Source organism: Flavobacterium zhairuonense, from assembly GCF_004352915.1.
In the GTDB taxonomy this organism is placed as follows: domain Bacteria; phylum Bacteroidota; class Bacteroidia; order Flavobacteriales; family Flavobacteriaceae; genus Flavobacterium; species Flavobacterium zhairuonense.
The window spans coordinates 1-41,554 of record NZ_SJSY01000055.1 but is presented as its reverse complement, the minus strand read 5'-3'; the positions used below and the strand labels follow the sequence as shown (position 1 = coordinate 41,554).

Sequence of the window (41,554 nt, the reverse complement as noted above, 5' to 3'; positions counted from 1 at the left end):
ACTTCAGTCCAGTTTAGATTAAAAAATGCAATCAATGGATTTAAGAAAAAGAGAATCTGCTTTTTTTATCAAATAACAAACCCGACAAGTTTTAAAAACCTGTCGGGTTTATTTTTTGTGCTTTATACTTTCAACCACAAACCGGACTGAAATCCGGCCATACAACATGGGCCGAGCCAAAGCTCTCTTTCAGTTCCGAAGGAACAAATTATATTGTAGAGCTGGACTTCAGTCCAGTTTAGATTAAAAAATGCAATTATATGGATTTAAGAAAGCGAATCTGCTTTTTTTATCAAATAACAAACCCGACAAGTTTTAAAAATCTGTCGGGTTTTTTCATGAAATTGAATTGCACATTAATCCTTAATTAATTTCAAATTCAATTTTCCGTATTGGTTTTGAGAATCATTTGCGGTAATCTCGTATGTATAATTCCCTTTTTGCAATGGCGTTTCCCCAACATAATCAATAGGCTGTAATGTATAGGTTTTTCCATCTATTTGCAATTCAACAAATGCATATCTATATGCTAACGAAAAAGTTTTATACCCTGACTTCTGTCCAGAATTTACATTCTGAAAATTCACATTACCCGTTGAAGTGTTTACTATAATATTTTGAAAATTGAATTTACTGGCATTCGACAATCGAATTCTTAATTCAGACGAATCATCATTAGAACAGCCAACTAAAGTAAAAACCAGGACAACCAAAACAAATATATTTTTCATATGTCTATTTTTATTTAATAGATGCTGAAAATGCAAAAAGGTTGCGTTTACAAAGATAGTATCGTTATTAAACTTCTGCCATAAATTCCTCCGCTTTTTCAACCATGTTTTTGCTTCCACAGAAAAACGGAACCCTTTGATGCAATTCAGTCGGCTGGATTTCCATAATTCTTCCAAAACCATCTGTTGCTTTTCCTCCAGCTTGTTCAGCAATAAACGCCATCGGATTACATTCATATAACAAACGTAATTTTCCTTTCGGTGCTTTTGAACTTGTCGGATAAATATAAACGCCACCCTTAATCATATTTCGATGAAAATCGGCCACAAGACTTCCTATATATCTTGAAGTGTATGGTCTATCTTCTTCTTCGCGCTGACAATATTTAATGTAATTTTTTACTCCTTGCGGAAAATGAACATAATTTCCTTCGTTTACCGAATAGATATTTCCATTTTCAGGAAACCTCATGTTTGGGTGCGAAAGATAAAATGTACCAATTGCTGGATTTAGTGTAAATCCATTTACGCCATGTCCTGTAGTATAAACCAACATAGTTGAAGTTCCATAAATTACGTAGCCTGCTGCAACTTGATTGATTCCCGGTTGTAAAAAATCCTCGCTTGTTACCGGAGTTCCTATTGGAGTTATTCTTCTGAAAACAGAAAAAATAGTTCCCACAGAAACATTCACATCAATGTTTGAAGATCCGTCAAGCGGATCCATTAAGATCACGTACTTATTATTATGACTGTTGTCGCTCCCCTGAACAGTTATAAAATCGTCGTTTTCTTCAGAAGCAATACCACAGACAATCTCACGGTTTATTAACGTCTGGATAAATACTTCGTTTGCATAGACATCTAATTTTTGCTGGTCTTCTCCTTGAACATTTTGTTCGCCTGCGGCGCCGATGATGTCCACAAGTCCGGCTTGGTTTACTTTATAGTTGACAACTTTTGCTGCCAAACGTATAGAGTTGATAATACGGGAAAGCTCTCCCGACGAATACTGAAATGCTTTTTGGTTCTCAATAATAAACTCTCCCAGTGTTTTATTGCGTTCTTCCATTACTATATCGTTGTAGTTTTATTTTTAAGTCACAAATATCGTTTATTTTGTGAGAATGATTTAAAAATTATGTTGTTAGTTTACTACTATTGTATATTTGCTAATTATCAGCAAAAAGTACCTAGTAAAAAAACGCTTTTTTAGCTAATAAACACTTAATAATACGAATATATGAATATTAGAAAAGGAAATCCTGAAGACATGAAATCGGTGTTAGGGCTAATTCAGGAACTGGCGATATTCGAAAAAGAACCCGAAGCGGTCGTTGTTACAGAAGAAGATTTAGTTCGTGACGGTTTTGGAGAAAAACCATTATTTCATGTTTTTGTAGCAGAAATTGAAAACGAAGAAAAACAAAAAGAAATTGTTGGAATTGCGTTATATTACTACCGCTATTCTACTTGGAAAGGAAAAACAATTCATCTTGAAGATTTGATTGTAAAAGAAAAAATGCGCGGTACCGGTTTAGGTTCTGCACTTTATGCTGAAATCATGAAACAAGGAAAAAAAGACAAGGTAAGACGAGTAGAATGGAATGTCTTAGATTGGAATACTCCTGCAGTTAAATTTTACGAGAATTCTGGCGCAAGAATTCTTGACGAATGGAGAGTTGTTCAAATGGATGAAGCAGGACTAAATTCATTTCTAGAAAAATTGTAAAATAAAACAGTAAGATTTCGCCCCAAACTGAAATCTAAAAACTAAAATCTATAAATTAAAAAATGAGAGTATTTAAATTTGGAGGAGCATCGGTAAAAGATGCAGATGGAATTAAAAACGTATATGACGTTTTACAAAAAGTAGGTTACGAAGATGTAATTCTTGTAGTTTCGGCTATGGGAAAAACAACAAATGCTCTTGAAGTTGTAATCAAGAATTATTTTGACAAATCAGCAGAATTAAATTCATCTGTACAAGAAATAAAAAAATATCACAATCAAATATTATTGGATTTATTTGATGACGAAAATCATGAGGTTTTCTCAGCTGTAAATGCACAATTTGAAGAATTAGAATACTTTTTGGCACATAACAAATCGCCAAACTACAATTTCGTTTACGACCAAGTTGTAAGTTTTGGTGAATTGATTTCGACAAATATTTTAAGCCACTATATGAATTTCAGAGGAATTCAGACGCAATGGCTTGACGTTCGTAATTTCATTAAAACGAATGCAAACTACAGAGATGCAGAAGTTGATTGGGAAACTACACAACAAAACATCAGCAAAAATGTTCCAAGAAAACAATTAAATATCACACAAGGATTTTTAGGTGCTGATGAAAACAATTTCACTACAACTCTTGGCCGTGAAGGTTCTGATTATACTGCCGGAATTTTTGCTTATTGCTTGAATGCAGAAAGCGTTACCATCTGGAAAGATGTTCCTGGAGTTATGAATGCCGATCCTCGCTATTTTGAAAATGCAAGTTTGTTGAATCAAATTTCATATCGCGAAGCAATCGAGTTAGCTTTTTACGGAGCTACAGTTATTCATCCAAAAACATTACAACCGTTACAGAAAAAAGAGATTCCGTTATACGTAAAATCATTCGTGAATCCTTTATTAAAAGGAACTTGTGTTTCAAAAGGTGTTGACTTGGAGCCACAATATCCATGTTTTATCGTAAAAAGAGAACAGCTTTTAATTTCGCTTTCTTCTATTGATTTCTCTTTCATTATGGAAGAAAACATCAGCGAGATTTTTGGTTTATTCCACGAATTTAAAATCAAAGTAAATTTGATCCAGAACTCAGCAATTAGTTTCTCTGTTTGTGTGGAAGATAAATTTGGAAACTTCAATGACTTGAATGCAATTCTTTCGAAAAAATTCAAAGTAGAATACAGTGAAAATGTAACTTTATATACAATTCGTCACTTTACCGAAGATGCAGCGCAAACAGTTGAGGCTAACAAAGAAGTTTTATTAAAACAAGTTAGCCGTGAAACTATGCAGATTGTTACTAAAGAATTAAACTAGCCCTTACAATAAGGTAATTATTTCAATTCAAATATATTTTAGAAAAGGCTCCACTTAATTGTGTAGCCTTTTTTTATTTAATGTAAAAAGTATTATTTTTCTTATTTTTTATAGATATTGTCCGTAACTTACTTTGCTTTATATTCATAAATTTAAATTCTGAATTATGCAAGATCGAAAACCTTCCGAGGAAGAAAAAAACAATTGGCATAATGATCCAAATAATTGGATTTGGGGAATATTTTATTACAACCCAAAAGATAAAAGGATGTTCCCGCCAAAGAAAATTAAAGAACTAGGCTGGACAATCAACTTTGCAAATCCTAATTCGGTTTTCATTTGCGTTGTGGTTATTCTTGTTTTAATGATTTTATCCGAAAGTGTAAAATAACTTATCTTGCCCTATTATCCTCCGATTGCTCAACTTCCGATTTTTTATAGGTAGTCTTATTTGAATTTCCAAAACTGTACGTTGCAATTAATTTAAAATAATTAGTGCTGTAAGTTCTGTGATAATAAATTTGTGTTTGTCCCACATTATAATCACCAGAAACCATAAATTTATGAAAGATGTCGTTTGCAGTAAAATTGAGTCTTAGCGCATCTTTAAAAAAGTTTCTTTCTATTCCTAAAGTTACGGTCGATCGGCTGTTTTCGCTTCCTAATCCATAACTTCTATCGCTTAAATACCAGGCCAAAAGCTGCAGTTTAAAAAGTTTAGGAATCGTAAATGTATTATTGGTATATAAATAAATCTGAGGTTCTACAGGACTAAATTCAAACTCATAATAATTGTCTAGAGATTTCTGCCATGTAATGCTTGCTGTATTAACAGAATTCCACCATTTGACATTGAAAGATCTTGAAAACGAAGCAAAAAAAGCATGCCCTTTTTCTAGATTCAGCGCTCTTAAAATATAACTATTTGGCGTATCTCCGCGCAGAGCAGCCGCAGAAATCGGATCTATTTTATAAGTGTATCCCACTTTAAAATCGAACTTTTTATACATTGCCCCTAACTCAAAAGCATGTGTTTTCTCAGGAAGCAGATTCGGATTTCCTTCAATGGTCGTAAACGGATCTTGATAAATTACGTATGGGTTTAAAGCCTGATATCTCGGCCTTGTAATTCTGGAAACATACGAAAAATGCCCTTTCCAGTCTTCTGAAAGATTAAAATTTAAAAGTGCATTCGGAAAAAAATTTCCATACGATTTATCAAATTTTTGAATTCCATTGGCATCTGTAAACAAATTATAAGTGGTTCGCTCCGCTCTAGCACCAAGCGAAAAATTGACTTTTTCGTTTAATGTCATAATATAATTAAAGTAAGCGGCAGCAATTTTTTCATTGTATTCAAAATCACTCGAAAGCACATCGTCCAGCTCAAAATTTATTTCATCATCAGAAATCAAAAAATCTGTTCCTGAGTTTATCGTGGCGTGGCTGAACTTCGCTCCTATTTCGAGTTTTGTTTTTTCATCTATTTTCTTCGAATAATCGGCTTGAACTGCAATTATATTGATTTGGCTTCCGACATTATTCTTTAAATATCTTTCAGAATCTGTCTGTTCAACCAAGCTGGTTTCTTCAATAAAATCTCCTATGGTCTGATTATAATTAGAAAATTGCGATCCTATAAACAGTGTAGAACCTTTAGAGTTTGTAAAATTATAATTCAAATTAATAAACTGATTTAGTAAGACATCATTTCGGTCAACATCTGTGGCATAAAAACTCTTTCCGGAATTGTTGGTAATGGAATTTCTGCTTTCTGTAATTCCGCCCAAATCATTCACATTGCCGCTATAAGCCAATGAAATATAATTATTTGGAGAAAAACTATATTGAACTCCAAATCCGAAATTCGAATAATTATTAAATCTTCTTTTCCAATCGGTAGTCAATTCAGATTTCATAAAATCATCAGGATTTGGGCGTGTTCTAGTAGTGTACAGCAATTCGCGGTTTCTTCCCACTTGCAATCCGTAATTAGTAACAAAAGAGAATTTCCCTTTTGAATAATTAAAATCCAAAAGCGTGTTATAAAGCGTTCCGCCAAATTTGGAAATTGTTACATGCTGATTGACCGTTCCCATTACACCGCTTTCCTTATTTTGTTTGGTTACAATATTGATTACCGCTTTTCCTTCGGCATCGTATCTGGAAGAAGGATTGGAAATGACTTCAATTTTTTGAATCTGTGAAACCGGAATTGCAGCAAAACGTTCGTAATTAATCAAAACTCCGTTGAGATAAATTATCGCCTCACCTTTTCCGACAACGCTAATTTCTCCATCGGCGACCACAACATTTGGCACCCTTCCTAATAATTCGCTTACCGAACTGCTTGTTGCCAGAACGGTTCCGTTTACATTTACCTCAATATTTCCGTTTGCTCCATATTTTAACAGTGAAGCTTGGCTTTTTATAACCACTTCATTTAACTCATTTTGCTTATTCTCTTTACTAAGCACCGTATCTTGAGCAGACTTTAATGGCTTTTTTCCGAGGATTACATCATCGTTATAATAACTTTTGTCTTTAACATTTTTGAAGCGTTGCGCTTTTATTTCTATTGATGAAAAAGCAAGAAAAAAAACAGAAAGGATAACCCATTTTATAAATCTCATAAATTTTAACGATTAGCAGTTTGACTTTTATTTGAAACAAAAGTCATCTGAAAATCAATAAATGAGATTGCAAAAAGCGAAATCAGGAGTACGGATTTATAAATTAATACCCAAATTTACGGCTGTAAAGCCTGAATCTGGTAGTTAAGTGGAGTGGTTCCCGTATGTTTTTTGAATGCTGTGAAAAAGGTAGATTTAGAATTAAAACCAACATCGTAACCGACAGATTCTAAAGTTAATTTATCTGAAGAAGTGATAATTCTACACGCTTCGTTAATTCTGAATTCGTTTACATAACTGGTAAAATTCTTTCCTAAATTATTATTCAGAAACTGCGATAATTGATGGCTTGTAATATTAATTTCTTGTGATAAATCTTGAAGCGTTAAGTTTGGATTTTTATATAAACTCTTTTCAAACATGGCATTTTCAAGTTTTTCAGACCATATTGACGCTTCCTTCAAATCTATTTTTTTGCTAGAAATCTTTCCATTCAATAAAAACAAATCGTCTGTTTTTTTTCTGTACAAAAGAATCGAAATTCCCAAGTATAATATAAATGAGAAAACAACCGCACCACTTATGTATGTAGCGCCAGGTGCTCCAATAATGGATAAAAAATAAAATAGAAATAGGAGAAAATTACCCAAAAACAACATTCCGAACCATATTTCGGCTGGAGAAGTTTTCTCTTTTCGGCTGAAGATTTTTTTCAAAACACCACGGAGTTCAAAACTCGTAAAAACAATGTATACAAACCATTGAATGTAAATGATTCTTATAAAATAACCACCCCATAATTTCGGATAAATTTCGTACGGATATAAAACACCAACCGCAATAATTAAAGTCGCCCAAAACACTAATACAAATTTCCACGCTCTTGACATTACCTGAACTTCATCGACCGCTGACTTAATAAAATAATACAAAAAAGGGCCAATAAAAAAACAAGCCGTAAGTCCAAATTGCAAATACATTTTTGGAAGTTCGGGATGAAAATAAACAAATACAGATTTCCCTATTCGGATGCTTAAAGCGAATAAAAGCGCGCCAAGAAAATAATTCGTCAAATATTTTTTCTTCGTAAAAAAGAAGAAATAAACACCTAGAATAATTCCGTTGAAAGCTCCTAAAGCACTAAAAAAGAATAAAAGTTCTTTGCTAGTATCCATAATTTAAGTTTCTTATATCTTGAACAAAGCTAAAAAAAAGATTGATTTATGATGAGAATAATACTTCAAATTATAATTAAAAATGCGGTTTAAAATCAGAAAACAAACTTAAAATCAATCAATTGTCCAATAAATAAAAGCCTCATAATTTCCCAATTATAAATACTACTTTTGACTTTTTAGAGTTAAAGTATTTATGCTGAAAAAATTACTGGTTTTAACGGTTTTCATCTGGTTTTCTGGGCTTCATGCGCAGGAAAATGAATCATCGTACAAAACAAAAAAAGTAATTGCAACGCGCGACACGATTCGTTTAGAAAATGTCAGCATAAATTCCAGTTTTTTTGAGCTTTTAAACACAAAAAACCAACCCATTGATTCCAGTTTTTACAAAATCAACTTTGAAAAAGGAACGCTTCTTTTAAACGAAAAATTCACTTCAATTTCTGATACTTTAATTGTCAATTATTTAAAGTATCCAGATTTCATCACAAAAGAATACAGTCTTTACAAATCAGATCAAGTGGTCAGCAATGAAGCCGGATCTGAAAAGTTGTATAAAATTGACAACTCCAATACTAAAAAAGTTGTACCATTTGATGGTTTAAACACTTCTGGAAGCATCACACGTGGCGTTACTGTCGGGAATAATCAAAATACCGTTCTAAATTCAAATTTAGATTTACAGATTACTGGAAAAATCTCGGACAAAGTAAGTCTTCGGGCTTCGCTTCAAGACAATAATATTCCGCTACAGGATGGCGGTTACTCGCAAAAACTAGATCAGTTTGACAATATTTTCATGGAGCTTTTCAGTGATGATTGGAACATTCGCGCAGGCGATGTCTTTCTGGAAAATCATAAAACTCAATTTCTCAATTTCAACAAAAAAGTTCAAGGACTTTCTACGAGTTTTGATTTTGATACCGAAAAAAGCAAAACCAATATTTTTGCATCAGTTGCTTTTGTAAAAGGGCAATATGCAAAAAGCACTTTTACGGGGCAGGAAGGGAATCAAGGTCCATATAAATTGAAAGGTCAAAATGGCGAATTATATGTTTTAGTCATTTCAGGCTCAGAACGCGTTTATGTCAATGGTGTTTTGCTGAAACGTGGTGAAAACAATGACTATGTAATTGATTATAATGCTGGCGAAATTGTGTTTACATCGCTTTTTACGATTACTTCTGAAATGCGTATCAATATCGAATACCAATATTCTGAACGAAATTACAACCGACTTGTAACGTACGCCGGCGGAACACACGAAAACAAAAATTGGAGTTTTGGTGGTTATGTTTATTCTGAAAGCGATTTGAAAAATCAGCCTTTGCAACAAAATCTTTCTTCGGATCAAGTCCAGATTTTGAAAAATGCTGGAGATAATCCTGATTTGATGAAAGCGCCTTCTGCTTATGAAGATAAATATGCCGACAATAAAATTTTGTATAAAAAAACGCTGATCAACGCGGTTGAAGTTTATGAATATTCAAACAATCCTGCCGATGTTTTGTACAATGTAAAATTCAGTTTAGTTGGAAATAATGCCGGAAATTATATTATTCAGAACAACAATTCGGTTGAAAGAATTTATGAATATGCGCCGCCAATAAATGGAATTCTGCAAGGAAATTATGAACCAATTGTGCAATTAGTTCCGCCGATTAAGCTTCAGGTTGCGACATTTTTAGGAAAATATAATCCGAATGAAAAAACACTGGCTGATTTTGAACTTGCCGTAAGCAACAATGACAAAAATCTGTTTTCAGGCATTGATGATGGAAACAACGAAGGAATTGCTTTTAAGACCAATCTTAAAAAACGTCTTTTTACCAAAAGCTGGACGCTGGATGCATTTGCAAATTATCAATATGTAGAAGAAAATTTCAAGTCGGTTGAGCGATTGTATAATATTGAATTTAGTCGCGACTGGAACTTAAATACTACTCTTTTTGGCAATCAAAGTCTGCTGACAACGGGAATCAATTTTGATTTATTTGCCAAAAAGAAAACTTCGAATGTTGGATTATTAACTTATCAGTTTGAGAAATTAGATTTCAGTGAAAGTTATTCTGGAACTCGTCATACGACATCCGCTTTTTTCAAAATAAAAAAATGGACTTTTGAAAATCAGGGAAGTTTTTTGAATTCAGATGCTACAGCTTCAACATCAAAATTCATTAGAAACCAAACTCGAACAAAATATCATTTTGGCAAAAACTGGATTGGAGCCAGCATGCAACTCGAAGACAATCAAGAAAAAGACAAAACAACAAATCAGTTTTCGGCCTTGAGCCAAAGATTTTCAGAATATGGCGCTTTCATTGGTCGCGGCGACAGCACAAAAGTCTTTGCTGAAATAGGTTTTTTACAGCGTCGAAATGACAGTTTGCAAAGCGGATTCTTGCAGCATGTAAACAATTCGCAAACTTATTATTTGAAGTCAAAATTGATTCAGAACAAAAAGACAAATTTAGCAGTTTACATGAGTTATCGAAATTTGGATTTTACTGATCCAAATCGAAGTAATGAGCCTTCATTAAATTCGAGAATCTTATACAATGATCGATTTTTTAATCAGTTGATGCAAATAGGAGCTGCCTATGAAACCAGCTCGGGAACTATTGCACAGCAGGAATACACTTATATTGAAGTTCCTACCGGACAAGGAGTTTATACTTGGAACGATTATAATGGCAATGGAATTCAGGAATTGGAAGAATTTGAAATTGCTCAATTTTCAGATCAAGCCCGATTTATCAGAATCTTTTTGCCGAATCAGATTTATATTAAAACCAATCAGAATAAATTTTCGCAATCGCTGACATTAAATCCTACACAATGGCAAAATGAAAAAGGAATAAAAAAATTCGCCTCATATTTCTATAATCAAACGTCGTTTATTATGGATCGAAAAGTAAAAAGTCAAGGCGAACGCTTGGAATTGAATCCGTTTGATTCCTCAGAAGAAAACATTTTAGGATTGAATTCGAGTTTACGAAACAGTTTATACTTTAATAGAGGGAAACAAAAACATTCTGTCACTTATTCTTATTTGATCAATAAAGGAAAAAACCTTCTTTCAGTTGGTTCACAAAATGTCACAAATAATTCGCATCAATTGCAATACACACATTTGGTTCAAAAAACATGGCTTTTTAATTTTTTTACCAAAACCATAAAAACCAATTTAGTTTCGGAAGATTTTGCAGAAAAAAATTATGCTTTGAAAGGCTATCAGCTTGCGCCTAAAATCAGTTATTTATTTTCAAAAAACACAAGTTTAGATTTCTTTTATGAATTTCAGAATAAAGAAAATCAGATTGGAAATTTAGAAACTTTGGTGCAAAACAGACTCGGAACTTCATTTTCATTTGCTGGAGAAAAGAAAATAACTTTAAACGGGGAGTTTTCATTTTATGAAAACAAATTTACCGGAAATGAATTTTCATCAGTCGGTTATCAAATACTTGAAGGACTTCAAGCAGGACAAAATTTAGTCTGGAAACTCCTCTTGCAGAAAAACATAACATCATTTTTAGATGTCAATTTAAACTATCAAGGTCGTAAAAGCGAGACTGGAGCAACTGTACACACAGGAAACGTAAACCTTCGCGCATATTTTTAAAATTAAGAAAAAACTTACTTAATAATACAAATAAATTGATTAATTTTAATTGAAATTTAAACTCTTGACCTTATGAAAAAATTATTATTACTATGCTTTTTAGTGGTTTTCTCTTCAAATTTTTATGCTCAAGATGCTGTAACAGCAACTAAAGCAACTAAGAGTAAAACCGAAGCTTCTGCCAAAAAAGCAAAATCGGATGCAGACAAAGCAAGCGCTGATGCTAAAAAGCAAACAGCAAAATCTAAAAAAGCAGCTGATGACGCTACAGCATCTGCTACAAAAGCTAAAAAAGAATCAGCAAGCGATGCTAAAAAAGCTGCTGACAAATCTAAAAAAGCAGCTGATGACGCAACAGCTGCTGCAACAAAAGCTAAAAAAGAATCTTCAAGCACTGCTAAAAAAACAGCAGATAAAGAAGCCGCAAAAGCAAAAACTGAGGCCGACAAAGCAAAAAAAACAGCAACAAAAGCTGATGCTGCAAGCAAAAGTGCAAAAACGGAAGCCGACAAAGCTAAAAAATCAGCTTCTAAGACTTTAAAAGAAACTAATGAAAAAGCGCCAAAAACACCAGACAAAGTAACAGGCGAATACAACGGTAAAAAAGTATATACTGGTCCAAAAGGCGGTAAATACTACATCAACAAAAATGGAAATAAAACTTATATTCAGGATTAAAAAAAGCTACTAAGTTGCTAAGCTTCTGAGACACTAAGCTTTTAATCTTTAAAACTTTACATTTAAAAACCGAACATAAGTTCGGTTTTTTTGTTTGCAAAACAAACAATTCTTAGAAACTTAGTGTCTTAGAAGCTTAGCAACTCAAATAAAATATTCAGTTAATAATTTAGTAATATGTCCGAAATATCATAAAAAACATATTTCTTTATCTTCGTTTTTTAAAAAGCGTATAAACTTATGAGCATTGACTATTCTGCGAACAAAACAATTTTAGTTGCTCCATTAAACTGGGGATTAGGCCATGCCACTAGATGTATCCCAATTATCAAAGCGCTTCAGGAAAACAAATTTATCCCGATTATCGCCTCTGACGGAGTTGCGCTCGCTTTATTACGAAAAGAATTTCCATACATACAGACACTAGAATTGCCTTCATATCATATTGAATATGCCAAAAACGGCAAAAATTTCAAATGGAAACTCATCAAGAATCTTCCAAAAATGATTACAGCGATTCTAGACGAAAAAAAGATTGTTAATTCTTGGATAAAAAAACATGGAATTGACGGTATTATTTCAGACAATCGCTTGGGCGTATATAGCAAAAAAGTTCCTTCTGTATTTATGACGCATCAATTGAATGTCATGACTGGAAATACTACTTGGTTTACGAGCAAATGTCATCAACATATTATCAAAAAATACACAGAATGCTGGGTTCCGGATTCGAATGAAGAAACCAATCTTACTGGAGATTTAGGACATTTGAAAACAAATGATCTGAATTTAAAATACATTGGGCCATTGAGCAGAATGAAGAAAAAGGAAACGCCAATCGTTTATGATTTAATGATTATTTTATCTGGCCCTGAACCTCAACGAACATATTTAGATCAAAAACTCCAAAAAGAAGTAGCAAATTTTAAAGGAAAAGTAGTTTTTGTTCAAGGTATTGTGGAGAAAGTGCAAAACAAATGGCAGGCAGGAAATGTTACTTATTACAATTTCATGAATTCAAAACAGCTGGAACAAACCTTCAACGAAAGTGAATTTGTACTTTGCCGTTCTGGTTATACGACTGTTATGGATTTGGCAAAATTGGGCAAAAAAGCCTTTTTTATTCCAACTCCTGGACAATATGAACAAGAATATTTGGCCATAAAACTTCAAAATGAAAATTTAGTACCGTATGCAATGCAAGATGACTTTACTATTGAAGATCTTTCAAAAGTAAAATCGTTTAAAGGGCTGACACAATTTAAAAGTGATATTGACTGGGACGCTTTGTTTTCAGTTTTTGAAGAATAATTCTCTAAAATAAAAAATCCGTTTAATCAACGTTCGATTTAAACGCGGATTAAACGGATAATTACAGATTTTTTATTCTTTTTAGAAATTAAACTGTGCTTGCAAACGCAGCAAATTTCCTTCTTGTCTATTAATTGGACGGGCGCTGTCTTCAAAAGTTCGATCAGCAATAACATATTCGGCAGTTAATTCGAATGCTTTGATTGGTTGCCATTCGATTCCAAATTGGTAATCTCTTACAACATAACTTCTGGCATCTTTTTCATATTTCTTGCCTCCGTCATAATATTGAAATTGAGCGTAAGGATAAATATGTTGTTTCTTGTAATCCCATTTGTAGTTTAGCAAAACATAACCTCCATTCAAACTCGTTTCGTCTACAGTATTTGTTGCTGGATTATAACGAGGTCCTTTTCCGATATTATATTCCGTTTGAATTCCGAAAGGCTTTGGATATAAAACAAAAGTTGCTCCTACTCTTTCATCTTTCACATATTTAGGATCGTTAACAATCACACCCGTAGAAATTTCGTCTGTAAAAGCCCATTTCCCGTCATAAGCCTGGATTCCAGGTTCGATAATCTGGCTTCCAATCACAAAAGGATACGATACTCTTGCTACTACATTCAAATCTCTGTTTGCATCAATTTTATTGGCAATTTGTCCATTATAAACTCCAAAAGCAAATACCCCAAAATCGCCTGAACCTTTATAGCCATCCTTTACCAACATGGCAAAACGCTCTCTGATTTCGGCTGGCGCCCAATAAAAAATCATTCCCAAATCACGCTCATTTGCTATTGAACTATTTATTGCATCTGGACGATCCAAAGTCAAACGTTGTGAACTAGACTGCATATTTATGAATCCATAAGGGATTTTACTTTGTCCGACACGAACACGATATTCTCTTTTCTTATCAAAAGAAAGGTCAAAATATAAATCTCGAATTTGAACAAAATTCTGGATTCCCGTTACTGGAGAACTAGCAAAATCAGGTTGAAAGTAGAAGAAAACATTTGGGTGAACCTGGCCAGAAAACACTAAACGCGCTCGACGAATAAAAAGTCCGTTGTTTGCTTTTGCATCTGGAGCGGTTGAAGTTGTTCCCCAAGATCTGTCACATTGGTCGCAAGCAACTTTGTCATTTGTAGAAAACAAACCATTGTATCTAATTTGGGCATAACCTCTTAAAGAGATTTTATCGTACCAATGCTCTTCAATACCTCCTCCAGACTTTGTTTCTGGAAGTTTTGCTTTATTGATAGAATCTAAAATACGAAGTACTTCATTTTTTACTTCTTGTTTGTTTACATTTTGCTGATTTACATCTTGTGCATTTACTGCTGCTGTCAGCAATATTGTCATCACAAGAACTAGTTTTTTTATCATTTTTCTTTTACCCTTAGTTTCAGGATGCAAAGATGTATCACCTATGTTAACAAATCATTAACCAGATGTTACTATAATAAAAATTTAATGTTAGGCATCGAAGCCTAATGTTTATTTAATGTTAAAACCTTCGTTTTAAGACTTCTGAAAAAAGCCAAATTACAATTATTTAACCTCAGATTTTATCGTTTTATTAGCTTTTTCGAGCGTGAAAGAAAATTCTGAACCAATTCCGAATTCACTTTCAACATACACTTTCTCTTTATGCGCCTCAATAATATGTTTTACAATTGCTAATCCTAAACCAGAACCACCTTCAGAACGAGTTCCGCTTTTGTCAACTCGGTAAAAACGTTCAAAAAGTCTAGAAATATTCTGTTTTTCTACTCCTTCTCCGTTATCACTGATTCGGATTAACACTTTTTTCTTAGTAAGATTCACGACACCAACTTCAGTCAAACCGCCTTCTTTTCCGTATTTAATAGAATTCACAATAAGATTTTCCAGAACCTGCTGAATTCTATCTTGATCACCGCGAATAATAACCGATTGAACATTTTTACTTTCAAAAGCTAATTTGATTTTCTTTTTGTCGGCTTTCATTTCTAGCAAATCAAAGACATTCTGAATCAATTCCACGATATCAAAATCGGTCATATTCAAATTCAAATCTCCCGATTCTAATTTGGTAATCATATCCAAATCTTCTACTATATATATAAGGCGTTCTACACCTTTTTCGGCACGTTTTAAATATTTTTTACGAATGTGTTTGTCATCCATCGCTCCGTCAAGCAAAGTTGAAACATAACCTTGAACTGTAAATAGAGGCGTTTTAAGTTCGTGCGAAACATTCCCAAGAAACTCTCTTCGGTATTGTTCACGAATTTCAAGCATTTCGATTTCAAGCTTTTTATCCGTGGCGAATTTTTTCACTTCACGCGAAAGCGTTTCCATATCTGTTGTTATCGGCTGATTAATCAATGGTGTTGATTCTAGCAACGAAACCTCATCATAAATCTTCTTTACTCGTCGATAAATGAACCGCTCTACACGATATTGCAAAACCAAAAAAGAAAAAATATAGATCGAAATAATGAATATTATTCCGAAAGCAATTTGATGTTTTAATTGGTTTTTATAAAATAAAGACATCAGCATCAGCACAAATCCTGTCGAAAAAAGACTGATATACAAGGCCGATTTTATTGCGAATTTGTATGTTTTTTTAAAATTGATTTTCATTGATATTAAAACAATTAACCATTAAAGGATTATTTTTTTCACCATATAAGTGATATAAGTTCATTTAAAAATAAAACTTAATTGTGTGAATACAAACAAACTTAAAAAAGGAAATCTTTGTCAAAGTTTAGAACTTTGACAAAGATAAACTTTGATACAAAAGTATGTACACTATAATTTAAATGAACTTATATCACTTATATGGTTCATTTTTTTGCAGTTTTTTAGACTTCAAATTTGTAGCCAACTCCTTTTATGGTTTTAAAAAGGTCTTCGCCAATTTTCTCGCGAAGTTTTCTGATGTGAACGTCAATTGTTCTTCCGCCTACAACCACTTCATTACCCCAAACTTTATCAAGGATTTCATCTCTTTTAAAAACTTTTCCAGGTTTAGAAGCCAACAAATAGAATAATTCGAATTCTTTTCTTGGCAAGGCAATTTCTACATTCCCTTTTATGATTTTGTACTCTTCACGATTAATTTCGATTCCGCCTACATTTATAGTATCCGTAACGATTTCTTGTTCTTTTAACCTTCTTAACAAAGCCTTTACTTTGCTTACCAATAATTTTGGTTTTATTGGTTTTGTAATATAGTCATCAGCACCTGCATCGAAACCAGCTACTTGCGAATAATCTTCGCTTCTTGCGGTTAAGAATGTTATGATAACATTATTTAGTTCTGGAATTTTTCTGATGTGTTCACAAGCTTCCATCCCGTCCATTTCGGCCATCATTACGTCCATAATGATCAATTCTGGCAATTCTTTCTGAGCCTTTGCTATAGCTTCTTTTCCGTTTGAAGCTGTTACAATTTGATAGCCTTCTTGAGCAAGGTTATAGCCAACGATTTCTAAGATATCTGGTTCATCGTCAACTAATAAAATCTTAGTTTGTGTTTTTTTCATAAATAGCAAAAATTGAGATTTGAACATCAAATTTTCATTAATATATATTCGATGTTTTTTATTTCACAGCGTAAAGATAGTAACAAAATAACTGTTAAAAATTACGGTTAACGGTAATTTAATCTGGTAACAATTTGATAATCTTAGCGACACAAAAACATAACAAGTGGCTAACATGAACTTTACAATGCGTTTCTTTCTTTGCACCAAAATAAATTAAACACAACACTGAAATGAAATTCAATTTAAAATTTCTATTAATCACATTATTTATCTGTTCGATTTCGATCGCGCAAAACAAAGGTACGATTTCTGGTGTATTAACCGACAAAGAATCTAACAATCAAGCACTTCCTTTTGCAAATGTTTTATTAAAAGGAACAAACATCAGTGCTAACACTGACATTGACGGAAAATATTCGTTGACTGTAAATCCTGGAACTTATACTATAGTATTCAGTTTCGTAGGATATGAAAATGTAGAAAAACCTGTTACTGTAAAAGCTGGAGAAACAGTTACTGTTAACCAAGTACTTTCATCAGGAGGCTATACTCTTAAAGATGTTGTTGTAAAATCGACAGCTAACAAAGAAAAAGAAACAGCTTTACTTTTAGACCAAAAAAATGCTGTAGTAATCAAACAAAGTATTGGTGCACAGGAAATGTCTAGAAAAGGTGTAAGCGATGTTGAAGAAGGTTTGACAAAAATTACTGGAATCTCAAAAGTTGGATCAAGAGGTTTATTTGTTCGTGGTCTTGAAGATCGTTACAACAATTTATTGATCAACGAACTTGCGGCTCCATCAAACAATCCATTCTCTAAAATTGTTCCGTTAGATTTATTCCCAACAAACATCGTTGGAGTAATTGATGTTTATAAAACTTTCAACCCGAACATCTACGGAGATTTTGCTGGAGGAACTTTTAATATCCAAACTTCAAAAGCATCAAAAAGCGTAACTAAAATCAACATCGGTTTTGGTTATACAACTGGAAACAGCTTCAAAGACTTTTTACTTTCTGAAGATGCTGCAACTGCCGCTGGATTTTTTGGATTCAATGGAAAAGACAGAGAATTACCAAGTTTCTTGCCTTCAACGGCTTCAAAAACACCTTTTACAAAAGACCAAGCATTAAGCTCTGTTAGTGGCAATAAAGGTTTTAGCGTAAACGAAGGCAAAAGCCCATTAAACTCAAGTTTGAATTTATTGCATTCTGAAAAATTTGATTTAAGCAATGATCGTTCTTTTTCTTATTTATTATCAATCAACTACGATAATAGTTACGCGATTAGAGAAGGTGTTGATAGAACTTTAGATTTGCAAACAACAGGTTCAAAATACGTTAATAATTTTGTAGTAACTGATTACCGTTTTAAAACTACTACATCTGCTTTAGTAGGATTAAATTATACTGCAAGCAAATTTAAGTTAGCTTTTAATACGTTATATATTAAAACAACCTTAAACTCTATTAAAGATCAATTTGGTCAAGCTGGAGGTACAGCTATTCAAAATACACTTATCCGTACTAACCAATTAGACAAAAGTGATTATTTGAATTTCCAATTATTAGGTGAATACAACTTAACTGAAGATAAAAGCCAGACTATTAAAGCAGGTGCATCTTATGCCGATACTAAATTTGAACAACCTGACAGAAAGTTTTTTACTGGACAAAAAACAGGAGAAGATGTTATCAATACTTCATATGGAGCAAATAACTTCTTGCGTCAATATTTAACTGTAGATGGCAATTCATTTGCTTCAGCAATGGTTGAATATAACCTTAAGTTTGGAAAAGATGGAAAACAAAACAAATTAACCGTTGGTTACAACGGTAACACATCTGGAATGGAATCTTCTTACCGATTTGTTTCAAGCCGTGGTGGTTTATTTACATCAAGCATCAACAACATCAATGATCAAATCGTAAGTGATCTTCAAGCTGATAATGGTACTTCTTTTGAAGAAAACTCTAATTCAACTTGGCAAGTAAAACTTCAAGAAACTGCAAATGCTGGTTACACTAATTTACTTTTGAAATTTGGAGAGAAATATGAGCTTAACGCAGGTGTGAGAGTTGAAAGCACAACTAAGGAAACGAAATACAGAGGACTAGGAAGTTTTGATGCTCCATTCAACGTAAGTAAATATGATAATTTCTATGTTTTACCTTCATTAAACTTGAAATATTTGATGAACGAAAAATCAAACCTTCGTTTTGCTGCAAGTAAAACTTACACAAAACCAGTTATTATGGAGTCGTTCCCTATTTCATACCAAAATGCTGACGGAACTTCGGTACAAGGAAACTCATTATTAAAAAACAGTGACAATTATAACGCTGATTTAAAATATGAATTATTCCCATCTGCAAAAGAGATGTTTGCTGTAGGAACATTTTTCAAATATCTTAATAATCCAATTGAAAGAACTTTTGTTTCGAATGCTACAACAGGAACTGTAACAACATTCTTGAACTCTGACAACGCAACTTTATATGGAGTTGAAGCTGAATTCCTTTTCGGATTAGACAGAATTAGTGAAAATCTTAAAGCTTTCTCATTTGGCTTAAACGGTACATTAATGTCTACGAAAGTTAACGTTAGTCCAACATATGCATCGCAAGATGAAAATGGAGTGATCACAATCAACAACTCAATTGAAACACATAAAGGATCAAGAGATTTGCAAGGTGCATCTAACTGGTTGGTAAATTCAGATCTGAAATATGAATTCAATTTAGGAAAAGACTGGACAAACACAATGTCTCTTGTTTATGGTGTATTCGGAAAAAGAATTTATGCTGTAGGAACAAATGGTCAGGATCATACTTACGAACTACCAGTTTCACAATTAGATCTTGTTTGGTCAAGTAAAATTTCAGAACACTTTGATGTGAAATTCACTGCTGACAACTTATTGAACCCAGCAAGAAAATTAGAATTTGGAAACGACGGAACTATAAAAGTCGCTGAAGAATCTTTATTAGCACAAAGCTATAAAAAAGGTGTTGGTTTCTCTCTAAAACTAGGATACACTTTTTAATATTAAGAACATAACAAACTCAAAAGCTCCAGATATCTGGAGCTTTTTTTTGCATTTTTTTTTGAGACTTCCTAAAACTCCTTATTGTTTACATCGTTTTTTAATAATTGTAAGATAATATTTAAATAATACAGAATAATAATTATCCTACTAATTTTATCTAAACAAAATTAACTTTTATGAAAAATATAAAACTACTTTTATTATTCTTTTTCTTTTTTATAAAGATAGGATTTGCTCAAAATTACGTAACCTATAGCTCCAGGGACAGAACAATAGACCTTGATTCAGGAGTAGAAGGAACAGTTGATATTACCGTGAATTGCTACGGAGATAATGATGACTCTTCAATATATCTTGATGCATTTACATCATGCGGAAACAATGACGGAATTTTCTCAACAAGCTATACTAATGGAAATACACTATCACCAGGCCAGAGCACTATAATAAGATATAAATTCAAAAAAAATGTTACCACAGATACTCAAATCATTTATAAATTTTCTACAAATGGAAGTTGTCAGGATGAATCTAGCATGATCACGATTACAGTTAATTACAAAGCAGGATCAACTTCTACACCTACTGATCCAACAACAAATCCTAATTCTGATTGGAATAATATCAATTTTGTTTATTTGCCTAAAGTAATTACTATTTATGAAGGTGATATACCACCGCTTATAGCAGGTTCAGATGCAACTTATACTCTCGGAAAAACATATTCACGATATACATATAGTTATCAATGGAGTATGAGAATAAATGATGGTCCATTTCTACCAATTCAGGGTGCAACGGGCAGGAATTATTTACCAGAAAAGGTTAATACCAAAACAGCATTCAAAAGAACTGTAACTTATACTTACTATAATGTGACTACCACAAATGATAGCAATTTAATAACTGTCAATACAACCCCTCCTCCTACTTTGCAAAATAATACAATTTACTTAGAAGGTTTATCAGTTTTGGGGACTTCACCGACTGGAGGATTAGGCAGTCCAAATCCTTATTTATATTCTTGGTACATAATTGATGAAGATGGAGACAATTATCAACTTCAAGATACATCGTCATCTTTAGAACTAACTACGCCTCAATTCAGTGGATATTTAAATTCAACTCATAATTTTATACTAAAAAGAATTGTAACTTCTGGAAATCAAATTTTAGCTAGCAATGGTATTACATTACCACATAATACAGCAATACAAAACAACACTATTTCAATTAATGGCCATAGTGTTACTGGAAGCGTACCTACTGGAGGACTAGGAGATTACAAATATTCTTGGGCAATCTATTACACCGGCGATGCTATAGATTTTGATGAAACCACTAAAGATCTGGATTTGACTCCTTATCTCAATCAAATTAATACAATATTACAAATCGATAGCGGAGCAAAATTAGTTAGAATAGTTAAATCTGGAGGATCTTCGACCAGTAATAAATTAAGCCTTGGCGGGTTGACAGCAAAAACATTAATCCAAGAGAATATTTTAGAAGCTACTGTTTACCCAAACCCTACATCCGAATCAGTAAATTTCACTACAAATTATACAAATAATAAAGAAATAGAAATTGTTGTTTATTCCGAAACAGCAAAAAAAACACGGTCAATTTTTAAAGGAGTAATTGCACCAAATCAAACAGTAACATGGAATATTCCAGCTAATTATCCTAAGGGAATTTATTATTATAAATTAATATCTGAAAACAAAGAAATTAAATCCGGTAAGATTATTTATCAGTAAAAAGCATTGATTAAAAAAACAAAGCCCTTATTAATAAAGGGCTTTGTTGCTTTAAAACCCCCTTAACATTCTCTTCACATTTTAATCAATTTTTGATAACTGTAATGTAATATTGAGATAACACCTTAAAGAGATTTACATTCTAATTTTGACAAAAATAAAAACGAATAATACAACACAAAAACTATGAAAACTAAAATTCTTGCTTTAGCACTTGCTACAGGTTTATTTTTAAATTCTTGCTCAAGCAGCGATGATCCAACTCCTACTCCACAACCTGCTACAGGTGAAATTTCAGGTACAATCACTGCAAACAAAACTTACGCTTACGGAAACTACACATTAAAAGGAATTGTAAAAATCAATTCAGGTGTTACTGTAACTTTTGAAGCTGGTTCTACAATTACAATCGATAAAGCTACTGGAGACAATGCATTAGTTGTTTTAAAAGGTGGAAAATTAATCACTCAAGGTACTGCTGACAAACCAGTTGTATTTACAGAAAAATCTAAACTTCCAGGTTCTTGGGGAGGTATCATCATGTACGGTGATGCTCCTGCAAAAGTTGCTGGTGGAGGAACTACTGGTACATCTGAAGATGGTAACAAAATCTCTTACGGTGGATCTAATGCTACTGACAACAGTGGTTCATTAGTTTACACAAGAGTAGAATATGCTGGTTCTAAATTGGCTGATGGAGAAAAAGAAAACAATGGTTTTACTTTCTATTCAGTAGGTTCAGGAACAGTTTTAGATCACTTAGTATCTTATAAAGGTGCTGATGACGGATTTGAATTCTTCGGAGGAACTGTAAGTATGACAAATGCTATTTCTTACGGAAACTATGATGATTCATTTGACTGGCAAGATGGATGGCAAGGTACTGCTAACACAAACTGGTATGCTTACCAAACTGGAAAAGGTAACTACGGAATGGAAATTGAAGCGTCTTTAAACGACAACTCTTTCGGACCAAAAGTTTCTAACATTACTTTAAAAAGAGAAGCTGGTAACGTTCCAGAAGCTAATGACAACCAAGTTGATGCTTTCCAATTCAAAAGAGAAGGTAACGGAGAATACAGCAACATCATCATCGATGGATACGGTAACTTCACATTTGGAGCAAATACTTTCAAAGGAAGTGCAGTTAGTATCTTAGATGCTGCAACAAACGATCACCAAGTAAAAACATCTAAAATCAAACTTTTAAATGTTAAGATCACTAATACAACTAACGTATTGCCAATCGGAGCTACTGATGCAATCGTTGTTAATTTCCCAGCTGGAACTTTCGTTCAAAGTACTACAGCTACAGGAGCTTCATTAACTGCTGGTGCATGGGCTACAGTTGACGGTGTGAACTTGATCAAATAATTTACTTCGAACATAAATTGTTAAAAACATCCTAAATATTTAGGATGTTTTTTTTTGGCGTAATTTTTGTAATTTTTTTTGTATATTTACGTATCAAATAAATGCGATGGCAAAAAACTACTTTTATATTACATTCTTATTGGCATTTTTCTTTACTGTAAGTGTTTCAGCACAAGACAGTAAGCAATTACCAAAACCTCAGGAATCTACTGCTTCTATTGAGGGTCTAAGCTTGTACCCTAACCCAGTTACTAACGGAAAAGTATATATTTCGACCAAAAATGATTTGGAAAAAGAAATCATCATCTTCGACCTTCTGGGCAAAAAAGTACTTCAAACTCATTTGACTTCACGAGAATTAAGCGTCGCAGATTTAGTTCCTGGCGTTTATATCATTAAAATAAGCGAAGAAAATGCCTCAGCAACCCGAAAATTGATCATCAGATAAAAATATAAAAGCTCCTTCTTGGGAGCTTTTTTAGTTTTCAGTCGCAGTCGCAGTTTTCAGTTTCCATACTTTGCGGAAAATTGCGACTGAAAACTGTGACTGAAAACTGTGACTGAAAACTGTGACTGAAAACTGTGACTGAAAACTGTGACTGAAAACTGCGACTGAAAACTAAAAACAATATCTTTGCAAAAAAAAGTTTTGATTACAGCCAGCGATATCTTTACCATTTCAAATCAGAAACAATTTGAAAAAATAGCACTAAAAGTGTTTCGTTTTCAGCACGAGAACAACAAAGTATATCGTGATTTCTGTGACTTTTTGAACGTAAATCCGCAACAGGTCAAAACATTGAAACAAATTCCGTTTTTGCCAATTCAGTTTTTCAAGAGCCACGAAGTTGTTTCTAATTCTGATTTTCCTCAAGTAACATTTACCAGCAGCGGTACAACCGGAATGGTCACAAGCCGTCATTTAGTTACTGATGTTTCCCTATACGAGGAAAGTTACCGCAAAGGATTTTCGCAATTTTACGGCAATATCGAAGATTACGTTGTTTTAGCCCTTTTGCCATCTTATTTAGAACGCGATGGCTCTTCGTTAATTTACATGGTAGAAGATTTAATAAAACGCTCAAATCAGCCTGAAAGTGGGTTTTATTTACACAACTACGGAGAACTTACCCACAAGCTAATCGAATTAGATCAAGCTGGTCAAAATATTATTTTGATTGGAGTTACTTATGCTTTATTAGATTTAATCGAAAAACATCAGTTTCAGCTTCAAAATACCATTATAATGGAAACTGGAGGAATGAAAGGAAAACGAAAAGAAATGATTCGTGAAGAATTACACGAAATTTTATGTAAAGGCTTTGGAGTTTCTTCAATTCATTCAGAATATGGAATGACCGAACTTCTTGCACAAGCCTATTCTCTAGGTGACGGTATTTTTGAATGTCCATCATGGATGAACATTTTAGTTCGTGATCCGGAAGATGCACTTACGTATATGAATGACGGAAAAACAGGCGGAATCAATGTTATCGATTTGGCGAACATCAATTCATGTTCTTTTATTGCAACGCAGGATTTAGGCAAAAAATATCCCAACAACTCTTTCGAGGTATTGGGACGTTTTGATAATTCTGATATTCGTGGCTGTAATTTAATGGTTCTTTAATGTTTAATCGTTGATTTGTTTATTCGTTTAATCGGTTTCAAATTCGATTAAACAATTAACCGATTAAACAGTTAAACCACTCTTATTACAAAATAGTTTTTCTTTCCGCTTTGCAATAAAACAAATTGATTGTTGATTAAATCATTTGTCGTCAGAACAAAATCTTCTTTGATTTTTTCTCTGTTTACAGAAATTGAATTCGCAGTTAAAGCTCTTCTTGCTTCTCCGTTTGATTTAAAGAAACCTGTTTTTTCGTTTAGAACATTAATAATATCCAATCCGTTTTCTAAATCTGCTTTTGCAATTTCAGCTTGTGGAACTCCATCAAAAACTTCCAAGAAAGTTTTTTCATCCAATTTCTTCAAATCTTCAGCAGTTGAATTTCCAAATAAGATATTCGAAGCCTGAATTGCTTTTTCTAATTCTTCTTTGCTGTGAACAAAAATTGTAATTTCTTCAGCTAATTTCTTCTGTAAAACTCTTAAATGAGGAGCCGCTTGATGCTCTGCAATTAAAGCATCAATTGTTTCTTTATCTAAGAAAGTAAAGATTTTGATGTATTTTTCAGCATCTGCATCTGTTGCATTTACCCAAAATTGGTAAAATTTGTAAACAGAAGTTTTATCAGCATCCAACCAAACATTTCCACCTTCAGATTTCCCGAATTTAGATCCGTCAGCTTTTGTGATTAAAGGAGTGGTCAATGCAAACGCTTTCGCATTTTCGCCTCCCATTCTGCGCACTAATTCTGTACCTGTGGTAATATTTCCCCATTGGTCAGAACCTCCCATTTGCAAAAGGCAGTTGTTATTTTTATATAAATGATAAAAATCGTATCCCTGAATTAATTGATAGGTAAATTCTGTGAAAGACATTCCTTCCCCTTCTCCGTTAATTCTTTTTTTAACAGAATCCTTCGCCATCATGTAATTTACTGTGATTCGTTTTCCAACTTCACGTGCAAAATCAATAAACGAGAATTCCTTCATCCAGTCATAGTTGTTCACCATAATTGGACCATTTGGTTCGTTTGAATTAAAGTCTAAGAAACGAGACAGAACACTTTTGATTCCGGCAACATTTTTGGCCAAAGTTTCTTCATTCAACAGATTTCTTTCGTCAGATTTTCCAGAAGGATCCCCAATCATTCCGGTCGCACCACCCACAAGAGCAACTGGCTGATGACCAAAATTCTTTAAATGAACCAATAAAATAATCTGAACCATACTGCCAATATGCAGCGAATCTGCCGTTGGATCAAAACCAATATAAGCCGATGTTACCTCTTTTAGCAATTGTTCTTCCGTTCCTGGCATGCTATCATGGTACAAACCGCGCCATTTTAATTCTTCAACTAGATTCTTCATTTTTAAAATATTTTGCGCAAATATAGTCAATGACAATGGCAATGTCAAAAAAGTCTGCCACGAAGACACAAAGACACCACGTTTTTTATTTCTATAAAATTTACGCCAAGCCTTCACAGTAAAAAACAAAACTTTGCACCTTAGTGCCTTTGTGGCAAAATCAAAAAAACCTCTGCAACTTTGTTTCTCTGTCACTTTGCACCTTCCAAGCAAAAACTTATCTTTACAAAATGGTATTAGTAACTGGAGGAACAGGTTTAGTAGGCTCACATTTATTGCTTCATTTAATTGAAAATGGAGAAAATGTTCGGGCTATTTACCGACACGAAAGCAATATTCAAAAAACAAAATCCGTTTTTGAGCTTTATAAAAAAGTTGGTTTATTCGAAAAAATAGAATGGCTTGAAGCCGATATTTTAGATGTTCCTTCGCTCGATATTGCTTTTGACAACATTGACTACGTTTATCACTGTGCCGCATTAATTTCATTTGACCCAAAAGATGAAGATGCACTCCGAAAAACCAATATTGAAGGAACTGCCAATATGGTTAATTTTTCAATAGCGCGAGAAATTAAAAAATTCTGCTTTGTAAGCTCTATCGCTGCTTTGGGAGATTTAGCTTCGCATGAAACTTATATTACCGAAGAAACCGATTGGAATCCCGAAAAACCACATAGCGATTATGCCATTTCAAAATATGGCGCCGAAATGGAAGTTTGGCGCGCTGTTCAGGAAGGTCTTGATATTATAATAGTAAATCCAGGCGTAATTCTCGGACCAATTCCGAAAACAAAAGAACCACAACAAGGAAGTGCCGAATTATACATAAAAGTCGCTAACGGATTACCATTTTACACGCTCGGAAGCACGGGTTTTATTTCAATTGATGATGTTGTAAAAATAGCTTTTCTATTAATGAAAAGCGAGATTAAAAACGAACGTTTTACCTTGATAGCAGAAAATGTTGTTTTTAAAGATGTTCTCGACACCATTGCTACAGTTTTGAAAGTCAAAAAACCATACATTCATGCAAAACCCTTTTTAATGAATGTACTTTGGATGGCTGATTCAGTTTTTGCTACTCTGTTTTTCCAAAAAAGACGTTTGACAAGAGCCACAGCAAAATCTTCTTATACCAAAGTTTTATATTCAAATGAAAAAATAAAAACCGCTCTAGGAACGGTTTTTCAAGATGTACATGAGTACATTATAAATATTTCAAAACTTTAATTATTGATCTAAAAGTTTTTCTCTTCCTCTCGGATTAACATTTGCTGGATTCTCCGGAGTTTTTATAGAATCTTTTGGTTTTTCAGTTGCTTTCTTTTTAGCCGCTTTTGCTGCTTTTTTCTCTTCAATTTGAAGAATCGAATCAGTTGCTCTTTCCTTTACTTGCAATCTTTTTCCCAACTCATCATAAAGCTCCTTATACGTTTCATAATCAGAAGCGTAATAAATATTGCTTTGTGCAAATTGCAGGCTATCAACTTTGTATTTTTTGAAAATAAATTTCTTGGGATCTGATTCAACAGAATCTAAAGACAGCGGATTTTGATATTTCATTGCCTCCAAAAGAGACAAATCATACATAATATCAATCATTTTCTCTCTTTCAATAAGTCCTTTTGGCTCTTTTACAATCTCCTTTTTACAGCTTACAGAAAGAAACAAAACCAATATTATAAATACAAAATTCTTCATTTCAGTTTTTTATCTGTCAAACAATAATCTTTTTCCAGCGCGCACGTCTTTTACTTTGAAATTATTGTACACCATTTCTCCGTTTACAAAAGTATGCGTGATTCTCGACTTAAAAGCCATATTTTCAAAAGGAGACCAACCACATTTGTACAAAATATTATCAGAGTTTACACTCCAAGGCAAACTCGGATTTACAATTACCAAATCGGCATAATAACCTTCTTTTATAAATCCTCTCTTTTCGATTTTGAAAATTTTAGCTGGATTGTGGCACATTTTCTCCACAATTTTCTCCACGCTGATTTTCCCTTGATGATGCGCTTCAAACATGGCCACTACTGCATGTTGCACAAGTGGGCCTCCAGATGGCGCTTTCAAATACGATTGCTGTTTTTCTTCTTTTGTATGCGGCGCGTGATCTGTTGCAATTACGTCAATTCGTCCATCATTCAATGCTTTCCAAAGTTCAGCACGATCTTCAGCCGTTTTTACAGCTGGATTCCATTTTATGTAATTTCCTTTTGTTTTGTAATCTTCATCGGTAAACCAAAGATGGTGCACACAAACCTCAGCTGTAATTTTTTTGTCTTCTAACGGAATTTTATTGGTAAACAATTCCATTTCTTTTGCAGTTGAAAGATGGAAAATATGAAGTCTTGCTCCAGTTTTCTTTGCCAAAGCCACTGCTTTTGAAGATGAAATATAACAAGCCTCAGCACTTCTAATCAAGTGATGCGCCGTTACCGGAATATCTTCACCATATTGCTCTTTGAATGCAGCAAGATTATTTTGAATTGTAGTTTCATCTTCACAATGAACAGCAATCAGCATTGGCGTGCTTGAGAAAATTTTCTCCAAAGTCTCCTCTCTATCTACCAACATATTTCCGGTTGAAGAACCAAGGAAAATCTTAATACCTGCAACATTCTTAGGATTTGTTTTTAAAACTTCCTCCAAATTATCGTTCGTTGCGCCCATCATAAACGAATAATTCGCAAATGATTTTTGAGCCGCAATTTGATATTTTTCTTCTAAAATTTCTTGAGTTACAGCATTTGGAACCGTATTTGGCTGTTCAATAAAAGAGGTAATTCCACCCGCAACAGCCGCTCTCGATTCTGATTCGATATCGCCTTTATGCGTCAAACCTGGTTCTCTAAAATGAACTTGGTCGTCAATCGCGCCCGGAATCAGATAATTCCCTTCTGCATCAATCACTTTGCAGTCAGAGGTCTTTAGGCTGATGCTGTCTGAAACCTCAACAATCAAATCATTTTCGATTAACACATCGCCCTCAAAAATAGATCCTTCGTTTACAATTTTAGCATTTTTAATTAAAATCCTGTTCATCGCCTATGGTTTATAATGTATTGAATAATTTTTTTAATCGAAGAGAAATCACCCCAAGAATAGCTTCTTTAATAATGGCATTGCTCATTTTTGAAACTCCTTTTGTTCGGTCTGTAAAAATAATTGGCACTTCGCTTATCTCAAATTTACCACAATAAGTTCGATATTTCATCTCAATTTGAAACGCATATCCAACAAATTTGATTTTGTTTAGATTTATGTTTTCCAAAACCTGTCTTTTATAACAAACAAAACCTGCAGTAGCATCGTGAATTTTCATTCCAGTAATAAATTTAACATAAACTGAAGCAAAATACGACATCAAAACACGGCTTAAAGGCCAGTTAACCACATTTACACCTTTTACATATCTGGATCCAATAGCTAAATCAGCACCACCAAAATGACAGGCATCATACAATTTCTCTAAATCGTTAGGATTGTGTGAAAAATCGGCATCCATTTCAAAAATGAAATCATACTTGCGCTCTAGCGCCCATTTAAAACCATGCACATAGGCTGTCCCCAAACCTGATTTTTTTGCTCTTTTTTCCAAAAACAATCTATCAGGAAATTCTTCTTGTAAAGCAATCACTTTATTCGCAGTATGATCTGGAGAATTATCATCAATAATTAAAAGATGAAAAGGCTTATGTTGCGAAAGAACAGCTCTTACTATACTTTCTATGTTCTCAATTTCGTTGTAAGTAGGAATTATGACAATACTATCACTCATTTTTTTCTCGGTAATTTCACCGCAAAAGTAAACTTTTTATAGCATTTGCTTCATAATAAATACATAATAAAACTATTGAAATAAAAAATTGCTAATTTTGTGACATTATGATTGAACACCTGCATCCTCGAATTATTGAAAACAAAGACTGGGCAACTGCTTTATTTGTCCTTACCTTTGCTGTTGTTGCCATTACAAAATCAGCTTATGAGACTCGATTTTCGGAATTCAGCAAGCTAATTTTTTCTGATAAATATGCCAAAATTTACCGTGACAACAGCCACATGAAAAGCAGTTTTACGGTTGGATTGTTTTTTGTACAAGTTATCTCGTTTGCTTTTTTTATTCAGCTGACAATGCATATATTTTCACAGAATTCGAAAGCAGCAGAAATTGTGCTAAAAACCGATTGGATTTTGTTCATTCAGATCGCCACCTTTTTGCTTTATTTCATTTTGGCAAAATATTTAGTCGAGAAAATCGTTGCAACTTCTTTCAATATTGAAGATTTTGTAGATCTTTTCAACCTACAAAAAGTCACTTATCGAACTTATATTGGCGTATTATTGCTTCCTGTAAACGCAGTTTTATTTTATTATGACAATATTCCAACTATTGTTCCGTTGGCAATCATAGCTATTTCGCTGTGTATTAGCCTGTACTCCTATTTTATTTCAATTAAAACGTATCAAAATGCAATAATCAGTAAGTTATTTTATTTTATTTTATATCTTTGCGCTCTTGAAATAGCCCCTTATTATTTTCTTTATTATTGGTTAACAAAAGGGAGTGCTTAGAAAATGTTTATAATATGAAAGTGAAAACAATTTTGGTGTCACAGCCTGAACCTAAAGTGGAGAATTCTCCTTACTTTGAGCTCCAACAAAAACACAAAATAAAAATTGATTTCAGACCATTTATTCATGTGGAAGGGGTTAGCGCAAAAGAGATTCGATTACAAAAAATCGATCTTAATCATTATACTGCGATCATTTTAACAAGTCGAAATGCTGTAGATCATTTTTTTAGAGTGGCTGATGAAATGCGTTACAAAGTTCCAGAAGGATTGAAGTATTTTTGTCAATCTGAAGCCGTAGCATTTTACCTGCAGAAGTATGTTGTGTACAGAAAACGTAAAATTTACGTTGGAGCAAAAGATTTTGCAGACTTATCTCCTCTTATCAAAAAGTACAAAGACGAGAAGTTTTTACTTCCTGCATCTGATCAATTAAACGCAGATGCTCCTGTAACACTAAACAACTTAAAAGTTGATTGGGCTCAGGCTATTTTTTACAGAACTGTAATGAGCGATCTTTCTGATTTGGCTGATGTTTATTACGATGTTTTAGCATTTTTTAGTCCAACAGGAATTAAATCTTTGTTTAAAAACTTCCCTGATTTTAAACAAAACAATACCAGAATCGCTGTATTTGGAAGCACAACTCAAAAAGAAGCTTTAGATCATGGTTTAAGAATCGATATTCTTGCTCCAACTCCTGAAACTCCTTCTATGACAATGGCTTTAGAAAAATACATCGCTGAAGCAAACAAAGGAAAATAAACCTAAGAATATACAATATTGAAATTCCAAATTCCAACTTAATCACTTGGAATTTGGAATTTTTGTTTTTGTAAACTTTCGATTCCCGTGGCTGAAACCACAGGCTATGTTTTTAAATTTTGTTTCTGATAGCTTTAAGGATAAAACATTTATGTTTTATTTTTCTTTTATTGGAATTTAGGATTTAAAAATCGGAATTTCTATTTCTTGAGCATTTTAACTACATTTGATTTCTATTCTAAACCCAAATCACAAAAAATAGTTTCAAATTTTAAGTTATGAAAATTAATTCCCTATTAATTGAAATAGACGGTATCGACAAAGAGATTCTTCGTTACTTAATGGACGATGCCCGAAAACCAATATTACAAATTGCCAACAAAATTGGTATCTCAGGCGCCGCAATTCATCAGCGATTAAAAAAACTCGAACAGTCTGGCGTTATTTCAGGATCAAAATTTACCGTTAATCCAAAAGTTTTAGGTTATAATACTATGGCGTTTATTGGCGTTTATCTTGACAAAGCCTCCAGAAACTCTGAAGCTGTAAAAGAATTAAGAAAGATTCCAGAAGTTTTAGAATGCCATTATACAACCGGAAACTGGTCGGTTTTGATTAAAATCATTTGTCGCGACAATGAACATTTAATGTCTCTTTTAAATAATAAAATCCAAGCTATTGAAGGTGTTTCAAGAACAGAGACTTTCATTTCGCTGGATCAACAGATTGACAGGCAAATTCAGCTTTAGAATATGTCAATTAGAAAATTTGATAATTAGATAATATAAAATCCCAATTTCACAAGCGATGATTAATAGAGCTCGAAAAGAAATTAAAACATTCGTATTTTTTATTATCTACTTTATATTAGGCTTTTTGGCAGAGAAAGCAATTCCAAGCAGCGCCTGTAATCCAGGAGCAGGCTTTTTACTGTTCTTACTTTCAATCCCAACAAGCATTGTTTTGGCTCTTGTACTTCTTTTCAAATACTATAAATCAGAAAACATTCAATATGTAAATTCATTTTACATTATACTCGGAATTTGGACAATTCTTTTTTTATTAATGTATTTCAACAATTAGAAATATTATATTCCGAAATTCAATTAACTAAAAAAAAACAAAACCCGACAGGTTTAAAAAACCTGTCGGGTTTGCTAATAAATTATCTAATTGACTAATTTTCTAATTATCAAATTGACACATTATCAAATTAATTCCTCCTACTTCCTGAATAAATCGAAATGTAGTATAACAACGTTGCAATCGATCCAATCGCGGCAACCACATAAGTTCTCGCAGCCCATTTTAAGGCATCTTTTGCTCCTGCTTGCTCTTGCTGTGTCAACATATGTTTGTTTTCAAGCCATGCCAAAGCTCTGTTACTCGCATCATATTCGACTGGCAATGTAATAATCGAAAATAAAGTTGTTGCTGCAAAAAGAATAATTCCAACTAACAATAATTGAGGAAAAGCCTTTATCATTAAGATTCCAGCAAGCAAAATCCATTGCATGAAACTTGATGCAACATTTACAATTGGAACTAATTTTGAACGCATTGTCAACCATTCATATCCAACCGAATGCTGCACTGCGTGTCCACATTCGTGCGCTGCAACTGCCGCCGCTGCCGCATTTCGATGATTATAAACTGCTTCACTTAAATTTACTGTCTTGTCTGACGGGTTATAATGATCGGTTAATTGACCTGGAGTCGAAATAACACGAACATCTGTAATTCCGTTATCAGCAAGCATTTTTTCGGCAATCTCTTTACCGCTCATTCCGTTTTGCAATTGCAATCTTGAATATAATTCGAATTTACTTTTAAGTTTTGAACTTACCATCCAGCTAAAAAGCATTATCGCTCCGGCAAGTAATAAATATCCACCTCCCATATTTGTTTTTTTTTTGATTGATTTTAAAGTTACAAAATCAATCACAATTTCTGAACCATTTTAACAAAATGACATTTTGACATTTTTTGACACAAAAAAAGCTTCACAATACTGCAAAGCTTTCATGTTTAAGATTCTAATTGATTGTTTACTTCTTCAAACTTTTCAATTAGGCTGCTTATTTTTGATTGTTGTTTTTTAATTTGTTTCGGACGAATATAAAACCAATTGAACAAAATCCACAGTAAAGTGATTCCGTAAGTCAAACTCGCGCCCAGAACACTCATTCTGCTTGCATATTCATACATATACAAACAAATTCCCGCTGTTAACATCAAAAAGTACAGACTCATCATATTCGTCTGCAAAAATTGCTGTTTCTTTTGAATCGAAACCAATTTTTGAAGATATTCGTGATTGTCCTGTGTTGCATCAATATCTTTATAATTTCCAAATAATTTATTGGATGCAAAAAGATAGATTACCATTCCAAGAACAACCAAAACGATTCCTATTTTAGTTGAAATAAATTGTGGTTGATAATAAATCCATATAAAAATGATGAAAGCGCTAGTCGCCAAAAGCATAATATTTGTTTTCCACAAACTGCGCAATGATGCTTTTTTAAATTGGCTCACGCGCTCAAGCAAATCCTCCATATTGGGCTGACTTACGGATTGTCTTTTCCATAAATCTTTAAAATCAATATTATTATCGTTGTCCATTTTCTTTAAATTTTTGAGTCAATTTTTCTTTAATTCTGTGAATTTTCACTCTAACATTTGCTTCTGAAAGTCCCACAATTTTAGCGATTTCAGCCTGCTTCACTTCTTCTAATTCCAGTGAAATTATAATACGATCGGTTTCCGGTAATTCGGCGATGCATTTATAAAGAAACTGAATCTGGGGTTCAATTGATTGTTGTTTTTCTTCTGAAAGATGAATTGGCAAATCTGATTTCGGAAAACGTTTTTGTTTTTCAATCTGCCTCAGACAATTATTAGAAGCAATTCTAAAAATCCAGGTTCCAATAGCCGATTCGTTTCTAAAAGTGTCCAACTTCTGCCAGACAATTATAAATGTCTCCTGAGCGAGATCTTGTGCAATGTCATAATCATTGACAAAACCCATGCAAAGCCTGAATATTCGATCCCAATACGTCTTGTAGATTTGTTCAAATTCCATTCTTATTATTTTATAAAAGTGTTTAATTGTGCTAAATACCAATCTTTATCATCATACATAATAAAATGAAGACCTTTGTTTGCATATTGAAAATTGGCTGTTTTCAAATTTTTATACTGCTCTTCAATTGCTGGTTTTAAATTTATAAAATAAGACTCTAATAAAATTAACGCTGGGCATTTTATCTGTGCGATTTTCGCTCTTAAATCGGTATTTGAGAAATCACAATACATTTGGCCGAATGTTTTTCTATCTGATTTTACGCTCCAATCCACTACCATATCCATTTTTGAAGCATCAGCCAAAAGTCTTGGCATTGTTTTTTTCTGCATATCAAGAAACTGAACATCTGTCATCGATGTCATTTGATTTACTATTGCAGTACAATCATTATTTTCTTTTGATTTGAAAGAAGGATCCATCAGCGCCGCCATGCACGGAAGCGCATCAACAACCACAATTTTTCCAATCAATTCTGGATAATCGGCTGCAATAGCAAGCGCCAATCCTCCGCCCATACTATGGCCAATTAAAATTGGTTTTTCTATTTTGTTTGCTTTGATGTAATTGGCAACTTCATTTTTCCAATTTTCAAATGAAGGATTTTGTTCAGGTTTCACTCCTGCAAATCCTGCCATTGTAAGTGTATAACAAGTGTAATCTTTTTCGAATGCGGTTTTAGTTTCGTTCCAAACTTCTCCTGAAGAAGCAAATCCAGGAATGAATATTATAGATTGTTTTCCTTTTCCGGTTTTCAGAACTTCAAAAGGATATGATTTTGTTTGTGCAAAAACATTTAGACATAATGCTGAGAATAAGAATGCGATAATTAAGATGATATACTTTTTCATTTTTAATAGTTTTAAGTTGTTAAAATTCTAATAGCAATAAATTGTTAATTAAATCGGATCCATGCTTTTGATACGGCAACTATTAAAATGTTACAAAAGTTTTTAAAATTTTAATGATAAATTTTAACATCCCAATGTTAGTGCGGGTTTTTAACCGCAAAGTGCGCGAAGGTTTACGCAAAGAACGCTAGTTTTTTTGCTCGCAATCCCAATAGCTATCGGGAGCAAGGTCGCAAAGTTCTTTCCACAATCTTGTCATCCTGAGGAACGAAGGATCACACATGTAACTCTACAAAGATTGGCGATTTTGATTGCGGAATTTCTAGTGTGATTTCTCCTTTCAGTCGAAATGACAAACTATCAGCACAAAAAAAAATCCCAAACCCCAACAAGAATTGGAATTTGGAATTTTTATATTGAAAATTAATTCGGTTATCCTACCAAATTGATAATTTTTCCAGGAACAATAATCACTTTATTTGGTGTTCTACCGTCTAATTGTTTTTGTGTTCTTTCGTCTTTCATTACGATTTCTTCGATTTGCTCTTTTGTTAAGTCTAAAGGCAATTCGATTGTGAAACGCATTTTTCCGTTGAAAGAAACTGGATATTCTTTATTTGTTTCAACCAAATGATTCGCATCAAAAATTGGGAACGCCACTTCTGAAATTGAAGTTGTATGTCCTAATTGCGACCATAATTCTTCAGCAATATGTGGTGCGTATGGCGAAACCAAAATTGCTAATGGTTCTAAGATTGCTCTAGAATGACAGTTTTGAGAAGACAATTCGTTTACACAAATCATAAATTGAGAAACCGAAGTATTGAAAGAGAAATTCTCGATATCTTCTGCTACTTTTTTGATGGTCTTATGTAATGATTTCAAGTTGTCTTTTGTTGGTTCGTCGTTGTTTACGATTAAACCATTATCATCAAAATACAATCTCCATAACTTTTTCAAGAAACCAAAAACTCCAGAAATACCAGCGGTATTCCAAGGTTTTGCTTGTTCTAACGGACCTAAGAACATTTCGTATAAACGTAATGTATCAGCTCCATATTCATCACAAATATCATCTGGCGTTACAACATTGTATTTTGATTTCGACATTTTTTCGACTTCGCGACCTACAATGTATTTTCCGTTTTCATCTAAAATGAATTCAGCATCAGCATAATCTTCTCTCCAAGCTTTGAATTTTTCTACATTTAATTCATCTGAAGAATTCACCATTGAAACATCTGCATGAATTGGCTGTACTTTTTGATCTCCAATTTTATTTTTAGAAACAAAAGTATTTGTCCCTTCTAATCTATAAACAAAAGCACTAGTTCCCAAAATCATTCCCTGATTAATCAGTTTTTTGAATGGTTCTTCCGTTGGAGCAAAACCTTTGTCTTTTAAGAATTTGTTCCAAAAACGAGAATATAATAAGTGACCTGTTGCGTGCTCGCTTCCTCCAATGTACAAATCAACACTTTCCCAGTAAGCCAACGCTTCTTTGCTTGCAAATTCATTTTCATTGTGTGCATCCATATAACGCATCCAATACCATGAACTTCCCGCCCAACCTGGCATTGTGTTCAATTCTAAAGGAAAAATTGAAACATTATCAACTAAATCTGTATTGACAACTTTATTTTGTTTCGTATCCCAAGCCCAAACAGCTGCATTTCCTAATGGTGGCAATCCGTCTTCTGTTGGCAAATATTTCTCTACTTCTGGCAAAATAATTGGCAAATGCTGAGACTCGATCATTTTTGGCAATCCATTCACGTAATAAACTGGGAATGGCTCACCCCAATAACGCTGACGAGAGAAAACCGCATCACGCAAACGGTAATTTGTTTTACCTTTTCCTTGACCGATTTCTTCTAGTTTTTCAATCGCTTTTTGAGTTCCTTTTTTGTAATCTAATCCGTTTAAGAAATCAGAATTTGCGATTTCTACGTTATCTTTTGATCCGTAAGCGGCTTCAGAAATATCAACATTAGCGAAGATATTTTTGATTTCCTGCATTCCGTTTTGACCTTTAAAGAAATTAGCAAAAGCATAATCTCTTTCGTCTCCACAAGGAACCGCCATTACAGCACCAGTTCCGTAACCTGCTAAAACGTAATCACCAATCCAAACTGGAATTGGCTCTTTTGTAAACGGATGTTCTGCATAAGCTCCTGTAAATGCACCAGAAATAGTTTTTACATCGGCCATGCGCTCACGTTCAGAACGTTTTGCTGTTTTTTCGATATAAGCTTCAACTTCTGCTTTTTGTTCTGGAGTTGTAATTTTAGCTACCAAATCATGTTCTGGCGCCAAAGTCATAAAAGTTACTCCGAAAATGGTATCAGGACGAGTTGTAAATACTTCGATTACTTCATTGTGATCTTTCACATTAAAAGTCACCAAAGCCCCAACAGATTTCCCGATCCAGTTTCTTTGAGATTCTTTTATAGACTCACTCCAATCAATATCATTTAGACCTTGAAGCAAGCGTTCGGCATAAGCAGAAATTCGCATACTCCATTGTGTCATTTTTTTTCTTATAACAGGAAAGCCTCCACGCTCCGAAACTCCGTTTACAATTTCATCGTTTGCCAACACAGTACCTAAGCCTGGACACCAGTTTACTTCGGTTTCTGCCAAATACGTCATTCGGTATTGCAATAAGATTTTCTCTTTTTGATCTTCAGAATACGAATTCCATTCATCAGCAGTAAAAATTGCCACGTTATCATCGCAAACTGCTTCAACTAATGCATTTCCGCTTTCTTCAAAAACGTTTACAAGCTCTGCAATATCAAATGCTTTTCCTTGTTTTCTGCAATACCAAGAATTGAACAATTGGATAAAAATCCATTGTGTATGTTTGTAATAATCCGGATTTGAGGTACGCACTTCACGCGCCCAGTCAAATGAAAACCCGATTTTATCTAATTGTTTTCTGTAACCAGCGATTTGTTTTCCTTCTTTGTCAACACCACCGTCAATATTTACACGTGTTGTATCTTCTGGACGTTGCCCTGTCTGGATTGCATATTGTTCTGCAGGCAATCCGAAACTATCGTAACCCATTGGATGCAAAACATTGAAACCTTGGTGTCTTTTGAAACGAGAATACACATCTGAAGCAATATAACCCAGCGGATGCCCTACGTGTAATCCTGCTCCAGACGGATAAGGAAACATGTCGAGAACATAATGTTTCGGTTTTTCGGAGTTATTTTTTGCTGCAAAAGTTTGATTTTCTGCCCAATATTTTTGCCATTTGGCTTCAATTTCGTTTGGATTGTATTTCATTTTATAAGGTTCAAAGTTGCAAAGTGACAAAGATTCAAAGGTTTTATCACTTAATGAATTATCGCGCAAATTTACATTTATTGTCGCTTGTTCCAAAGCTATTTCATTGACAAACAAATAAAATAACAAAATACTTATTTTTAATTAAGTAAAAATACGTATTATTGCAAAGACAAAATACTTATTTACACTGAAAATCGATGGCAGAAAATAAGAAATATAATATCGAAGTCCGCGTTTGGATTGAAGAAGTTGAAGGCGCATTTCTCGGAATTGGCAAAATTTGGCTTTTAGAAAATATTCGTAAAACGGGTTCGATTACCAATGCTGCAAAAGAAATGAAAATGGCATACAGACAAGCCTGGCAGTTGGTTGAAGAAATGAATCAACGTGCCGAAAGTCCGTTAGTAGAAAAACTTCTTGGAGGAAAAGGCGGTGGCGGTGCAAAATTGACTGAAGCTGGAGAAAAAGCAATCGCTGTTTTTTATGAAGTTGAAAAACGTATTAAGGACTTTGCTCAAAAAGAAACTCAGAATTTGAAATTTTAATTTAAAGAAACCAACTCGCAGAGTTTGTATTTTTAATCTCGCAAAGACGCTAAGTCGCAAAGAGAATAATATAAAACTTAAAAAAGAAAAAAACTTTGCGCCTTTGCGTCTTTGCGGGATTAATAAAACCCAAAGCAGATTAAGCATTTAAACCAAAACAATATTTTTTTAACCATCAGTATTCATTTTAAAACATACTGATACAAAACCAAAAACATGAACCAAAAACTCTACCTACTTTTTATTTTTATAAGCCTGAAAAGTTTTTCCCAAATTGAAAATTCTAAAGCAAAACAAGACAGCATCAAAAAAGAAGAATTGAACGAAATCGTCATTACCGCTTCCCGTCGTTCTGAGAATATAATGCGTTCACCAATTAGCATCGAGCAATTAAAATCGGCAGAAGCCAAAAATATGGGATCGCCAAGTATTTACGAAGCACTTGAAAATGTAAAAGGCGTTCAGATTATTACGCCAAGTTTGGGCTTTAAAGTCATCAATACCCGCGGATTTGCCAATTCGACCAATGTTCGATTTGCACAATTAGTTGACGGAATCGACAATCAGGCACCACATTTGGGAGCTCCGATTGCGAATGCTTTGGGCGCAAACGATTTGGATATTGACAAAATCGAAATTATTCCCGGAACTGCGGCAGCTTTGTACGGAATGAACGCTATTAACGGTTTGGCAAATATCCAGACTAAAAATCCTTTTGAATACCAAGGCATAAGTGTTCAGCAATTAACAGGCGTAAATCATGTTGGGAATATTGATCGGTTTTCACCTAAGTTATACTCGCAGTTTAATTTAAGATTTGCCAAAGCTTTCAATGAAAAATTTGCTTTTAAAGTAAATGCTTCGACAACCGGAGGAACGGATTGGGTTGCTGACGACAGAACCGACTTAGCTCCAAATGCAAATGCTTCAACAGGTTTATTTGGCGCAGATAATCCGGCTTACGATGAAGTAAACGGTTACGGAAATGAATCAGCAAACCGAAAAACTTTAAACTTAAATGGCAAAAATTATGTTGTGGCCAGAACGGGTTATCGAGAAACAGATATTTCTGATTATGAAATCAAAAATTACAAAGCTGATTTCGGATTGTATTTTCGCCCGAAAAAAGATCATGAACTTTCTATGACTTATAAAACGGCCTTAATCAATACAATTTATCAGCGTTCGAATCGATTTAGATTAGACAATTATACTTTAAATCAATTTGCCCTTGATTATCACACTCCAGTTTTTCAAGTAAAAGCTTATGCAACAACTGAAAATACTGGAGATTCATACAACATGCGTTCGCTTGCCGAAAATATGGATCGCGCTTTTAAATCGGATGACAAATGGTTTGCCGATTATACTTCAGCTTATAAAAATGCAATTACAGGAGGCGCAACAGTTGCCGATGCACACCGAATGGCCAGAACTCAAAGTGATCAGGGCAGATTTATTCCCGGAACTGAGGCGTATGAAAAGAAAAAAGAAGAATTAATCGACATCAACAATTGGGATATTGGTGCGGCTTTGCGTGTAAAATCGACTTTGGTTCATGGCGAAGGTTTATTTAATTGGGATAAAGCTTTTACTTCTTTTTTCAAAAAAATTGATGCTAAATTGTTAAGCGGTTTCGATTACCGAAATTACATCATTGTTCCAGACGGAAACTATTTTATCAATCCTGTTCATACTGATGAAAATTTGACTTATCAAAAATTCGGAGGTTTTACACAATTGACAAAAGATTTCTTTACTTCAAAATTGCGTTTGGGCGCTACAATAAGAGCGGATAAAGCCGATTATTTTGACACTAAATTTACGCCTCAGTTCACTGCTGTTTATTCGCCGAAAGAAACTATGAATTTTAGAGCTTCTTATCAAACAGGTTATCGTTTTCCGAGTATTTTTGAAGGATTTTCAAACGTAAATTCGGGTGGCGTAAAACGTGTTGGCGGATTGCGAATTATGTCTGACGGAATTTTCGAGAATTCATACACAAAAGCTTCAATTGATAAATTTCAGGCGCAGGTAAATACTGATGTCAATACAAATGGTTTAACTCAGGCACAGGCGATCGAAAAAAACAAAAATACGATTCAGAAAAACCCTTATACGTATTTGGAACCTGAATTTGTAAAATCGTTTGAAATTGGTTTTAGAGGAATGGCATTAAATAAAAACCTTTTTATTGATGCCGATTTTTATTACAACTCTTATAAAAATTTCATTGCTCAAGTCGAGGCCAGTATTCCAAATACAACAGATCCAAATCTGATTCCGACAGCATTATATTCAAAAAACAGTCAAAGTCGCTACAGACTTTGGACAAATTCTAAAAGTAAAATCTACAATTACGGCGGAAGTTTGGGTTTAAAATACCGTTTTGACGAAACTTTTACAGCTTTGACTAATCTTACATATACAAAACTTGACAGAACTGATGACAAAGATGGTTTGGAAGACGGTTTCAATACACCC

General features: G+C 33.7%; 34 protein-coding genes. 18 read left to right on the top strand and 16 right to left on the bottom strand.

Annotated elements, in window-relative coordinates; genetic code table 11:
- Positions 1-356: 356 nt before the first annotated feature.
- Both EYY60_RS00645 and fbp read right to left on the bottom strand, forming a co-directional pair.
- The gene (locus EYY60_RS00645; protein ID WP_132987486.1) at positions 357-731 is read right to left on the bottom strand and encodes a hypothetical protein; all 375 of its coding nucleotides are present in this window, start codon (positions 729-731) and stop codon (positions 357-359) included.
- 67 nt (positions 732-798) lie between these two features.
- A complete protein-coding gene (fbp, locus tag EYY60_RS00640) occupies positions 799-1,803 on the bottom strand; it encodes a class 1 fructose-bisphosphatase (protein ID WP_132987485.1) in 1,005 nt (334 codons plus the stop codon).
- A gap of 171 nt (positions 1,804-1,974) precedes the next feature.
- Here fbp and EYY60_RS00635 point away from each other — a divergent pair, with 171 nt between their 5' ends.
- From EYY60_RS00635 to EYY60_RS00625, 3 genes are all read left to right on the top strand, one after another.
- A complete protein-coding gene (locus tag EYY60_RS00635; RefSeq protein ID WP_132987484.1) occupies positions 1,975-2,463 on the top strand; it encodes a GNAT family N-acetyltransferase in 489 nt (162 codons plus the stop codon).
- A gap of 62 nt (positions 2,464-2,525) precedes the next feature.
- A complete protein-coding gene (locus EYY60_RS00630; RefSeq protein WP_132987483.1) occupies positions 2,526-3,785 on the top strand; it encodes an aspartate kinase in 1,260 nt (419 codons plus the stop codon).
- Positions 3,786-3,951: 166 nt separating this feature from the next.
- On the top strand, positions 3,952-4,176 hold the full coding sequence (locus EYY60_RS00625; RefSeq protein ID WP_132987482.1) for a DUF5808 domain-containing protein: 225 nt from the start codon (positions 3,952-3,954) through the stop codon (positions 4,174-4,176).
- A gap of 1 nt (position 4,177) precedes the next feature.
- On the opposite strand, the gene EYY60_RS00620 is transcribed toward EYY60_RS00625, so the two are convergent.
- Both EYY60_RS00620 and EYY60_RS00615 read right to left on the bottom strand, forming a co-directional pair.
- Positions 4,178-6,418 (bottom strand): TonB-dependent receptor domain-containing protein, encoded by a 2,241-nt coding sequence (locus EYY60_RS00620; RefSeq protein WP_132987481.1) that lies wholly within the window; start codon positions 6,416-6,418, stop codon positions 4,178-4,180.
- A gap of 116 nt (positions 6,419-6,534) precedes the next feature.
- A complete protein-coding gene (locus EYY60_RS00615) occupies positions 6,535-7,593 on the bottom strand; it encodes a helix-turn-helix domain-containing protein (RefSeq protein ID WP_132987480.1) in 1,059 nt (352 codons plus the stop codon).
- 196 nt (positions 7,594-7,789) lie between these two features.
- Here EYY60_RS00615 and EYY60_RS00610 point away from each other — a divergent pair, with 196 nt between their 5' ends.
- The 3 genes from EYY60_RS00610 to EYY60_RS00600 all read left to right on the top strand — a co-directional run bounded on the left by EYY60_RS00610 (position 7,790) and on the right by EYY60_RS00600 (position 13,210).
- A complete protein-coding gene (locus EYY60_RS00610) occupies positions 7,790-11,221 on the top strand; it encodes a hypothetical protein (protein ID WP_132987479.1) in 3,432 nt (1,143 codons plus the stop codon).
- A 72-nt stretch (positions 11,222-11,293) separates the two neighbouring features.
- Complete coding sequence (locus tag EYY60_RS00605; protein ID WP_132987478.1) at positions 11,294-11,899, top strand: hypothetical protein; 606 nt, start codon at positions 11,294-11,296, stop codon at positions 11,897-11,899.
- 240 nt (positions 11,900-12,139) lie between these two features.
- Positions 12,140-13,210, top strand: a complete 1,071-nt coding sequence (locus EYY60_RS00600) for a glycosyltransferase (RefSeq protein ID WP_132987477.1) — start codon at positions 12,140-12,142, stop codon at positions 13,208-13,210.
- 81 nt (positions 13,211-13,291) lie between these two features.
- Here EYY60_RS00600 and EYY60_RS00595 read toward each other — a convergent pair whose 3' ends face one another.
- The 3 genes from EYY60_RS00595 to EYY60_RS00585 form a co-directional block, all read right to left on the bottom strand.
- Positions 13,292-14,602, bottom strand: coding sequence for a porin (locus EYY60_RS00595; protein WP_132987476.1), 1,311 nt, complete (start codon positions 14,600-14,602; stop codon positions 13,292-13,294).
- 165 nt (positions 14,603-14,767) lie between these two features.
- Positions 14,768-15,847, bottom strand: a complete 1,080-nt coding sequence (locus EYY60_RS00590) for a sensor histidine kinase (RefSeq protein WP_132987475.1) — start codon at positions 15,845-15,847, stop codon at positions 14,768-14,770.
- A gap of 224 nt (positions 15,848-16,071) precedes the next feature.
- Positions 16,072-16,755, bottom strand: coding sequence for a response regulator transcription factor (locus tag EYY60_RS00585; RefSeq protein WP_026728392.1), 684 nt, complete (start codon positions 16,753-16,755; stop codon positions 16,072-16,074).
- A 233-nt stretch (positions 16,756-16,988) separates the two neighbouring features.
- Between EYY60_RS00585 and EYY60_RS00580 the strand changes: the two genes are divergently transcribed.
- From EYY60_RS00580 to EYY60_RS00560, 5 genes are all read left to right on the top strand, one after another.
- Complete coding sequence (locus EYY60_RS00580; RefSeq protein WP_132987474.1) at positions 16,989-19,805, top strand: TonB-dependent receptor; 2,817 nt, start codon at positions 16,989-16,991, stop codon at positions 19,803-19,805.
- Between the two features lie 317 nt (positions 19,806-20,122).
- A complete protein-coding gene (locus EYY60_RS00575) occupies positions 20,123-21,568 on the top strand; it encodes a T9SS type A sorting domain-containing protein (protein ID WP_162847822.1) in 1,446 nt (481 codons plus the stop codon).
- Between the two features lie 186 nt (positions 21,569-21,754).
- Positions 21,755-22,942: a hypothetical protein gene (locus EYY60_RS00570; RefSeq protein WP_132987472.1), complete on the top strand. Its 1,188-nt coding sequence runs from the start codon at positions 21,755-21,757 to the stop codon at positions 22,940-22,942.
- 106 nt (positions 22,943-23,048) lie between these two features.
- A complete protein-coding gene (locus EYY60_RS00565; protein WP_132987471.1) occupies positions 23,049-23,390 on the top strand; it encodes a T9SS type A sorting domain-containing protein in 342 nt (113 codons plus the stop codon).
- A gap of 201 nt (positions 23,391-23,591) precedes the next feature.
- Positions 23,592-24,572 carry a LuxE/PaaK family acyltransferase gene (locus tag EYY60_RS00560; RefSeq protein ID WP_162847823.1) on the top strand — a complete coding sequence of 327 codons (981 nt, stop codon included), beginning with the start codon at positions 23,592-23,594 and terminating at the stop codon, positions 24,570-24,572.
- 71 nt (positions 24,573-24,643) lie between these two features.
- Here the strand turns inward: EYY60_RS00560 and tyrS are convergent, their stop codons facing one another.
- The gene (gene tyrS / locus EYY60_RS00555) at positions 24,644-25,939 is read right to left on the bottom strand and encodes a tyrosine--tRNA ligase (protein ID WP_132987469.1); all 1,296 of its coding nucleotides are present in this window, start codon (positions 25,937-25,939) and stop codon (positions 24,644-24,646) included.
- Positions 25,940-26,169: 230 nt separating this feature from the next.
- On the opposite strand from tyrS, the gene EYY60_RS00550 reads away from it, so the two are divergent.
- Positions 26,170-27,171: an NAD-dependent epimerase/dehydratase family protein gene (locus tag EYY60_RS00550; protein WP_132987468.1), complete on the top strand. Its 1,002-nt coding sequence runs from the start codon at positions 26,170-26,172 to the stop codon at positions 27,169-27,171.
- Here the strand turns inward: EYY60_RS00550 and EYY60_RS00545 are convergent, their stop codons facing one another.
- Genes EYY60_RS00545 through EYY60_RS00535 form a run of 3 tightly spaced genes read right to left on the bottom strand, consistent with a single transcriptional unit; the run spans position 27,172 to position 29,728 of the window.
- The gene (locus EYY60_RS00545) at positions 27,172-27,642 is read right to left on the bottom strand and encodes a DUF4296 domain-containing protein (RefSeq protein WP_132987467.1); all 471 of its coding nucleotides are present in this window, start codon (positions 27,640-27,642) and stop codon (positions 27,172-27,174) included.
- 9 nt (positions 27,643-27,651) lie between these two features.
- Positions 27,652-28,992 (bottom strand): dihydroorotase, encoded by a 1,341-nt coding sequence (locus EYY60_RS00540; protein WP_132987466.1) that lies wholly within the window; start codon positions 28,990-28,992, stop codon positions 27,652-27,654.
- A gap of 10 nt (positions 28,993-29,002) precedes the next feature.
- Positions 29,003-29,728 carry a polyprenol monophosphomannose synthase gene (locus EYY60_RS00535; protein ID WP_132987465.1) on the bottom strand — a complete coding sequence of 242 codons (726 nt, stop codon included), beginning with the start codon at positions 29,726-29,728 and terminating at the stop codon, positions 29,003-29,005.
- A gap of 107 nt (positions 29,729-29,835) precedes the next feature.
- On the opposite strand from EYY60_RS00535, the gene EYY60_RS00530 reads away from it, so the two are divergent.
- The 4 genes from EYY60_RS00530 to EYY60_RS00515 all read left to right on the top strand — a co-directional run bounded on the left by EYY60_RS00530 (position 29,836) and on the right by EYY60_RS00515 (position 32,372).
- Positions 29,836-30,525 (top strand): DUF4271 domain-containing protein, encoded by a 690-nt coding sequence (locus EYY60_RS00530; protein WP_132987464.1) that lies wholly within the window; start codon positions 29,836-29,838, stop codon positions 30,523-30,525.
- 14 nt (positions 30,526-30,539) lie between these two features.
- Positions 30,540-31,289 carry a uroporphyrinogen-III synthase gene (locus tag EYY60_RS00525; protein WP_035653304.1) on the top strand — a complete coding sequence of 250 codons (750 nt, stop codon included), beginning with the start codon at positions 30,540-30,542 and terminating at the stop codon, positions 31,287-31,289.
- Positions 31,290-31,567: 278 nt separating this feature from the next.
- On the top strand, positions 31,568-32,038 hold the full coding sequence (locus tag EYY60_RS00520) for an Lrp/AsnC family transcriptional regulator (protein ID WP_026728380.1): 471 nt from the start codon (positions 31,568-31,570) through the stop codon (positions 32,036-32,038).
- Between the two features lie 58 nt (positions 32,039-32,096).
- Positions 32,097-32,372: a hypothetical protein gene (locus EYY60_RS00515; protein WP_132987463.1), complete on the top strand. Its 276-nt coding sequence runs from the start codon at positions 32,097-32,099 to the stop codon at positions 32,370-32,372.
- A 130-nt stretch (positions 32,373-32,502) separates the two neighbouring features.
- Here the strand turns inward: EYY60_RS00515 and EYY60_RS00510 are convergent, their stop codons facing one another.
- The 5 genes from EYY60_RS00510 to leuS all read right to left on the bottom strand — a co-directional run bounded on the left by EYY60_RS00510 (position 32,503) and on the right by leuS (position 38,522).
- Positions 32,503-33,189: a zinc metallopeptidase gene (locus EYY60_RS00510; protein WP_132987487.1), complete on the bottom strand. Its 687-nt coding sequence runs from the start codon at positions 33,187-33,189 to the stop codon at positions 32,503-32,505.
- Positions 33,190-33,317: 128 nt separating this feature from the next.
- Positions 33,318-33,914, bottom strand: coding sequence for a hypothetical protein (locus tag EYY60_RS00505; protein ID WP_132987462.1), 597 nt, complete (start codon positions 33,912-33,914; stop codon positions 33,318-33,320).
- Positions 33,901-34,374, bottom strand: coding sequence for an RNA polymerase sigma factor (locus EYY60_RS00500; RefSeq protein ID WP_132987461.1), 474 nt, complete (start codon positions 34,372-34,374; stop codon positions 33,901-33,903). Before EYY60_RS00500 ends, EYY60_RS00505 begins: the two co-directional genes overlap by 14 nt.
- Before the next feature lie 5 nt (positions 34,375-34,379).
- Positions 34,380-35,225, bottom strand: a complete 846-nt coding sequence (locus EYY60_RS00495; RefSeq protein WP_132987460.1) for an alpha/beta fold hydrolase — start codon at positions 35,223-35,225, stop codon at positions 34,380-34,382.
- A gap of 432 nt (positions 35,226-35,657) precedes the next feature.
- The gene (leuS, locus tag EYY60_RS00490; RefSeq protein WP_132987459.1) at positions 35,658-38,522 is read right to left on the bottom strand and encodes a leucine--tRNA ligase; all 2,865 of its coding nucleotides are present in this window, start codon (positions 38,520-38,522) and stop codon (positions 35,658-35,660) included.
- 200 nt (positions 38,523-38,722) lie between these two features.
- On the opposite strand from leuS, the gene EYY60_RS00485 reads away from it, so the two are divergent.
- Positions 38,723-39,070 carry a winged helix-turn-helix domain-containing protein gene (locus EYY60_RS00485; RefSeq protein ID WP_132987458.1) on the top strand — a complete coding sequence of 116 codons (348 nt, stop codon included), beginning with the start codon at positions 38,723-38,725 and terminating at the stop codon, positions 39,068-39,070.
- A gap of 216 nt (positions 39,071-39,286) precedes the next feature.
- On the top strand, positions 39,287-41,554 hold a 2,268-nt coding region (locus EYY60_RS00480), incomplete at its 3' end, for a TonB-dependent receptor plug domain-containing protein (protein ID WP_132987457.1).

Excerpts from the sequence above, each read along its gene's own strand:
- EYY60_RS00645 (WP_132987486.1), bottom strand. The coding sequence starts at position 731 with ATGAAAAATATATTTGTTTTGGTTGTCCTGGTTTTTACTTTAGTTGGC.
- fbp (WP_132987485.1), bottom strand. The coding sequence starts at position 1,803 with ATGGAAGAACGCAATAAAACACTGGGAGAGTTTATTATTGAGAACCAA.
- EYY60_RS00635 (WP_132987484.1), top strand. The coding sequence starts at position 1,975 with ATGAATATTAGAAAAGGAAATCCTGAAGACATGAAATCGGTGTTAGGG.
- EYY60_RS00630 (WP_132987483.1), top strand. The coding sequence starts at position 2,526 with ATGAGAGTATTTAAATTTGGAGGAGCATCGGTAAAAGATGCAGATGGA.
- EYY60_RS00625 (WP_132987482.1), top strand. The coding sequence starts at position 3,952 with ATGCAAGATCGAAAACCTTCCGAGGAAGAAAAAAACAATTGGCATAAT.
- EYY60_RS00620 (WP_132987481.1), bottom strand. The coding sequence starts at position 6,418 with ATGAGATTTATAAAATGGGTTATCCTTTCTGTTTTTTTTCTTGCTTTT.
- EYY60_RS00615 (WP_132987480.1), bottom strand. The coding sequence starts at position 7,593 with ATGGATACTAGCAAAGAACTTTTATTCTTTTTTAGTGCTTTAGGAGCT.
- EYY60_RS00610 (WP_132987479.1), top strand. The coding sequence starts at position 7,790 with ATGCTGAAAAAATTACTGGTTTTAACGGTTTTCATCTGGTTTTCTGGG.
- EYY60_RS00605 (WP_132987478.1), top strand. The coding sequence starts at position 11,294 with ATGAAAAAATTATTATTACTATGCTTTTTAGTGGTTTTCTCTTCAAAT.
- EYY60_RS00600 (WP_132987477.1), top strand. The coding sequence starts at position 12,140 with ATGAGCATTGACTATTCTGCGAACAAAACAATTTTAGTTGCTCCATTA.
- EYY60_RS00595 (WP_132987476.1), bottom strand. The coding sequence starts at position 14,602 with ATGATAAAAAAACTAGTTCTTGTGATGACAATATTGCTGACAGCAGCA.
- EYY60_RS00590 (WP_132987475.1), bottom strand. The coding sequence starts at position 15,847 with ATGAAAATCAATTTTAAAAAAACATACAAATTCGCAATAAAATCGGCC.
- EYY60_RS00585 (WP_026728392.1), bottom strand. The coding sequence starts at position 16,755 with ATGAAAAAAACACAAACTAAGATTTTATTAGTTGACGATGAACCAGAT.
- EYY60_RS00580 (WP_132987474.1), top strand. The coding sequence starts at position 16,989 with ATGAAATTCAATTTAAAATTTCTATTAATCACATTATTTATCTGTTCG.
- EYY60_RS00570 (WP_132987472.1), top strand. The coding sequence starts at position 21,755 with ATGAAAACTAAAATTCTTGCTTTAGCACTTGCTACAGGTTTATTTTTA.
- EYY60_RS00565 (WP_132987471.1), top strand. The coding sequence starts at position 23,049 with ATGGCAAAAAACTACTTTTATATTACATTCTTATTGGCATTTTTCTTT.
- tyrS (WP_132987469.1), bottom strand. The coding sequence starts at position 25,939 with ATGAAGAATCTAGTTGAAGAATTAAAATGGCGCGGTTTGTACCATGAT.
- EYY60_RS00550 (WP_132987468.1), top strand. The coding sequence starts at position 26,170 with ATGGTATTAGTAACTGGAGGAACAGGTTTAGTAGGCTCACATTTATTG.
- EYY60_RS00545 (WP_132987467.1), bottom strand. The coding sequence starts at position 27,642 with ATGAAGAATTTTGTATTTATAATATTGGTTTTGTTTCTTTCTGTAAGC.
- EYY60_RS00540 (WP_132987466.1), bottom strand. The coding sequence starts at position 28,992 with ATGAACAGGATTTTAATTAAAAATGCTAAAATTGTAAACGAAGGATCT.
- EYY60_RS00535 (WP_132987465.1), bottom strand. The coding sequence starts at position 29,728 with ATGAGTGATAGTATTGTCATAATTCCTACTTACAACGAAATTGAGAAC.
- EYY60_RS00530 (WP_132987464.1), top strand. The coding sequence starts at position 29,836 with ATGATTGAACACCTGCATCCTCGAATTATTGAAAACAAAGACTGGGCA.
- EYY60_RS00525 (WP_035653304.1), top strand. The coding sequence starts at position 30,540 with ATGAAAGTGAAAACAATTTTGGTGTCACAGCCTGAACCTAAAGTGGAG.
- EYY60_RS00520 (WP_026728380.1), top strand. The coding sequence starts at position 31,568 with ATGAAAATTAATTCCCTATTAATTGAAATAGACGGTATCGACAAAGAG.
- EYY60_RS00515 (WP_132987463.1), top strand. The coding sequence starts at position 32,097 with ATGATTAATAGAGCTCGAAAAGAAATTAAAACATTCGTATTTTTTATT.
- EYY60_RS00510 (WP_132987487.1), bottom strand. The coding sequence starts at position 33,189 with ATGGGAGGTGGATATTTATTACTTGCCGGAGCGATAATGCTTTTTAGC.
- EYY60_RS00505 (WP_132987462.1), bottom strand. The coding sequence starts at position 33,914 with ATGGACAACGATAATAATATTGATTTTAAAGATTTATGGAAAAGACAA.
- EYY60_RS00500 (WP_132987461.1), bottom strand. The coding sequence starts at position 34,374 with ATGGAATTTGAACAAATCTACAAGACGTATTGGGATCGAATATTCAGG.
- EYY60_RS00495 (WP_132987460.1), bottom strand. The coding sequence starts at position 35,225 with ATGAAAAAGTATATCATCTTAATTATCGCATTCTTATTCTCAGCATTA.
- leuS (WP_132987459.1), bottom strand. The coding sequence starts at position 38,522 with ATGAAATACAATCCAAACGAAATTGAAGCCAAATGGCAAAAATATTGG.
- EYY60_RS00485 (WP_132987458.1), top strand. The coding sequence starts at position 38,723 with ATGGCAGAAAATAAGAAATATAATATCGAAGTCCGCGTTTGGATTGAA.